The sequence below is a fragment of the Mesocricetibacter intestinalis genome (assembly GCF_004363295.1).
Taxonomy (GTDB): domain Bacteria; phylum Pseudomonadota; class Gammaproteobacteria; order Enterobacterales; family Pasteurellaceae; genus Mesocricetibacter; species Mesocricetibacter intestinalis.
In genome coordinates this window covers 1-57,671 of the sequence record NZ_SNYQ01000002.1, presented here as the reverse complement: position 1 = coordinate 57,671, position 57,671 = coordinate 1, and the positions used below count along the sequence as shown (strand labels likewise).

Annotated in this window: 50 protein-coding genes and 2 pseudogenes (1 of these 52 running past the window's edge); 26 read left to right on the top strand and 26 right to left on the bottom strand. The window is 44.3% G+C overall.

The window, feature by feature from the left end; translation table 11 throughout:
- From mutL to hflX, 4 genes are all read left to right on the top strand, one after another.
- Positions 1-187 carry the end of a DNA mismatch repair endonuclease MutL gene (mutL, locus tag EDC45_RS03085; protein ID WP_133543366.1) on the top strand. The gene continues 1,709 nt to the left of window position 1, outside the view, so the window shows 187 of its 1,896 coding nt (coding positions 1,710-1,896); its start codon lies beyond the left edge, outside the window; the stop codon is at positions 185-187.
- The gene (miaA, locus tag EDC45_RS03080; protein ID WP_133543364.1) at positions 188-1,135 is read left to right on the top strand and encodes a tRNA (adenosine(37)-N6)-dimethylallyltransferase MiaA; all 948 of its coding nucleotides are present in this window, start codon (positions 188-190) and stop codon (positions 1,133-1,135) included.
- An 82-nt stretch (positions 1,136-1,217) separates the two neighbouring features.
- On the top strand, positions 1,218-1,511 hold the full coding sequence (gene hfq, locus EDC45_RS03075; protein WP_133543362.1) for an RNA chaperone Hfq: 294 nt from the start codon (positions 1,218-1,220) through the stop codon (positions 1,509-1,511).
- Between the two features lie 2 nt (positions 1,512-1,513).
- Positions 1,514-2,902, top strand: coding sequence for a ribosome rescue GTPase HflX (gene hflX, locus EDC45_RS03070; protein ID WP_208107240.1), 1,389 nt, complete (start codon positions 1,514-1,516; stop codon positions 2,900-2,902).
- A 132-nt stretch (positions 2,903-3,034) separates the two neighbouring features.
- Here the strand turns inward: hflX and EDC45_RS03065 are convergent, their stop codons facing one another.
- Entirely contained in the window at positions 3,035-4,000 is a 966-nt protein-coding gene (locus EDC45_RS03065; protein WP_133543358.1) for a sigma 54-interacting transcriptional regulator, read from the bottom strand.
- A gap of 75 nt (positions 4,001-4,075) precedes the next feature.
- Entirely contained in the window at positions 4,076-5,173 is a 1,098-nt protein-coding gene (locus tag EDC45_RS03060) for a TIGR01620 family protein (protein ID WP_133543356.1), read from the bottom strand.
- A gap of 227 nt (positions 5,174-5,400) precedes the next feature.
- On the opposite strand from EDC45_RS03060, the gene fumC reads away from it, so the two are divergent.
- Together fumC and EDC45_RS03050 are read left to right on the top strand one after the other, a co-directional pair.
- Positions 5,401-6,795, top strand: a complete 1,395-nt coding sequence (fumC, locus tag EDC45_RS03055; protein WP_133543354.1) for a class II fumarate hydratase — start codon at positions 5,401-5,403, stop codon at positions 6,793-6,795.
- 135 nt (positions 6,796-6,930) lie between these two features.
- Positions 6,931-7,536, top strand: coding sequence for a hypothetical protein (locus EDC45_RS03050; RefSeq protein ID WP_133543352.1), 606 nt, complete (start codon positions 6,931-6,933; stop codon positions 7,534-7,536).
- A 48-nt stretch (positions 7,537-7,584) separates the two neighbouring features.
- On the opposite strand, the gene ycfP is transcribed toward EDC45_RS03050, so the two are convergent.
- Both ycfP and EDC45_RS03040 read right to left on the bottom strand, forming a co-directional pair.
- A complete protein-coding gene (gene ycfP, locus EDC45_RS03045) occupies positions 7,585-8,148 on the bottom strand; it encodes an alpha/beta hydrolase YcfP (RefSeq protein ID WP_133543350.1) in 564 nt (187 codons plus the stop codon).
- Between the two features lie 68 nt (positions 8,149-8,216).
- The gene (locus tag EDC45_RS03040) at positions 8,217-9,131 is read right to left on the bottom strand and encodes an ATP-grasp domain-containing protein (RefSeq protein WP_133543348.1); all 915 of its coding nucleotides are present in this window, start codon (positions 9,129-9,131) and stop codon (positions 8,217-8,219) included.
- Between the two features lie 146 nt (positions 9,132-9,277).
- Here EDC45_RS03040 and EDC45_RS03035 point away from each other — a divergent pair, with 146 nt between their 5' ends.
- Positions 9,278-9,541, top strand: coding sequence for a GrxA family glutaredoxin (locus tag EDC45_RS03035; RefSeq protein ID WP_133543346.1), 264 nt, complete (start codon positions 9,278-9,280; stop codon positions 9,539-9,541).
- A gap of 114 nt (positions 9,542-9,655) precedes the next feature.
- Positions 9,656-10,966 carry an amino-acid N-acetyltransferase gene (argA, locus tag EDC45_RS03030; protein ID WP_133543344.1) on the top strand — a complete coding sequence of 437 codons (1,311 nt, stop codon included), beginning with the start codon at positions 9,656-9,658 and terminating at the stop codon, positions 10,964-10,966.
- Between the two features lie 82 nt (positions 10,967-11,048).
- Here the strand turns inward: argA and pepT are convergent, their stop codons facing one another.
- Complete coding sequence (pepT, locus tag EDC45_RS03025) at positions 11,049-12,275, bottom strand: peptidase T (RefSeq protein ID WP_133543342.1); 1,227 nt, start codon at positions 12,273-12,275, stop codon at positions 11,049-11,051.
- 399 nt (positions 12,276-12,674) lie between these two features.
- Between pepT and potA the strand changes: the two genes are divergently transcribed.
- From potA to EDC45_RS03005, 4 genes are all read left to right on the top strand, one after another.
- Complete coding sequence (gene potA / locus EDC45_RS03020; protein WP_133543340.1) at positions 12,675-13,799, top strand: spermidine/putrescine ABC transporter ATP-binding protein PotA; 1,125 nt, start codon at positions 12,675-12,677, stop codon at positions 13,797-13,799.
- Positions 13,780-14,640: a spermidine/putrescine ABC transporter permease PotB gene (potB, locus tag EDC45_RS03015; RefSeq protein ID WP_133543338.1), complete on the top strand. Its 861-nt coding sequence runs from the start codon at positions 13,780-13,782 to the stop codon at positions 14,638-14,640. The genes potA and potB overlap by 20 nt, the downstream gene beginning before the upstream one ends.
- Positions 14,640-15,410: a spermidine/putrescine ABC transporter permease PotC gene (gene potC / locus EDC45_RS03010; RefSeq protein ID WP_133543336.1), complete on the top strand. Its 771-nt coding sequence runs from the start codon at positions 14,640-14,642 to the stop codon at positions 15,408-15,410. The genes potB and potC overlap by 1 nt, the downstream gene beginning before the upstream one ends.
- 139 nt (positions 15,411-15,549) lie before the next feature.
- Positions 15,550-16,647, top strand: a complete 1,098-nt coding sequence (locus EDC45_RS03005; RefSeq protein WP_133543334.1) for an extracellular solute-binding protein — start codon at positions 15,550-15,552, stop codon at positions 16,645-16,647.
- A gap of 214 nt (positions 16,648-16,861) precedes the next feature.
- On the opposite strand, the gene serS is transcribed toward EDC45_RS03005, so the two are convergent.
- The gene (gene serS / locus EDC45_RS03000; RefSeq protein ID WP_133543332.1) at positions 16,862-18,154 is read right to left on the bottom strand and encodes a serine--tRNA ligase; all 1,293 of its coding nucleotides are present in this window, start codon (positions 18,152-18,154) and stop codon (positions 16,862-16,864) included.
- A gap of 360 nt (positions 18,155-18,514) precedes the next feature.
- Between serS and EDC45_RS02995 the strand changes: the two genes are divergently transcribed.
- Together EDC45_RS02995 and EDC45_RS02990 are read left to right on the top strand one after the other, a co-directional pair.
- The gene (locus EDC45_RS02995) at positions 18,515-20,479 is read left to right on the top strand and encodes a site-specific recombinase (protein WP_133543330.1); all 1,965 of its coding nucleotides are present in this window, start codon (positions 18,515-18,517) and stop codon (positions 20,477-20,479) included.
- Positions 20,480-20,632: 153 nt separating this feature from the next.
- Complete coding sequence (locus EDC45_RS02990; protein WP_133543327.1) at positions 20,633-22,300, top strand: anaerobic C4-dicarboxylate transporter; 1,668 nt, start codon at positions 20,633-20,635, stop codon at positions 22,298-22,300.
- Between the two features lie 157 nt (positions 22,301-22,457).
- Here the strand turns inward: EDC45_RS02990 and aroA are convergent, their stop codons facing one another.
- The 4 genes from aroA to serC form a co-directional block, all read right to left on the bottom strand.
- On the bottom strand, positions 22,458-23,777 hold the full coding sequence (gene aroA / locus EDC45_RS02985) for a 3-phosphoshikimate 1-carboxyvinyltransferase (RefSeq protein WP_133543325.1): 1,320 nt from the start codon (positions 23,775-23,777) through the stop codon (positions 22,458-22,460).
- 141 nt (positions 23,778-23,918) lie between these two features.
- Complete coding sequence (tpx, locus tag EDC45_RS02980) at positions 23,919-24,416, bottom strand: thiol peroxidase (protein ID WP_133543323.1); 498 nt, start codon at positions 24,414-24,416, stop codon at positions 23,919-23,921.
- 18 nt (positions 24,417-24,434) lie between these two features.
- Positions 24,435-25,544 carry a histidinol-phosphate transaminase gene (gene hisC / locus EDC45_RS02975; RefSeq protein WP_133543321.1) on the bottom strand — a complete coding sequence of 370 codons (1,110 nt, stop codon included), beginning with the start codon at positions 25,542-25,544 and terminating at the stop codon, positions 24,435-24,437.
- Positions 25,545-25,612: 68 nt separating this feature from the next.
- Positions 25,613-26,698 (bottom strand): 3-phosphoserine/phosphohydroxythreonine transaminase, encoded by a 1,086-nt coding sequence (gene serC, locus EDC45_RS02970; RefSeq protein WP_133543319.1) that lies wholly within the window; start codon positions 26,696-26,698, stop codon positions 25,613-25,615.
- 246 nt (positions 26,699-26,944) lie between these two features.
- Here serC and EDC45_RS02965 point away from each other — a divergent pair, with 246 nt between their 5' ends.
- Both EDC45_RS02965 and EDC45_RS02960 read left to right on the top strand, forming a co-directional pair.
- A complete protein-coding gene (locus EDC45_RS02965) occupies positions 26,945-27,289 on the top strand; it encodes a DUF496 family protein (protein ID WP_133543317.1) in 345 nt (114 codons plus the stop codon).
- 104 nt (positions 27,290-27,393) lie between these two features.
- The gene (locus EDC45_RS02960; RefSeq protein WP_133543315.1) at positions 27,394-27,774 is read left to right on the top strand and encodes a hypothetical protein; all 381 of its coding nucleotides are present in this window, start codon (positions 27,394-27,396) and stop codon (positions 27,772-27,774) included.
- A gap of 20 nt (positions 27,775-27,794) precedes the next feature.
- Here the strand turns inward: EDC45_RS02960 and EDC45_RS02955 are convergent, their stop codons facing one another.
- The 5 genes and pseudogenes from EDC45_RS02955 to EDC45_RS02935 all read right to left on the bottom strand — a co-directional run bounded on the left by EDC45_RS02955 (position 27,795) and on the right by EDC45_RS02935 (position 32,654).
- Complete coding sequence (locus EDC45_RS02955; protein WP_133543900.1) at positions 27,795-28,217, bottom strand: hypothetical protein; 423 nt, start codon at positions 28,215-28,217, stop codon at positions 27,795-27,797.
- Positions 28,218-28,225: 8 nt separating this feature from the next.
- Positions 28,226-29,077: pseudogene (locus tag EDC45_RS02950) on the bottom strand (IS1595 family transposase); the annotation flags it as partial.
- Between the two features lie 607 nt (positions 29,078-29,684).
- Positions 29,685-31,466, bottom strand: a complete 1,782-nt coding sequence (locus EDC45_RS02945) for a DUF2326 domain-containing protein (protein ID WP_133543311.1) — start codon at positions 31,464-31,466, stop codon at positions 29,685-29,687.
- Positions 31,463-31,708, bottom strand: coding sequence for an ABC-three component system middle component 8 (locus EDC45_RS02940; protein WP_243728755.1), 246 nt, complete (start codon positions 31,706-31,708; stop codon positions 31,463-31,465). The genes EDC45_RS02945 and EDC45_RS02940 overlap by 4 nt, the downstream gene beginning before the upstream one ends.
- On the bottom strand, positions 31,689-32,654 hold the full coding sequence (locus tag EDC45_RS02935) for an ABC-three component system protein (protein ID WP_133543309.1): 966 nt from the start codon (positions 32,652-32,654) through the stop codon (positions 31,689-31,691). Before EDC45_RS02935 ends, EDC45_RS02940 begins: the two co-directional genes overlap by 20 nt.
- Before the next feature lie 428 nt (positions 32,655-33,082).
- Here EDC45_RS02935 and EDC45_RS02930 point away from each other — a divergent pair, with 428 nt between their 5' ends.
- Positions 33,083-33,433 (top strand): hypothetical protein, encoded by a 351-nt coding sequence (locus EDC45_RS02930; protein WP_133543307.1) that lies wholly within the window; start codon positions 33,083-33,085, stop codon positions 33,431-33,433.
- A gap of 178 nt (positions 33,434-33,611) precedes the next feature.
- On the opposite strand, the gene grpE is transcribed toward EDC45_RS02930, so the two are convergent.
- The gene (gene grpE, locus EDC45_RS02925) at positions 33,612-34,214 is read right to left on the bottom strand and encodes a nucleotide exchange factor GrpE (protein WP_133543897.1); all 603 of its coding nucleotides are present in this window, start codon (positions 34,212-34,214) and stop codon (positions 33,612-33,614) included.
- A 140-nt stretch (positions 34,215-34,354) separates the two neighbouring features.
- Here grpE and EDC45_RS02920 point away from each other — a divergent pair, with 140 nt between their 5' ends.
- Both EDC45_RS02920 and recN read left to right on the top strand, forming a co-directional pair.
- Positions 34,355-35,266, top strand: a complete 912-nt coding sequence (locus EDC45_RS02920) for an NAD(+) kinase (RefSeq protein WP_133543305.1) — start codon at positions 34,355-34,357, stop codon at positions 35,264-35,266.
- Between the two features lie 77 nt (positions 35,267-35,343).
- A complete protein-coding gene (gene recN / locus EDC45_RS02915; RefSeq protein ID WP_133543303.1) occupies positions 35,344-37,020 on the top strand; it encodes a DNA repair protein RecN in 1,677 nt (558 codons plus the stop codon).
- Between the two features lie 246 nt (positions 37,021-37,266).
- Here recN and EDC45_RS02910 read toward each other — a convergent pair whose 3' ends face one another.
- Positions 37,267-37,938, bottom strand: a complete 672-nt coding sequence (locus EDC45_RS02910) for an OmpW/AlkL family protein (protein WP_133543301.1) — start codon at positions 37,936-37,938, stop codon at positions 37,267-37,269.
- 264 nt (positions 37,939-38,202) lie between these two features.
- Between EDC45_RS02910 and EDC45_RS02905 the strand changes: the two genes are divergently transcribed.
- Genes EDC45_RS02905 through EDC45_RS02890 form a run of 4 tightly spaced genes read left to right on the top strand, consistent with a single transcriptional unit; the run spans position 38,203 to position 40,313 of the window.
- Positions 38,203-38,970 (top strand): hypothetical protein, encoded by a 768-nt coding sequence (locus EDC45_RS02905; protein WP_133543299.1) that lies wholly within the window; start codon positions 38,203-38,205, stop codon positions 38,968-38,970.
- Between the two features lies 1 nt (position 38,971).
- Entirely contained in the window at positions 38,972-39,520 is a 549-nt protein-coding gene (locus EDC45_RS02900; protein WP_133543297.1) for a septation protein A, read from the top strand.
- Positions 39,521-39,522: 2 nt separating this feature from the next.
- Positions 39,523-39,996, top strand: a complete 474-nt coding sequence (yciA, locus tag EDC45_RS02895; protein WP_133543295.1) for an acyl-CoA thioester hydrolase YciA — start codon at positions 39,523-39,525, stop codon at positions 39,994-39,996.
- 20 nt (positions 39,997-40,016) lie between these two features.
- Positions 40,017-40,313, top strand: coding sequence for a YciI family protein (locus EDC45_RS02890; RefSeq protein ID WP_133543895.1), 297 nt, complete (start codon positions 40,017-40,019; stop codon positions 40,311-40,313).
- A 107-nt stretch (positions 40,314-40,420) separates the two neighbouring features.
- Here the strand turns inward: EDC45_RS02890 and rlmKL are convergent, their stop codons facing one another.
- The 3 genes from rlmKL to plsB form a co-directional block, all read right to left on the bottom strand.
- On the bottom strand, positions 40,421-42,565 hold the full coding sequence (rlmKL, locus tag EDC45_RS02885) for a bifunctional 23S rRNA (guanine(2069)-N(7))-methyltransferase RlmK/23S rRNA (guanine(2445)-N(2))-methyltransferase RlmL (RefSeq protein WP_133543893.1): 2,145 nt from the start codon (positions 42,563-42,565) through the stop codon (positions 40,421-40,423).
- An 89-nt stretch (positions 42,566-42,654) separates the two neighbouring features.
- Complete coding sequence (gene xerD / locus EDC45_RS02880; protein WP_133543293.1) at positions 42,655-43,548, bottom strand: site-specific tyrosine recombinase XerD; 894 nt, start codon at positions 43,546-43,548, stop codon at positions 42,655-42,657.
- 14 nt (positions 43,549-43,562) lie between these two features.
- A complete protein-coding gene (gene plsB / locus EDC45_RS02875; RefSeq protein WP_133543290.1) occupies positions 43,563-45,986 on the bottom strand; it encodes a glycerol-3-phosphate 1-O-acyltransferase PlsB in 2,424 nt (807 codons plus the stop codon).
- 308 nt (positions 45,987-46,294) lie between these two features.
- Here plsB and lexA point away from each other — a divergent pair, with 308 nt between their 5' ends.
- Entirely contained in the window at positions 46,295-46,930 is a 636-nt protein-coding gene (gene lexA / locus EDC45_RS02870; protein WP_133543288.1) for a transcriptional repressor LexA, read from the top strand.
- A gap of 172 nt (positions 46,931-47,102) precedes the next feature.
- Here the strand turns inward: lexA and EDC45_RS02865 are convergent, their stop codons facing one another.
- From EDC45_RS02865 to proQ, 5 genes are all read right to left on the bottom strand, one after another.
- Positions 47,103-47,732, bottom strand: a complete 630-nt coding sequence (locus tag EDC45_RS02865; RefSeq protein WP_133543286.1) for an MBL fold metallo-hydrolase — start codon at positions 47,730-47,732, stop codon at positions 47,103-47,105.
- A 24-nt stretch (positions 47,733-47,756) separates the two neighbouring features.
- Complete coding sequence (gene mepK, locus EDC45_RS02860) at positions 47,757-48,317, bottom strand: peptidoglycan L,D-endopeptidase MepK (protein WP_133543284.1); 561 nt, start codon at positions 48,315-48,317, stop codon at positions 47,757-47,759.
- Positions 48,318-48,423: 106 nt separating this feature from the next.
- Positions 48,424-49,839, bottom strand: a complete 1,416-nt coding sequence (locus EDC45_RS02855) for a L,D-transpeptidase family protein (protein WP_133543282.1) — start codon at positions 49,837-49,839, stop codon at positions 48,424-48,426.
- 72 nt (positions 49,840-49,911) lie between these two features.
- Positions 49,912-52,011: a carboxy terminal-processing peptidase gene (gene prc, locus EDC45_RS02850; protein ID WP_133543280.1), complete on the bottom strand. Its 2,100-nt coding sequence runs from the start codon at positions 52,009-52,011 to the stop codon at positions 49,912-49,914.
- A 100-nt stretch (positions 52,012-52,111) separates the two neighbouring features.
- Entirely contained in the window at positions 52,112-52,795 is a 684-nt protein-coding gene (proQ, locus tag EDC45_RS02845) for an RNA chaperone ProQ (protein ID WP_133543278.1), read from the bottom strand.
- A 403-nt stretch (positions 52,796-53,198) separates the two neighbouring features.
- Between proQ and EDC45_RS02840 the strand changes: the two genes are divergently transcribed.
- Positions 53,199-54,452, top strand: coding sequence for a paraquat-inducible protein A (locus EDC45_RS02840; RefSeq protein ID WP_133543276.1), 1,254 nt, complete (start codon positions 53,199-53,201; stop codon positions 54,450-54,452).
- Positions 54,430-57,096 carry an MlaD family protein gene (locus EDC45_RS02835; RefSeq protein WP_133543274.1) on the top strand — a complete coding sequence of 889 codons (2,667 nt, stop codon included), beginning with the start codon at positions 54,430-54,432 and terminating at the stop codon, positions 57,094-57,096. The genes EDC45_RS02840 and EDC45_RS02835 overlap by 23 nt, the downstream gene beginning before the upstream one ends.
- A gap of 390 nt (positions 57,097-57,486) precedes the next feature.
- On the opposite strand, the pseudogene EDC45_RS10365 reads toward EDC45_RS02835, so the two are convergent.
- Positions 57,487-57,671: pseudogene (locus EDC45_RS10365) on the bottom strand (IS256 family transposase, variant Zn-binding type); the annotation flags it as partial.

Below are 57,671 nucleotides of genomic sequence, written 5' to 3'. Positions count from 1 at the left end.
ACAGATACAGATTGAAAAAACTTCGCAATTTTTGACCGCACTTTGCGAACGGGCGGAACTCGCTGCAATACAGGTTTATGCCGATGCCGTCAATCTTTTAACCGAAGTGGAACAACTGGGCGTACAAACTCAGGAACTGGAATCACTCTTGATCCCGGTCGACTTTAACCGATTTTTAAATACATAAATGCAAAACAAAAATCCTATCGCAATTTTTTTAATGGGGCCGACCGCATCGGGAAAAACCGATTTGGCAATGCGTCTGCGTCGTAACCTACCGGTTGAAATTATCAGTGTGGATTCGGCACTGATTTATAAGGACATGGATATAGGTACGGCTAAGCCGAGTAAAGCCGAGCTTGCGCTGGCGCCCCATCGCTTAATCGACATTATTGATCCCGCTCATAGCTATTCAGCGGCGAATTTCCGCAGCGATGCCCTGCGGGAAATGGCTCAAATCAGCGCACAGGGGAAAATTCCTCTGTTAGTGGGCGGAACCATGCTGTATTACAAAGCGCTGGCCGAAGGTATCTCGCCTTTGCCTCAGGCGGACGAAAAGCTGCGCCGGCAAATCGAAGACAAAGCACAACGCTACGGCTGGCCGGCATTACACCGAGAATTAAGCGAAATTGATCCGATTTCAGCGCAGCGTATCAATCCCAATGACAGCCAGCGCATCAACCGTGCCTTGGAGGTATTTTACCTAAGCGGTAAATCCTTGACCGAACTGATAAAACAAAAAAGGGAAACCCCGCCCTATCATATTTTGCAATTTTCCATCGAGCCGCAGCAACGTAGTCTGCTGCACCAGAGAATCGAACAACGATTTTATACAATGCTTGAACTGGGATTCCAGCAGGAAGTGGAAAAACTTTATCAACGTTCGGATCTGCATCCGGATTTGCCCTCGATTCGTTGCGTAGGTTATCGTCAGATGTGGGAATATCTGCGCGGCGATTATTCCCGTGAAGAAATGATTTTTCGTGCAATCTGTGCTACAAGGCAGCTGGCTAAACGGCAAATTACTTGGCTACGCGGTTGGAAGGCGCCCCTATGCCGCTTGGACAGTCAGAAAAGCGAAGAAGGCGCACAAACTATCGAACAAGCGGTTGATTTAGCTATGCAAAATCAATAAAACTTGCTATATTGAGCCACGGGAGACATTCGTATTCCTCTATTCAGTTTTACTCACTATAAATATAAGAAGGAAAACAAAAATGGCAAAAGGGCAGTCTTTACAAGATCCTTATTTAAATGCATTACGTCGCGAACGCATTCCGGTTTCTATTTATCTGGTAAACGGAATCAAATTACAAGGTCAGATCGAATCTTTCGATCAATTTGTAATTTTACTGAAAAATACCGTTAATCAGATGGTTTACAAACATGCAATTTCCACCGTTGTTCCCGCGCGTACGGTTTCTCACCATAATAATAACGCCCAGCAGCAACAGCAAGCCGCTGCACAGGCGCAAGTAACAGAAACCTCGGTCGAATCAGCAACGGAATAACTTTGCAAAGTTTCCCGCCGTTCGAACAGCCAAGTGCGGTTGATAAACAAAATTCAACCGCACTTTCCTTATCATCTTCCCCCGTTAACCACGACACCGCCGTCGTTGTTCATGTTTTCTTCGAGCAAAACCGCACTCCGGATGATCTGAATGAATTTCGTCTGTTGGCCGCTTCCGCCAATGTTCATATTCTACAGGTAATTAGCACGGTGCGCAGCGTTCCTCAGGCCAAGTATTTTATCGGCCAGGGTAAAGCGCAGGAAATCGCCGATGCGGTACGCCTGCATAATGCGGATATCCTACTCTTCAATCATAGTCTGACGCCGGCTCAAACCCGCAATCTGGAAAGCCTGTGTCAATGTCGAGTAGTGGATCGTACCGCATTGATTCTGGATATTTTCGCTCAGCGAGCCCGTTCTTACGAGGGAAAATTGCAGGTGGAACTGGCGCAGCTGAAACATCTTTCCAGCCGTTTGGTGCGGCGTAAAACAGGGCTGGATCAACAAAAAGGCGCCGTCGGTTTGCGCGGCCCCGGAGAAACCCAGCTGGAAACCGATCGCCGTTTAATTAAAGTACGGATTGCACAACTTCAGAATCGTCTGGAAAAGGTTGCTAAACAGCGTAACCAAAACCGACACACTCGGCGCAAAGCGGATATTCCGACCATCTCTCTGGTGGGCTATACCAATGCGGGCAAATCAACCTTATTTAATCGCCTGACTCAGGCGGAAGTTTATGCGGCGGATCAGCTGTTCGCCACCTTGGATCCCACCCTGCGCCGCCTGCAAATCCGCGATCTGGGTACTGCGATTCTGGCCGATACCGTCGGTTTTGTTCGTGATCTGCCCCATGATTTGGTATCCGCATTTAAATCCACGCTGCAGGAAACCAGCGAGGCGACCTTGCTGCTCCATGTGGTGGATTGTGCCTACGGACGTCGTATGGAAAATATCGATGCGGTTAATCGGGTGTTGGCCGAAATCAATGCCGAGGATATCCCCTGTCTTATGGTTTATAACAAAATCGACCGTCTGGAAAATATGCAGCCCCATATTGAATTCGATGAGCATAACAACCCTGTTGCGGTCTATTTATCGGCACATAGCGGCGAAGGAATGGAACTTTTACTTGAAGCTGTCCGTTTGCGCCTGAAAAACCAAATTTATCATTTACATATCAGGCTAATGCCGCAACAAGGTAAAATCCGCCATGAGCTGTATTCTCTGAATGCCATACGCAGTGAAGCCATAGGTGAGCAGGGAGAATTTTTACTTGAGTTGCAAATAGATAAAATCCAATGGCAAAAACTGTTAAAACGTTTTCCCCATTGCCTGCAACAAGCGGTGCGGAAAAATGAAGACGAAACAGGGATTCCCGACGAACAAGACTGAAAACAAGGCGAGCATCGTTTTTATCTATTGTTTTCCATATTCAATCCTTGTCAGAACAAGAATCCGCTAAAAAACTTTGTGTTTTTTCACCGCACTTTAATCCTAAAATAGCCCTATATTTTCGCCGGAATATCAGGATTTGGTAATGCCGTACTGCTTTAATTTATTCGCAATCGCCGTGTGCGAAACGCCGAGCCGGCTTGCCAGCTTCCTGGTACTCGGATATTCCTGATAGAATTTACGCAATACCGCCGCCTCATAGCTATTCATAATTTGCTCTAAACTCTCGTTACCGAATTGTTCCAAGCTCAGCGGTTGTGTTTCCTTTTCATTCAGGCTTAATCCGGCAATGCTCAATCGCCCCTCCTCCGCCAGGGTACAGGCACGGTACAGGGCGTTATAGAGTTCACGCACATTACCCGGCCATTGATATTCTTTAAGATGGCGAATAAAAGCCTCATCAAAATGCGGTTCTTTTATAGCAAGTTTATCGCTGATTTGACGCACGAAACATTGGGTCAGTGCGGCCATATCTTCCGTTCGTTCGCGTAGGGGCGGAATATTCAGGGTTAAGACGTTAAGCCGGTGAAACAGATCGCTACGCACTCGCCCCTCCTCCACATAATGATGCAAGGGGATCTGAGAGGTGCAGATTACTCTCACATCGGCGTAATGTTCCTGCTCTTCCCCTACCCGACGAAAGGTTCCGTCATTTAGAAAACGCAGTAATTTCGCCTGCAACCCCAAGGAAAGTTCGGCAACAGCATCCAGTAACACCGTGCCGCCACCGGCGTATTCAAAAAAACCCAGACTGCTATTGTCCGTGCCGGCACGACCGAACATTTCGCTTTCCGCATCTTCCGTCGGCAATCCGGCACAGTTCACCGCAATAAATTTGTTGTCTTTCCTGCGGCTCAGCACATGACAGGCTTTAGCAATAAGATCCTTACCTGTTCCGGTTTCTCCCTGGATCAATAAGGGCGCATCCTGTAAAGCGAATTTCTTCGCTTTTTCCGTCAGACTTCGCATAGCCGGGCTAAGTGCCACGATATTATCGAATTCATTGTATTGAGTCCGACTTAAATTCGCATTTTTCATAAGCTCTCCCTGTGTTACAACTTCCTAATCATAGCCCGTCAATGTAAAGATTAAAAGCCGGGCGGAAATATTTATTTACAACTCCAGTTTCCGCTTTAGTTTTTCCGGGGTCAATAGGGTACTTTTGAAGCTGCTCAGTAATTCGCGGTGAATCGCTTTCAAACTCGGTTTTTCCTCCGGCCGGAATAAAAGCGGACGGCAGGCTTCCATGGTTTTAATGCCCAAACGCGCGGTTAATAAGCCCACGCCTATGCCCTGCGCCGCCCGTGCCGAAAGCTTGGCCGCCATATCCTGCGATAGCCAGTCCATACCTATATCCTGCACCAGTTCGCTGGCACCGGCAAAGGCAATATTCAAAAATACCAAACGCATTAAACGTAAACGGCTAATATAGCCCAATTCGACACCGTAAATCGCACTCAGCCGGTTAACCAAGCGGATATTACGCCAGGCAATAAAAAACATATCCACCACCGCCAACGGGCTAACGGCAACAATCGCCCCCGCCTCCAGTGCATTTTTACTGATAAGCCCTAAAGCCTTACGATCGAAACTATGTAAAACCGTGCGGCTGAACAAATAGGCTACCTCGGCACCGCTATGGGTTTCATTTATTTGTTTTTGCCAGGCAGTCAACAGCGGATGCTTGCTAGGGATTTGCATATTTTCGGCAACGGATAAACAGAGGCTTTTACTCTGTTCAAAGGATAAATCGGTGCCGAAATCAAGCGCACTGCCACCCGCAGGTACTACGGCCGCACTCCGACGCTGCAAGATCATTCTTTTGCGCAACCTGCTTAAACGACGCCATTCGCGAAGGATCGATGTGACCCCGAGTAACACGAAAATAAAAGCGACGACGGCAAAGGCGAAATAAATCCACTGATGATTATTCCAGCTGTCCAACAGCCATTGCACGGACTGGGCAACAGTAGCGAATAAAAACAACAATATTGTCCCCATCAGTAATCGCATCCGCCAGCGTTTCGGCGGGTTAATAATTTGTACGGCCTCTTCCAGTACCCCTTCCCCTTCGATGGGATTGCCGCTATCAGCCTCAGGATCCGGTATACCGCTCTCGGGGTTAAATTCCCGTCTGGGGGTAAAATGCGGATTTTCCCTCTTATCTTGCTCCTGCTGCCCCTTCGCTTCGAAAAAACGTTTTTGATTCATTTTCGCTGCTTCCTTATAGGTTACCGAGAAATATTAATATCCAGCGGAATTATAAATAAGCCGCTGCGCTTTGTAAAAGCGGCACTTGTGATGAAATCCGCACTCACCGCTATCCCTCTATGATCTAAATCACAAAAAACGCTTTTCCGCCGCCGGCCGCATTCCATTCATACCCTACAGGTGGTAGAATCGCCCCAAATTTCTACTTATCAATGAGGTAATTAACTATGACATTTCGTATTGAAAAAGATACCATGGGTGAAGTTCAGGTTCCTGCCGATAAATACTGGGCGGCGCAAACCGAGCGTTCCCGCAATAATTTTAAAATCGGGCCGGAAGCCTCAATGCCTCATGAAATTATCGAGGCTTTCGGCTATCTGAAAAAAGCGGCGGCTTTCGCCAACACGGATTTAGGCGTATTGCCTGCGCCGAAACGGGATTTAATCGCGCAAGTCTGCGATGAAATTCTGGCGGCAAAATTAAATGATCAGTTCCCGTTGGTTATTTGGCAGACCGGCTCCGGCACACAATCCAACATGAATCTGAACGAAGTGATTGCAAACCGCGCCCATGTGCTGAATGGCGGTAAATTGGGTGAAAAATCAGTGATCCATCCGAATGACGATGTAAATAAATCCCAGTCTTCCAACGATACCTATCCGACAGCTATGCACATCGCCGCTTATAAAAAAGTAGTCGAGGTTACCATTCCGGCGGTTGAGCGTTTACAAAAAACCTTTGCCCAAAAATCCGAAGCCTTTAAAGATGTGGTCAAAATCGGCCGTACTCACTTAATGGACGCCACCCCGCTAACATTGGGACAGGAATTCTCCGCTTATGCGGCGCAGTTACATTTCGGTCTGATTGCTCTGAAAAACACCTTACCGCATCTGCGTCAGTTAGCCCTGGGCGGAACCGCTGTGGGTACTGGTTTAAACACGCCTAAAGGCTATGATGTGAAAGTGGCGGAATATATCGCTAAATTTACCGGTTTGCCTTTTATCACCGCCGAAAATAAATTTGAAGCGCTGGCGACCCATGATGCGATTGTTGAAACCCACGGCGCATTAAAACAGTTGGCCATGTCTTTATTCAAAATCGCTAACGATATCCGCTTACTGGCATCCGGCCCGCGTTCCGGTATCGGTGAAATTCTTATTCCGGAAAATGAGCCGGGCTCCTCCATTATGCCGGGTAAAGTAAACCCTACCCAGTGCGAAGCATTGACCATGGTATGCGCCCAGGTGTTGGGTAATGATACCACCATTTCATTTGCCGGTTCACAGGGGCATTTCCAATTAAATGTATTTAAACCGGTAATGGCGGCCAACTTCCTGCAATCCGCACAATTACTGGCCGATGCCTGTGTTTCTTTCGATGAACACTGTGCCGCCGGTATTGAACCTAACTATCCGCGGATCAAACAACAGCTGGAAAATTCTTTAATGCTGGTTACCGCACTTAATACCCATATCGGTTATGAAAATGCGGCGAAAATTGCTAAAACCGCACATAAAAACGGTACCACCCTAAAAGAAGAAGCCATCAACTTAGGACTGGTAAGCGCCGAGCAGTTCGATCAATGGGTTCGTCCTGAAGATATGGTCGGCAGCTTAAAATAAACTAAGTGAAATTCAAGGGCGATATGAATTCGCCCTTTTTATTGCGCCTATTTTAACCGAGAGGGGAACTTGTGCTTGAATAGGGCATAAACAGTCCCTATAATCAGCGCCATTAACCTGAGTTATGGACTATTTATGAGAATTCAATCGCTTTTTTTGCTGCTGGTGAGTTTATTCTCCGGCGCCGTTTCGGCTCAATGGCAAACTGTCGGCCGGGCTGATTATAATTGGGGTCCCTTTCTGGTATATACCATATCAGTAGAGAGCGAAAATGGCGACTATCAGGCACATCAGGTGCCGTTGATGATTTCTTTCGATTATGCCAAACCGGTCGAAGGCAAAAATTTTGCCATTACGATAATGAAAGAAATGCAGAATATGGGCGTGGATAAAGAAAAAAATGCTCAATGGGTAAAGGAATTACAACAGACCCTACCGGATTTTGTTCCCAATGATCGTCTGAGTTATATTGCGCTGGCCGACCGGGGCTATTTTATTTTAAATAACCAGGTACTTAGCCATGAATTCGAACCGGATTTTAATCAGGCGTTTATTTCTATCTGGCTGTCGGGGAAAAGCAGCTTCGAAGGAATACAAAAGCAGTTGAGCGGAAAAGAAAAAGGCCCGGCCACCGAAACCCGACCGAAAGCCCCTGAAGCGATTCCCTTTAACGAAGAAGAAGCCAACCCGCAATTGCCGCCTCATTATCCATTAGAAAACCCGGCTCGGGTAACCGCCTAAGCTATGTGCATAGGGCCGGCGCATCAGACGCCGCCCTTACACTCGTCTTTATATTTCCGTACGGTTATTGTTTGCTTCCTGCTTAAATAATTGCAAACGCTGCAGGTGGTGGGCAATTTTCTTAAACTCGTGAGTTTCGCGATCATCCCAGATTATTTCATAATAAGGGGAGAGCGTTTGTGCGGTGCGCGTCGGATCTACCACCTCATCATGTCGAGAAAGAAAAACCAGGCAATTGCCCTGATTTTTTAAGCGAAACTGAGAAACGCATTTGGTGGCGATATCCTCATATTCTTCCGGACGCTCTATTCTGCCCTGCATATTTTCATCGGGGAACAGATTGGGATTAAAAATCGCCTGCTTAATTCCACATAAAAAGCCTACCCGTTCCGCCCAATAACCGCCGAGTCCGATGCCGCAGATTAGGGGCGAGGAATCCTTAGTTTCCGAAATTAATTTATGTACTTCAGTTAAAATATACTGCATATCATAACGCGGATATAAGGTACTGTAGTTAATAAAGCGAATATCCTCGTCAATAAATTTCAATTGGATCAGATTCTCGTGATCATCCGCACGACTTGATGAAAATCCATGTAAATAAATAATCATAACATCACTCCTTTATTTACCCTGTGCTTATGTATCTTAAATGAGTTTATGATGAAAGAAAATCTTCATTAAGTCATTTTTACTGAAGCGGCAATCTTTTTTTCCAAATAAACAATCATCTGCAAAGCAATATCAATACCACTGGTTTTTTCTATCATCTCCAGCCCCGGGCTGGCATTGACTTCCAGTACGAGGGGGCCATTCGCGGATAAAATCAAATCGACGCCAGCCACATCCAGCCCCAGCGCTCTGCTAGCCGCAACGGCGATCCGGGTTTGCTGTTCATTGAGTAAAACTTTTTCCCCTCTGCCGCCGCGATGGCAATTTGCCCGAAACTCTTCTTCTCCCCCTTGACGCCGCATTGCCGCCACAACCCGATCTCCTATAACAAAGCAGCGCAAATCGGCGCTACCCGCCTCCGCAATAAACTCCTGCAACAATACAGGTACATTCGCCTGCCCCAAGGTTTCCAACATACTGACCGCGCTTTGCGGCTTTTCCGCCAAGATAACGCCGATTCCCTGCGAACCCTTTAAGGTTTTTAGCACCAGAGGCGATTTCGTTTGCCGTACTGCGACTTTCGATTCATATTCGGATCCGGCAAATAAGCTGGAGGGAACCGGCAGCCCCGCCTGTGCCAATAGTTGCAGACTCCGCCATTTGTCCCTTGCATTAAGAAAAGCCGTTTCATCATTTAAACAAAGGCTTCCCTGAGCAGCAAAATGGCGTAGCAGCGCACAGCCGGTATAGGTGCTTGCGCTGCCAAAACGCGGAATAAGGGCGTCATATCCGGACAACAAATAAGGAGAGCGCCCTCTTTCCGTTTGGTAATAAACCTCAAAGTGCGGTGGATTTTGGCTAAGTTTTAATAAGCAGCGATTGGGATCTAAAATATCCATTTGATGCCCGCAATGACGTGCGGTATCCAGCAATCTGCGGCAGCTGTAAAGGCGCGGCTCGCGGCATAGCATTAAAAATTTCATGATTCCGGTCCTAACTGATTTAGATTCCCACAACTCCCAAGGGTTGATACATTATACCAATCGCAATAATGCTGAAAAACAGTTTATTCCCCCTTAGTCCATCGGGTAGAATACAGAGGTTTTTATTAAATTATAAGGAGAAAACTATGTTTGTCGTTATTTTCGGTCGCCCGGGCTGCCCTTATTGCGTACGCGCCAAAAATCTTGCGGAAAAACTTAAAACAACAGTAGCGGATTTCGATTATCGCTATGTGGATATTATTGCCGAAGGAATCAGTAAAGCGGACTTATCCAAATCCGTCGGTAAACCGGTAGAAACCGTACCTCAGATCTTTATTGATGAAAAACCGATTGGCGGTTGTACGGATTTTGAAGCCCTGATGAAAGCGCAATTTAACGTAGTGGCCTGATAAATAGATAAAGCGGTAATTTAGTTACCGCTTTTTTGTTGCCGATTTTACTTGCACATTGCCTAAAACGAATATAAATTCATTATGTGTGAATAATTATACAAGGTGAAACCTATGCGCAGTACGGAATTAGTTCAATGGTTCAGACAATCCACCCCCTATGTCAATATGCATCGCGGCAAGACTTTTGTCATCATGCTGGACGGCGATGCCATCGCAAGCCCTAATTTTATTAATATCATTAGCGATATCAGCCTGTTACATAGCCTTGGCATCAGATTGATTATCGTTTTCGGCGCCAGGGTACAGATTGATCAACTATTGGCTCAGCACAATATCCGTTCCACCTATCATAAAAATATTCGCATCACCGATATGCAAACCTTGGAACTGGCCAAACAGGCGGTGGGACAGCTTAACTATGAGATCACCGCCCGTCTTTCCGTCCGCCTGCCCCATTCTCCGATTCTGAATGTGGTCAGCAGTAATTTTGTTTTAGCGCAGCCTATCGGTGTCGATGAGGGTGTCGATTATATGCTAAGCGGAAAAATACGGCGTATTGAGGTCGAAAATATAAAGCAGCATCTGGATAATAACAGTATTGTGCTAATGGGCCCTATCGCCCCGTCGGTAACGGGCGAAACCTTCAATTTGCCCTTTGAAGATATCGCCGCCCAAGTGGCGGTTAAACTGCAGGCGGAAAAACTGATCGGCTTTGCCGCTCCCCAAGGTATTCTGGATGAAAATCATTGTACAATTTCCGATCTCGGCCCGCAGGAGGCTGAAAAGATCTTGGCGGGGCTGATTAAAAACGAGCTTTATCACAGCCCGCAAGCCAGATTTTTACAGGCCGCCATCGAAGTCTGTCGAACCGGCGTCAAGCGCGCCCATTTGATTAGTTATGATGAAGACGGCTCGCTGCTACAGGAACTCTTTACCCGTGATGGTGTCGGTACTCAGCTATCCATGCAAAATTCCGAAGATATTCGTATTGCCACCGAAAAAGATATTCCCGGTCTGCTTGAACTTATTCACCCGCTGGAACAGCAGGGTATTCTGGTTAAACGCTCGCGTGAACAGCTGGAAATGAATATTGCCAATTATACGATTATTGATCGCGACGGCGTGATTATCGCCTGTGCCGCACTGAATATTTATGCCGATGAAAAAATGGCGGAAATGGCATGTGTTGCCGTTCATCCTGATTATCGCAATTCTTCGCGCGGCGATATTTTACTTGAAGCTATCCAAAAACGGGCCCAGTCGGCCGGTATTGAGAAGCTGTTCGTTTTAACCACCAGAACCGTTCACTGGTTTCAGGAACGGGGGTTCCATTTAGCCGCAGTGGAAGATCTTCCTCAGGAGAAACGCGCCCATTACAATTATCAACGCCGCTCGAAAATATTAATCCAAGATCTACAATAACAATCGGGGCGGTGAACTTTGTATCCACCGCCCCGCCGGTTCTACTTCCGATTCGAAATCGTAAAGATTCCCCGCAGTAAAATTATTCTGCAGCCATACGCATCATTGTGGTGATCACTTCCACCGCACTTTGCATATTCTCCAAACAAATCAGTTCATGCTTGCTATGGAAATTATATCCGCCGGTAAAAATATTCGGACAGGCCAATCCTTTAGCGGCCAGCCAGGCACCGTCCGTACCGCCGCGGATAGGTTTATGCAAGGGCGTAATACCGCATTGTTGCATGGCTCGATCCGCCAGTTGCACGGATTCCGGTACTTTTTTCACCGTATCATACATATTCAGGTAGCTGTCGCTGATTTCCAATTTGATCGGTCGAATCAGATTTTCTTTGCGATTAAAGGATTCAACCAGCTCCTCAATAAAGGCTTTGCGCCGGGTAAATCCTGCATAGTCAAAATCACGGATTAAATAACAAAGTTCCGTTTTTTCTATATCGCCGTGAAAACTGCTTAAATGAAAGAAACCTTGTTTATTTTCCGTTTTTTCCGGCACTTCATCGCTAGGGAAACATTGCTGAAATGCGCAAGCTATGGTTAATGCGTTCAGCATACGGCCTTTCGCCGAACCTGTGTGCATACTTTTTCCGTAAAAGGTAACAGTTGCACTTGCGGCATTAAAATTTTCATATTCCAATTCGCCGACCTCACCGCCGTCGATGGTATAGGCCCAATCGCAGGGAAAACGCTCCAACGGGAAAAACTGCATACCCAACCCGATTTCCTCATCGGGCGTAAAGGCGACCCGAACGTTGCAATGGGGAATATCATTGGCCATAAGCAAAGAAAGTGCGGTCATAATTTCCGCAATTCCCGCTTTATTATCTGCGCCCAACAGAGTATTGCCATCGGTAACTATTAAGGTCTTACCCACCAACTGGTGCATAAAGGGATAAAATACCGGGCTAAGGTATTCATCGCCGATTCCCAGGGCAATATCGCCGCCGCGATAAGCCCGAATAACTTCCGGTCGGACGTTCTTACCGCTACATTGCGGAGAAGTATCCAAATGGGCGATCAATCCGATAGTCGGCGCATTTTCAATATTCGCCGGCAAAAATGCGGTCAGGATACCATGCTTTGTCAGTTCAATATCTTGTAAACCAAGGGTACGGAGTTCCTGCTCCAGATACTTGGCAAGCTTTAACTGTCCCTGTGTACTCGGCGATGTTTTGGCTTTAGGCTTAGATTGCGTATCAAATGCCACATAATTCAAAAAACGCTCTAAAAGCTGATCTGTGTATTGCATAATATTTTTCTTATTCTTCAGGACTTATTGATAATACCTGCAAGGGATAAACCCAAGTTCTTTTCAAGTCTACTCATTTCACCGATTATTTTATTGATATATAACAAATATTCCTATCAAATTTTATAATTATTGGTTTTTTTAACATTTAGCCATACTTTTTTCGGCAAAAAACAATAAATGGCTTTAAATTATCGCCCGATCGCTATATCATTAGCGCTTAATCTAGGGTTGGGCTGACTGTCTTTTATTGCAAAATTGTAGTGTAAATTTACATAACAACAAAATGAAAGATATTCAGCCTTAAATATTCGGTGTCGGCAATTTCATATTGCAGGCGTTCTGTTTCACCTCAACGCTAAAGTCAGTCTTTAGCACATTAAGGGAAAACCAAAGATAGTGGAAAGTACTTCTGTTCAAAGCAAGGCGATTATCGAGCTGCGTTCTCTGAAAAAATCGTATAACAATAATACGGTTATCGAAAATTTCAATTTAACAATTAACAACGGGGAATTTTTAACCATTCTGGGCCCTTCCGGCTGCGGAAAAACCACGGTATTACGTTTAATTGCGGGTTTCGAAGAGGCTAACGGCGGGCAAATAATTCTCGACGGCGAGGATATCACCAATCTGCCGGCGGAACAGCGTCCTGTAAACACCGTGTTCCAAAGCTATGCGCTGTTCCCGCATATGACGATTTTCGAAAACGTGGCTTTCGGTTTACGTATGCAAAAAGTGCCGAACGAAGAAATTAAACCGCGCGTGCTGGAAGCGCTGCGTATGGTTCAGCTGGAAGAAATGGCGGATCGTAAACCGGCTCAACTTTCCGGCGGTCAGCAGCAACGTATCGCCATCGCCCGAGCAGTGGTAAATAAACCTAAGGTATTATTGCTGGACGAATCATTGTCTGCGCTGGATTATAAACTGCGCAAACAAATGCAGAACGAACTGAAATCCTTACAGCGTCAGTTGGGCATTACCTTTATTTTCGTTACCCATGATCAGGAAGAAGCGCTGACCATGTCCGATCGTATCATCGTGTTACGTAAAGGAAATATTCAGCAAGACGGTTCGCCGCGTGAAATCTATGAAGAGCCGCGTAACCTGTTCGTGGCGAAATTTATCGGCGAAATTAATATTTTCGACGCCACCGTTCTCTCCCGTATCGATCAACAGCGCGTACGCGCAAATGTAGAGGGACGGGTTTGTGATATTTATGTTGAACAGGAAGTACAAGAAGGACAGAAGCTGAAGGTTCTGCTCCGCCCTGAAGATATCCTGCTGGAAGAACTGGATGAAAACGAACAATCCAGTGCGATTATCGGTCATATCCGCGAACGTAACTATAAGGGTATGACATTGGAATCCACCGTAGAGCTGGAACATAACGGCAAAATGGTACTGGTCAGCGAGTTCTTCAACGAAGATGATCCTAATATTGATCACTCGTTAGATCAAAAAGTGGCCGTAACTTGGATTGAAAAATGGGAAGTGGTACTGAACGATGAAAATGACGACGCGTAAATTTCAAAATACGACCGTTACTGTCATCTTCGCTTGGTTAATCTTTTTCGTATTGGCACCGAATCTTCTGGTGCTGATCGTTAGTTTTCTAAGCAAAGACAGCAGCAACTTTTATGCTTTGCCTTTCACCTTTGAAAACTATACCAGACTATTCGAACCCTTATATGGTACGGTGGTATGGAATTCATTGTATATGTCCTGTATTGCGACCGTTATCTGTCTGGTGGTGGGCTATCCTTTTGCCTTTATCATGGCCAAGATTAATCCGAAATACCGGCCGATCCTGCTGTTTCTGTTGGTCCTGCCCTTCTGGACTAACTCCCTGATCCGTATTTATGGGATGAAGGTATTTCTCGGTGTAAAAGGCATTCTGAACGAATGTCTGCTGTTCCTTGGAATTATCAATGAACCCATTCGAATTTTAAATACGGAAGCGGCGGTAATCATCGGTTTGGTTTACCTGCTATTGCCTTTTATGATTCTTCCGCTTTATTCGGCCATTGAAAAACTGGATCTGCGCCTGCTTGAAGCGGCCAAAGATTTAGGTGCCAACGGATTCCATCGTTTTACCCGAATTATTATTCCGCTCACCATGCCCGGCATCGTTTCCGGTTGTCTGCTGGTTTTACTTCCGGCCATGGGAATGTTCTATGTGGCCGATTTATTAGGCGGCGCCAAAGTATTGTTAGTGGGTAACGTGATTAAGAGCGAATTCCTGATTTCCCGTAACTGGCCGTTCGGCTCGGCAATCAGTATCGGCTTAACCATTTTAATGGCCCTGTTAATTTTCGTTTACTATAAAGCGAATAAACTGTTGAATAAGAAAGTGGAGCTGGAATAATGAGCCGTGTACTACGTAATCTGTTTATGCTGGTGGTGTACGCTTATTTGTACATCCCGATTATCATTCTGGTCGGTAACTCTTTTAACGCCGATCGCTACGGTCTAAGCTGGAAAGGGTTCAGCTGGGGATGGTACGAACGTTTATCCAATAACGATACTTTAATTCAAGCGGCCATTCATTCGGTAACCATAGCCTTCTTCGCGGCGACACTGGCGACCCTAATCGGTAGTCTTACCGCAATTGCGCTCTATCGCTATCGCTTCCGCGGCAAACAGGCGGTGAGCGGTATGCTGTTTATCGTTATGATGTCTCCGGATATCGTGATGGCGGTTTCCCTCTTGGCGCTGTTTATGATTGTCGGTATTTCCCTCGGCTTCTGGTCGTTATTGTTAGCGCATGTAACCTTCTGTCTACCTTATGTGGTGGTCAGCGTATTCTCGCGCCTGAAGGGATTTGACGTCAGAATGCTGGAAGCGGCGCGTGATCTGGGTGCCGGAGAGGTTACCATTTTGCGCAAAATTATTTTCCCATTGGCCCTGCCGGCAGTGATTTCGGGCTGGTTGCTGAGCTTTACCATTTCTCTTGATGATGTGGTGGTATCCTCCTTTGTGAGCGGCGTCAGCTATGAAATTTTACCTCTGAAGATTTTCTCATTGGTAAAAACCGGGGTTACGCCGGAAGTAAATGCACTAGCGACAATTATGATCCTGTTCTCACTGGCATTGGTATCCCTGGGACTGCTAATATCCAAAAAGGATAAAAGCTAAATAATCGCTTCACAAATATAGTATTTACTCATAAAATACGCCTGACCCAAAGCTAGCCAATGGCCGAAGTCAGGCGTTTTTCTAAGCCCGGATATGATACGGGCGGATATCTTTTATTCATCAACAGGAGATGATCTCAATGAAAAAATTAGCAGGTCTTTTCGCTGCAAGTCTTATTACCGTCGCTGTAGCCGGCTGTAACGACAAAGAAAGCAAAACAGCTGAAACAAAATCCCCGGAAGCTGCGACTGCACCGGCGAACGATACTGTGTATCTTTATACCTGGACGGAATACGTACCGGACGGGCTATTAGATGAATTTACCAAAGAAACCGGAATTAAGGTTATTGTTTCCAGCCTGGAATCTAACGAAACCATGTATGCGAAACTAAAAACCCAAGGTGCCGACGGCGGTTATGACGTTATTGCACCGTCCAACTACTTCGTTTCCAAAATGGCACGCGAAGGCATGTTGAAAGAGTTGGATCACAGCAAATTACCGGTTATCAAAGAATTGGATCCCGACTGGCTGGATAAACCTTATGATAAAGGCAATAAATACTCCTTGCCGCAACTGCTGGGCGCGCCGGGTATTGCATTTAATACCCAGAGCTACAAAGGCTCCGACTTCACTGCCTGGGGCGATTTATGGAAACCTGAATATGCGGGTAAAGTACAGTTACTTGACGATGCGCGCGAAGTCTTTAATATCGCCTTATTAAAACTGGGCAAAAATCCGAATACTACGGATCCCGCCGAAATAAAAGCGGCATACGAAGAGTTACTGAAACTGCGTCCGAACGTATTGTCCTTTAACTCCGACAATCCGGCCAATTCCTTTATTTCCGGTGAAGTGGAACTCGGTCAGCTATGGAACGGTTCGGTTCGTATCGCTAAAAAAGAACAACCGGGCGTTATCGATATGGTATTCCCGAAAGAGGGACCAGTTTTATGGGTTGATACCTTAGCAATTCCTGCCACCTCTAAAAACCCTGAGGGCGCACATAAGCTGATTAACTATCTGTTAGGTGCGAAAACCGCTGAAAAATTGACCCTGGAAATTGGCTATCCGACCTCTAACCTGGAAGCGAAAAAACATCTTCCGACGGAAATTACCGCTGACGAGGCCATTTATCCAAATGCGGAAGTGCTGAAAAACAGCTACTGGCAGGACGATGTGGGCGAAGCTATCGAACTGTACGAAAAATATTATCAAGAGCTGAAAGCGGCGAAATAAACATAATACCCATACACAAACCGTACTTAACAGTACGGTTTTTTTCTCCCTTTTTTCCGCCTATAAGCGCAAAAAAACCGGGTATAAAACCCGGTTTAAAATAAGTTGTGCGAACTTTATAAGACTAAAAAAACTCTGCTAAAAACGACCGCACTTTATGGCTTTTCTATGTATTTTCTACTTTACAAGGTCTTTTCACATTGTTCAGCGAGCATTATTTTCCAATCACTTCCGTGCCGCCCATATAAGGACGCAGTACCTCCGGCACGGTTACGGAACCGTCCGCATTCTGGTAGTTTTCCAATACCGCCACCAGAGTTCTGCCTACCGCCAGTCCGGAGCCGTTTAAGGTGTGCAGCAGACGCGGTTTTTTATCTCCCTTGGCACGATACCGAGCCTGCATACGACGAGCCTGGAAATCCCACATATTGGAACATGAAGAAATCTCGCGATAGGTATTCTGTGCAGGTACCCAAACTTCCAAATCATAGGTTTTACAAGAACCGAATCCCATATCACCGGTACAGAGCAACACCTTACGATAAGGTAGATTCAGCAGGCGCAATACCTTTTCCGCATGGGCGGTTAATTCTTCCAATGCCTGCATAGATTTTTCCGGTTCGACAATCTGCACCAGTTCCACTTTATCAAACTGATGCATTCGAATCAGCCCGCGCGTATCACGTCCGTAAGAACCTGCTTCGGAACGGAAACAAGGAGTATGGGCCGTCATTTTCAACGGCAGCTGCTCCGCCTCTAAGATTTCACTGCGCACCAGGTTGGTTACCGGCACTTCCGCCGTCGGAATCAGTGCGTAGGGTACTTCCCCTTCCAACGGCTTAGTATGGAATAAATCCTCTCCGAATTTCGGTAATTGTCCGGTACCGTACAGGGTTGCATGATTAACTAAATAAGGCACATAGGTTTCGAGATAGCCGTGCTGTTGCGTATGCAAATCCAACATAAACTGAGCCAATGCGCGGTGCATTTTGGCAATTTGTCCTTTCATTACGGCAAATCTGGCCCCGCTCAGCTTCGCACCGGCGGCAAAGTCTAAACCGCCCTGCATGTCTTCGCCTAGACTGACATGATCCTTAATCTCGAAATCAAAGCGACGCGGTTCGCCCCAACGCATAATTTCTTTATTTTCGGAATCATCTTTACCCAGAGGAACTTCGTCCGCAGGTAAATTCGGTATGCTCAATGCAATTCGGTTAATTTCCTCCAGCACTTCCTCCAACTGCGCTTTCGCCTGATTCAGCTCAATCGCCATATTATCCACTTCGGCCAGTAAAGGGCTGATATCTTCCCCGCGGGCCTTAGCCGCCCCAACCGCTTTCGAACGACTATTACGTTCAGCCTGCAAGCTTTCGGTTTTTACCTGCAAGGATTTACGCGCTTCCTCCAGTTGGGTTAATTTTTCAACGTCTAATTCAAAATTACGTTTTAATCTTAATGTTTCGGCAATTTCCGTGAGATTATTACGGAGTAAATTCGGGTCAATCATAATACTTACCTATGTTGATGATAAAAAATAGCTTTATTCTATATCTTATACGCCCAATAGACCAGTGCAAACAAGCTAAAAGTGCGCAGGAAAAAGCCGCTTTATATTTTTTATCCCTGAAAAAAACAAACAACATCCGGATATAAAATTCGGACGCCCTAAACAGAATAAATCTGCGATAAACCTAGATTTTTATTGATTATAAGTTGATTAATTATTAACAAACTCTAGATTTTTTCAATCTTTTTCTTTACACTGCCTGCCGTTTTCGGCGCCCAGAGCAAGCTGTCTTTTTCTCTGCCACCAATGTAACAGCGTACGGAAACAGTTTATCAAAACTTTAATCTTAATTTCGCACATATGAGCAAAATAAATAAAATTAAACTAAGGCCGTTTTTACTGCAACAGGCAGAAAACGGTAATATTTTCGATTTACTGAATGAATTATGCAAATGGTTGCGTCAGAGTAAATCCGATGATCTGAGCCAAAAGATCAATTCACTGATTAATGAGTTGCAACTGGACGAGGAGTTGGCTAAAAATCTAACCGCCCAACTCTGTCGCTGGCTTTGCGGCTTACGTCTTTACCCTTTGTTTATCAGCAACGGGATTTTTGGGCGCGAAGGCTTCGGACGCGAAATTCGCCAACGCCTGTATGAAAAGTTTAATCCCGAATTTAAAGATACCAATGATCTGCGCGATGTGTTTTTCCTACTGTTCCGTGAGCGTGGTGATCGCCGTTGGTTGGAAAACACGCCGCTCAAATTATGGGTAAAATTGTTGGATTTGCTGCGCAGCTATGCCACTGAAGAAGATAAACAGCGGGTATACCGACATTTACAGGAAGAAGGTCTGTTAGCGGTTAAAATGCTGTCTATCTGGCTTGCTGCCGAAGATCTCGAACCGGAATTAATCCGACTGGAACCGACCATTCTTAATGCAGATTCGCCTTTTGTGGCGCTGAATCAGGAAATTATGAAACTGATTGAAGCCCAGCATAAGGGCAAGGAATTTGACGATGCGCATTTACAGGTAATGTATCAGCAATCATGCGAACAGGTGGAACGTCTGCAAAAACGCGGAGCAATCGCCGGCTCTTCCCTCCATGTAGCTCATTTGCTGGAGCGGTTGAAACAAACCCTGACCCGGCTGGAACTCTTGCTGCAGATTTTTACCCTGCCACGTCTGCCGAGTAATGAAATTTTGTTACTGACCGGCAAACTCGCCGTTGCCTCTGCGGAACAGCATAGTATTACCGATCTCTGGAAAAACAGTCTGGGAATGGTTTCGCGTACTATTACTCAACATACCAGTGATCACGGCGAACATTATATTACCCGGGATAAAAAAGAATATTTCGGTATGTTTTTCTCAGCCGCGGGAGCTGGCATTATTATCGCTTGTATGGCATTACTGAAAATTTATCTGGGCAGTATTATCAGTGATAAGGTCTGGATGGGAATCGCCTCGGGACTCAATTACGGCATCGGCTTTGTCATTATCTTTATGTTGCATTTTACCGTGGCCACCAAGCAGCCGGCAATGACGGCCGCCCGTTTTGCCGAAGCGGTGGGACGCAAACAGGGGCGTAGCGTAAATATGCAACTGGCACAATTATTGGTGGATGTGGTACGCTCGCAAAGTATCGCCGTGCTGGGTAACGTCATTGTGGCCGCCAGTCTTTCCGGCGCTATCGCTTACGGCTATGCCCGTTATACCGGTACGGCCCTGTTAAGCGAAGCGGATATCGAATATCAGCTGCATTCCATTGATCCTACTCAGGGAACCCTGTGGTTTGCCGCTATTGCCGGATTATGGCTGTTCTGTTCGGGCATCATCAGCGGTTTTTTTGATAACCGCAGTAACTACCTGAACTTAAGAATGCGCTTACATTATCACCCTTGTCTGAAACGGGTGGCCAGCTCTAAATTCCGGGCCTGGTTTTCGAATTATGTGCATAAAAACTACGGTTCCATTATGGGGAATCTATGCTTCGGTATGTTGCTCGGTTTAACTGCGGTTTTCGGCTATTTAATCGATTTACCGCTGGATATCCGCCATGTGGCCTTCTCTTCCGCCAACCTGGGCTATGCCACCGTCAGCGGGAATCTCTCGACCGAAGTATTTTTCCTGAATATGGGCTACGTTCTGCTGATCGGCGCAGTAAATTTAATTGTCAGCTTCTCTCTTACCTTATGGATCGCACTACGTTCTTTAGGTACCGAAGTGGACAGTTGGTGTAATATTATTAAATGTATATGCCAGATTATTCGTCAGCGCCCGCTTAGCTTATTTCTTCCTTTCCAGTTGGAAAATAAGAATTAATCCTTATCGGGGCTGTAGGCTCGGCCCCGAACTACCCCATTCTGATTAGCATATTTTGACTTAAAACAAATATTGCGAAATTAGCGCTCATGCCAAAATAAACTTTATGCTAGACTGCGAACAATTTTAAAACAATATAATTTCGGAGTATCTATGGAGTTTTTAACTAATCTGAGTGAAAGCACGCAGTTTATTATTCAGCTGGTCATCGTGCTTATCTGTTTATTTTACGGTGCCAAAAAAGGCGGTATCGCACTGGGTATGCTGGGCGGTGTCGGCCTTATCGTTTTGGTTTTCGGCTTCGGCATCGAACCGGGCAAACCTGCCATTGACGTAATGCTGACCATTCTGGCCGTGGTGGTAACCTCCGCCACCCTACAAGCCAGTGGCGGGCTTGACGTCATGCTGCAAATCGCCGAGAAATTATTACGTAAAAATCCTAAATACGTCAGTATTCTCGCCCCTTTCGTTACCTGCTTCCTAACCATTCTGTGCGGTACCGGACATGTGGTTTATACCATGTTGCCGATTATTTACGATATTGCGATTAAGAATAATATCCGTCCGGAACGTCCGATGGCGGCAAGTTCCATCGCCTCTCAAATGGGGATTATCGCTTCTCCGGTTTCCGTTGCCGTGGTTACCTTAACCACTTTCCTGATTAGCGCTCAGCATCCGATTGCCGGTTTCGACGGTTATCTTGATTTATTAAAAATATCCGTTCCTTCCACTCTTTGTGGGGTGTTGGCAATAGGTATCTTTAGCTGGTTCCGCGGTAAAGATTTGGATAAAGACCCTGTCTTCCAGGAAAAAATTAAAGATCCTGAATTCAAAAAATACGTTTACGGCGATACCGCTTCTCTGTTAGATAAGAAACTGCCGCAATCCAGTTGGAATGCCATGTGGATCTTCTTCGGTGCGATTTTCGTCGTCGCCTTATTAGGTTATTTTAAGGAGCTGCGCCCGTCCTTTGAAAAAAGTGCGCCTGCTCAGGTGGTCGAAGTTTTATCCGGCGATAAAGCGGTGAAAAGCTTTAATGTTAAAGAAGGGAAAATCGTCGCCTTAGCCAAAGAAGGCAAAGTATCTCTGGATATTAAAGATAATAAAGCTAAAACCAAAACCGCTTATGAGGGTCTGGAAATTTATGACGGTTCCGGCAAGCTTATCCAAACTCTTAGCCTGCAGGATAATCAGGTTACCATCAGTAACGGCGATAAAACCGAAACCATACAGAACGCCAGTATTCTGTTGAAGGATAAAGCCAATAAAAAAGTATCCTTAAGTATGGTTCATGTTATTCAGATCTTTATGTTACTGGCGGGCGCGCTGATCGTTATCTTTACCAAAACCGACGCCAGTAAAATCAGTAAAAACGAAATTTTCCGTTCCGGTATGATTGCGTTAGTCGCCGTATTCGGGATTTCTTGGATGGCGGAAACCATGTTTGCGGTACATACCCCAATGATGAAAGCCGCTCTCGGTGATGTGGTGAAAGCTCATCCTTGGACCTATGCGGTAATGTTACTGCTGATTTCCAAATTCGTTAACTCACAGGCTGCGGCACTGGTAGCCTTCGTACCGCTAGCCTTGGGTATAGGCGTGGATCCTGCGATTATTCTGGCCTTCTCCGCCGCCTGCTACGGTTATTATATTTTACCGACTTATCCGAGCGACCTTGCAGCCATTCAGTTCGACCGCTCAGGTACCACTCATATCGGTAAATTCGTAATTAACCACAGCTTTATTATTCCGGGGTTAATCGGGGTAATTACTTCATGTGTCTTCGGTTATCTGTTCACCACAATGTTCGGATATCTGTAGTAGCTCTGATACGAAAATGCCGCCCTTTAAGGCGGCATTTTTTATGTAAAAAATTCAGGGCCATGTACTGCTTCCCTAAATTCAGACAATTTAATTAAGATGCGGATAAATAAAAAACTTTTAATTTTTTGACCGCTCTTTTCCTGCCGACAGCAGCTTATTCGGCAGCGGGAGCGGCAATGCGCGCAAATTCCGCAAAAAAGGTCGGAAAGGTTTTTGCGGTACATTGCGGATCCAGAATCGTAACCGCCGTATCCGATAAGGCGATTAGGGCGAAGCACATTGCCATACGGTGATCATTATAGGTTTCAATTTGGGCATGCCGGAATTGCTCCCTTGCCGGCGGCTGAATACGGATAAAATCCTCGCCCTCCTCCACCGTTGCGCCCACTTTACGTAATTCCGTCGCCATGGCCGCCAGGCGATCCGTTTCTTTTACCCGCCAGTTGTAAATATTACGAATAAGGGTTTCTCCCTCGGCAAATAAAGCGGTGGTGGCAATGGTCATGGCGGCGTCGGGAATATGGTTCATATCCATATCAATCCCTTGCAGTCCGCCCTGTTCGGCTTCAATATAATCTTCGCCCCAATGAATTTTCGCCCCCATTTTTTCCAATACTTCGGCGAACAAGCGATCCCCTTGAATACTGTTTTTCCCCACGCCCTTTACTCGCACTTTACCTTTAATCGCCCCTGCGGCTAAAAAATACGAAGCGGAAGATGCGTCCCCTTCCACTAAAAATTGCTGTGGCGAACGGTAACGCTGGTTTCCCCGTACATAAAAGCGGTGATAATCATGATTTTCCACTTCAACGCCGAAGGTTTTCATCATATTCAGGGTAATATCAATATAGGGTTTGGAGACCAGTTCGCCGCTAATTTCAATTTCCGTATCCGCCGTCGCCATCGGTGCCGCCATTAAAAAAGCGGTCAGAAACTGCGAAGAAACCGAACCATCAATAAGAATCCGACCGCCGCGTAAACCGCAGTTCCGAATCGCCAACGGCGGGTAACCTTCCTGTTCCAGATATTCAATCTCCGCACCGGCTTGACGCAAAGCCTCCACCAAATGGCGAATAGGACGTTCTTTCATTCTCGGTTCGCCGGTCAGTACTATTTCGCTCGCCTGAGCCTCGGGAGCGCTAAGACAAAGCGCCGCAGCTAAAGGGCGCATTGCCGTACCCGCATTGCCCAGAAACAGGCTAAGGCCACTTTCCCATTTGAATGCACCGCCCAATCCCTGTAGCTCGCAACGGGTTTTATCTTCGGACAGTTGGTAATTTACCCCCAACTGTCGTAGCGCATTCAGCATATGGCGCACATCATCGCTATCGAGTAAATTGGTTAAGGTGGTGTTTCCTTCCGCCAGTGCCGCCAGCAATAAGGCTCGGTTCGAGAGACTCTTGGAACCGGGCAGATTAATGCAGCCCTCCACACGGGCGATAGGTTCTAGGGTAATTGAATCGGTTTGTGTCATGCCTGCTCCTTTCCGAGTATAGTAAAAAAATCCGACCGCAGTTTTCAATCTATTGCTCCGGCGCCGGTATTCAGCGAATTCGGATCAAAGGGCATAAAAACGGCGGCATAGTACGCCACCATTCTTAGCCGTCGTTAAAACTTATAATACCGCTAATGCCGCATCATAATCGGGTTCGTTTTTAATTTCGCTCACCAGTTCGCTATGCAGCACCCGGTTATTTTCATCCAGTACGATCACCGCCCGAGCGGTCAGTCCGGCCAAAGGCCCCTCAAGCATATCTACACCTAAAGCCTGATGCGTATCCTTATGGCGGAAGGTGGACAGCGTTTGTACGTTTTCAATGCCTTCGGCACCGCAAAAACGGCTCTGGGCAAAAGGCAGATCGGCGGAAATACAGAGTACGACAGCATTATCCAATGCGGCTGCGCGCTGATTGAAAGTACGTACCGACATGGCGCATACCCCAGTATCAATACTCGGAAAAATATTCAGGACTTTACGCTTAGCCGCAAAGGCCTGTAAAGAAATATCACTGAGATCCGTTGTAGTAAAAGCGATATCTGCAACAAGCGTGCCGATTTGCGGGAAATTGCCTGCGACCTCAACAGGGTTGCCGGCTAAAGTGATCTGGCTCATAAATTCTCCTTAATTCCGTTAAGCTAAACTCAGCACTTTGCTAAGTGCGGTGAAAAAACGCGTATTTTCTTCGGGCAGGCCGATACTAATACGCAAATGCTCCGGCATGCCGTATCCGGCCAGCGGGCGCACAATCACGCCTTCACGCAGTAGCGCCTGATAAATAGGGGCGGCAGGCCGTTTAAAATCAATGGTAATAAAATTGCCCTTAGAAGGGATATATTCCAGCCCGTGCTCATGACAGAACTCTTGGTAGCGCTGCATTTCAACTCGGTTATTGTGCGCCGCTTTTTCCACAAAAGCATCGTCCTGCAAAACCGCCTGCGCCGCAGCCAGAGCAAGGCTGTTACAGTTGAAAGGTTGGCGTACGCGATTCAGTAAAGATGCGATTTCTTCTGCGGATACCGCATAGCCGATACGTAATCCGGCCAGTCCGTAGGCCTTGGAGAAGGTGCGGGAAAGAATAAGATTCGGATAGGATTTTAGCAGAGCAAAAGAATCCACCCGTTCCCGGGCTGCAGTAAATTCCGTGTAAGCTTCGTCCAACACTACGATAATATGCGGCGGCACCTGTGCCAGAAACTCTTCCAGCTGGGCATGGCTCAGGAAATTTCCGGTCGGGTTATTCGGATTGGCAATATAGATCAATTTGGTCTTTTGGTTAATCGCGGCCAGGAATCCCGCCAAATCATGCCCCCAGTCTTGCGCCGGTATTTCTCGGGCTACTGCGTTAATAGCTTTGCTAATCAACGGATAAACGATAAAAGCATATTGCGAAAAAATAATTTCATCGCCTTCCGCCGCAAAGGTATGTGCAATAAGTTCGATTAAGTCATTAGAACCGTTCCCCAGAGTAATTTGCTCTGCCGTTAATCCGAACTTCTGCGCCAGAGCGGCTTTTAACTCAAAACCGTTCGAATCGGGGTAACGGGTCAGCTGTTCCAACTGCATCAGAATCGCTTGTTTGGCACTTTCAGGGAAACCGAAAGGGTTTTCATTGGAAGCCAGTTTGACAATGTCGCCAACATTATCGATACCCAGTTCCCTTGCCAATTCTTCAATGGGCTTTCCCGCCTGATAAGGGGAAAGCGACTGTACGCCTTTATTGGCGATATCGGAATATTTCATATTTTAACCGCTCTTTTAATCTGTTATGCAATAAGGCTACCTCAAAGGGCGCGCTTTGTTATTTTCGCTCAGGAATTTTCCCGTTCGAATAGGCGCATAAATTCAACCAGTTTTTCCACCCCTTCCGGCGGCATTGCATTATAGATAGAAGCGCGCATACCGCCCAGCACCTTATGCCCTTTGAGCGCCTGCAAACCGGCGGCCGTTGCTTCCGCTACGAATTTTGCATTTAGCCCATCATCACCGGTGCTAAAGGTTACGTTCATCAGGGAACGATTTTGCGGAGCTACCTGATTATGATAGAAATTCGTTTGTGCCAAATAGTCGTATAAGAGTTTCGCCTTATGGGCATTGCGTTGGGACACCGCCTCTAAGCCGCCCTGAGCCAGTAAGTCCTTAAATACCAGCGAACACAAATACCAAGCGAATGTCGGCGGCGTATTAATCATGGAGTCGGCTTTGGCCTGCACCTCGTAATTCCAGATAGAAGGCGTTTCTTTACGCGCATGGCCGATAAGATCCTCGCGCACGATAACAATGGTTATCCCCGCCGGGCCTAAATTTTTTTGCGCACCGGCATAAATCAGCCCGAACTTGCTGATATCGATTTTTCGCGACAGAATATCCGAGGACATATCCGCCACCAGCACGCCGTTACCAACATTAGGCACCTCAAAAATTTCAACCCCGCTGATGGTTTCGTTACTGCAATAATGTACATAATCATATTGTTCGGCGATATCGCTGAAATCGGTTCGTGCGATACTCAGCTTTCCTTCCTTTTCCTGCAGGATATTGATTTCATCAATCTGACAAAAATTACGGGCTTCCTTCGCCGCCGTAGCCGACCAATGTCCGCTGTTCAAATACAGAGCCTTTCCTTTGCTGCCTATTAAATTCATCGGAATAGCGGCAAACTGACCGCGTGCGCCGCCCTGTAAAAATAAAATTTTATAGTTATCCGGAATATGGTACAGATTGCGCAAATCTTTATCCGCCTGAGCCGCCAATTCAACGAAATACTTACCGCGGTGGCTGACTTCCATTACCGAAGTGCCTTGATTTTGCCAGTTTAACAATTCTGCCTGCGCCTGTGCCAATACCGCCGGTGCGATCATTGCCGGCCCCGCACTGAAATTAAATATCTGAGTCATGCTTTTGCTTCCTATATTATAATAATGAATTGCGAATAATCGGGATTATGCGCCGCCGCTATCCGCCGTTTCTGAAAAACGATGTTTTAAGTTTTATCACCTTGCTTCGGGCTAAGCAATGAATTTCCTTCATTTCGCTGAAAAAATTTGCTCCGCACCGGAAAAAAGCGCTTAACGCTTTGACGAGCAGATGAAAAACGGCTACATTGTGTGAAACTTTTTAACTTAATCAATAGAGAGAAAAACATGGAAAACGTAAACAAACAATCATTTCAAGACGTTTTAGAATATGTGCGTTTATATCGTCTGAGAAATAAATTGCTGCGCGAAATCGGCGATAATGATCGTAAAATCCGCGACAATCAGAAACGCGTGCTGCTACTGGATAATTTAAATCAGTATATTACTGACGATATGAGCGTCGCCGATATCCGTGCCATTATCGAAAATATGCACGACGATTACGAAGGCCGAGTTGATGATTATATGATTAAAAATGCCGAACTCTCTAAGCAGCGTCGCGAAATCAAAGCGAGAATGAAAGAACAGAATAAAGCCCATGCTGCGTTATTGATCAAAAAAGGCGCCTGATACGCGGGAAAATCTCGGTATTATGTAGCAGTTGCACAAAGATTTAGCCGATTAAAAGTCTTAAAATCCTCATTGAAATTTTAACTCAATGGGGATTTTTAATTATGGCGCAAAAGCTGTCAAAGCACGAGCTGGTCGAAAGGTTGCTGCTACTGAAGGAAAAGCAAGCATTACTTGCTAAACAGGTTGATACCTTAACGCAAGAAATTGACGAACTGACTTTGCCTTTTATGCCTAAGCCACCTAAAGATCCACCTCTGTTTACTATGCCGTTAGTGGCAAAGGTTTTGAGGGAATATGGCGATTGGATGATGTGCGGGGAAATCGCAGAAGCCGTGCTGAAATTACAAGGTCAGCCACAATTTGTTGATGTGGGCGATAAGCATTATAAGATTGTAAAAAGAATGCTGCGACGGTTAGCAAAGAAAGGATTGGTTCAGTGTGGTGGTATTCATTGGCGGTTAAAATCACTTAAACCTAAATGATAAATAGCGGTGCAATACCGCTATTTTGTTCTCCATTGCCAAAGCATCTCTCTACGGCTGATTTGTGTTCGGGTGAGCCAATTCCTTTGGTAAAACTCATTGAGTTGTTTACGGACGGAATCTAGATGTTTTTCGGTAGGTGTCGCTTGATTTTGTTCAATCTCAAAAATCCGTTGGGTGAGGTCGGCGATGGTAAAGCCTTTGTTGGGTTCATTGCGTAGGATTTGAACAAGGTATTTGCGGATTTTGCCTTTGAATAGCTTACGTTTTTGGCGGTAGGTAAAGTTTTCCGTGTTATAACGGGCAATATCTTCTTCGGCTTTCATTAATGCAATGGCTTTTTGAACGGTGGTAATTTTAACGTCTAATAAAGTGAGATGTTCCAATACCTGTTTTCGCTCAAATTCAAGGTCTTTAAGTTTTTGGTCTAGTTTATAAGCCATCCGTTTCTCTACTGCCAAATTATTTCTTGGGGAATAATTTTACGTTGCCAGTACCCGCACCATTCGTTGTTTTCGTTGGTGGTATTTAGGTATTTGCTTAGTACATCTTTGAACTGCCAATTATTCGATTTTCTACGATTATCTTCACGGTATGCCGCCTCATTGGCATAGCCCAATAAATAGAGATTGCTCATTTTATGCATTTGTCCGTAGTACATTCGTTTGAAGCGTGAAAAGTAACTTTCAGCCTGATTATTGGTGATGCCTTCATCGTTGCGATATTCCAGTTGGTGATTTACGGAATAAAGGTTGTAGAATGGCATTAAAACAGAATAAGCATTGCTTTCATCCGTATGAATACGCGTGCCACGTTCGATAAACTTGTCGGCAAACTGTTTAACGGTAGATTGGGTTTCGGAGTAGGTAACGAAAACATAAGAACGTTTTGCACCATGATACAAGTGATTTTCCGATTTTTCCTGTTCAGAATAATGCTCACGCGCTACCATTACACAACGTTTATCGGGATTTTGATTTTCTTTTAAGCGATAATCAATGCGGTCTGATTTCTTATTTGCCTTGCGTGGTGCAGGGTGAACGTAAGTGCCGTCCATTTCGACTAAACCCGAAAACTGACGAATTTCCCGTTGTTCAAGAAGTGCTTTACGCAGTTTTTGGGCTAACACATAGGCGGTTTTGTATTGCACACCTAAATCACGGGAAAGTTGTAAGGCGGGAATACCTTTGACTGCATTAACAAACAATGCAATAGCCAATAAATAAGTTTGAATTGACAGCTTACGATTGGCAAAGATTGTACCTGATGTGATAGAAAACGTATGATGGCAACCTTTTACTTTGCATTAAGGACGCAAAATGAGCCTGCAAGCCTAGATAATACCTCAGACATTGATACATTCAATATTTTGTAGGTTTCAACGGCTAAATTAAAGAAAAAAAGTGTTGAACCTTTAATTGAGTAATTAGGAAATGATTGGCTTTCATTGTTAAATATTTCTCAATATCCTAAACAAACACCAATTAACCCAAGCATTAACTGCGCATTAAAAAATGCTTTATCTACACAAGGTGGCAAGAGTAGAGATTTTCCTACATAATAGATTATGCATCATTGATGAAAAACAAAAAGAATGGATTTTTATGATTGAATATAAAGAATATGAAGATTCATTATTTTTTTAACTGATGGTAATGTAATTAATAAACAGCTATACTGTTAATGGTGTAGTGCTTTATTCTTCAGTGTAACAATGATTATATCCGGTCTGTGGTGGATAAGTTGAATTTGAGACCACGAAAATACGTAGCATGGAAAACAGCATTTTGAATGCTATTTTAAAGAATCGTTGCACTTGGTTTGAGAATTCATGAGATAAAAAGAGTTGCTAAAAATATTTAAATAATACTTTTAGCAACCATTTTGTCTACTACGCCTACTTCAATACACTACCAAACAGGCATTTTAAATAAACGACCATTTTGCCCATCGTCGTGCAAAATTAAAACAATCTCTTGTTTGGTAAGTGGTATCGTTAACCCCTGAACTTCTGAATTGATTGTTGTTGCAATAATCTGAATACCCAAATTGCTATACTCTCGCAAAACTTCTAATAATAAATCTTTTTTACGATTATCCAAGCCATCAAATACACCATCAATATAAATAAATTTAGGGAAATTTTTATCAAAATACACTCTTGTAATAGCTAAATCAAAGGCAATACATAAGAATTTCCTATATGTATTTCCTTGGCTTTCATTGGTGTTTTTTCCAGACTCTTGATATTCTGCTCTAAACTCAAAATTACCACTATCGTTTAATGTAACAAATAAAACCCCTTCTTTATTTAAAACTTTATTAATAATCTCATTAAAATAAATGCGAATTTTCGAAAATAAGCTATCTTCACTATCGTTAATATTAGCCAAGTCATCTTCCATTTTATTGCGAATATCATTTAATGATAACTGCAAATCCCTTTGTTCTTTTTTTAATTCTAAGACTTTTTGAATATTTTCTTTCTGTCTTTCAAAATCCAATATTTCCGCTTGAATTAAAGAGATTTCTTGATTTGCTTCTCTAAATTTAACAACCAATTCACTTTCTTTTAAAAAATCAAGTTGGCTGGCTCGTTGCTCATTAAGCTGCATAAGTTGGTTTTGAATGCTGGATAATTCTATTTGACTTTCTTTCAACTCTTGTTTTAAATAAGTATTTCTTTCTTGGGTAATTGCTTGATTAAATGTAATCAATTGTTCAAAATCTTTTTGAATTTGTTCTGGAAATAAAATATTAACCTCATCAAATAATTCTTTAACTTCGTTTGTATTGAATTTTATTTTATTTTCCGAAACGGATTGCTCAATATGATAAATACTATTTTTTAAAGAGTATTCCTTCATATTTAAAGTAATAATTTGATTATCAATTTCTGACACTAAATCTTCAACAGTTTGTCTATCTACTTCACGAAAATTAAAATTTTCAACAAATTCTTTTAGTTTAGAAAGTTCATTTTTTCTAATCACTAAACGACCATCAACTTTACTTAATTCTTCTAAAGCTTTTTTGTCATCGGAAATATTTTGTTCTTTGATTTTTAATTCTAGGTCATTAACTTGCTTGCCAAGTTGATACCGTTGTTTGGCAAGCTCGCCATTGAATCCCAATAAGTCAGCCATATAGGGTTTCCAATCCGCATCTTTACCACGATATTTTTGCAATTGAAATACTTGATAAAAATCATCTTGCATTCTAATGAGATAGCCAATAAGTTGGCGATATTGCCAGCTTTTAATAGCTGTAAAGTTTAATTTACTATCAAGATAAATTTTTGCATTATCAAAAGAAGTTAATTCATACCAAGAATCTTCGGGCAATGATCTATAATCTTGATTTGATGAATTGTGTAAGTAGAAACCAATTTTGGTGTTATTTTCAACACTACGTTTAATGGTTAGATACTCATTTACTGATAACTGAATTTCTAAAAAGAAAATAAAATTATTAAATATTTCTTGATTTTTGAATAAGAATTGCTCTTTATGTCTTTTTGCTAAAAACATAAAATCTAAAAGACGAGCAAGGGTAGTTTTTCCAAGATTATGTGTATCTTTAGTCTTATTTTCAGGATGTCTAATCTCACCATAAATAAAATTTAGCCCCTTGTTAAATATGATAGGACTAAATTTATCTGGTAAATTACTGTACAATTTAGATAGTTTCATTTCTTTTGCTCAACATATTCAATCATATCATTTTTAGCTTGATAATTTATCAAACCAAGTAAAAATAAGAAATTAAGAGCGGGTAAAAATAAATATTCTCCGCTCGTAATTTCTTTTTTAATAAAGCCCAATAATTCTTCATAAGATACGATCTTTGATTTTTTTAGCCGTTTTAATATCAAGAAACTGGCGTAAATCAAAGTTTTATCAGGGTCATTGTGCTTACTCGGACGAATCATCATTTGATTTTCCTATATCACAATTCCAATACATATAAAAGACCATCATTCTTGTTAGCCTAGTATTGGTAGCCAAAATATAGTCTCTATTTGTCAGATATTTTACTAAATCATTAAATATCTCATCAAAATACTCCAACTTTGATTGCATTGGTAGAATATAATTAAATTGAAATTCTTCAACTGTATTTTGATAATGATTTAATAACTCAGTATTTTGTGGGTCATTTAAAAAATCTTTAATATTAAAAACATACTTCATATAGTACTTTTTAAGCTGTTTTGCCATTTCATCAGTCAAGTTATTGAGTTTGTTTTTCTTCTCATAACTCGTCCTAATGATTGGGGATAAATTTTTACCTATGTTTTTATCATCAAACACTTTTGATAAATGACCAATTACCTCTGATAAACTATTAAGATTCAAAGTTGGGGCTATATTTAGTGGTTCTAAATTAATATTTTCCATATTTACGATATAGGGGTAGCGACTCAAATAATAATCTAAATCATCATTACCAAATATCGCAATATTTTCAGGATTTAATCCTGTTTTCTCTGAAATGTAATTAATAATTATTGGTTTTGCTCCACCTGTTAAACTACGATTAGCAAACAACATATAATAGTTAAGTTCCCCATTCTCAACTTTACTTTTAACTTTTATTAATTCTTTTGCAAGAAGATTACTCTTGCCTTCTTCACTATAAAAGTCAGAGTCTGTGTAATGCTTATTTATTCCCGATGTCCATTTAGCCTGAATAATAACCTTTCCGTCCCAAGCCTGTTGTTGGCTTGGATAAAGGTTAGCTTTACCGTCAAATTCCCCATCCCTTCCATCATCACGCCCAACAGAAAAACCTTGAACACCCTGCCCAAGAATTTCTTTACAAATGGCTATAACAAGATTTTCAAAACGAGAGTCATCTAAGTCAAAGTATTGGTACATAACAAAAATTCATTTTTACATTAAATATTAGTTTTATTGTACCAACAATTGGCTATTTTTTGAAATAGATTAGGGGTAGTGAAACAAGAGAGAGGCACTAAAAAATATCTATTTTACAGACCCCTGACAAACCTCTGGACATTTATCTAGTGGTTTGTCAGCGGTCTGAAGCAACTCATCAAAGAGTTGCTTTTTTATTTTGGGAAACTGTTACTAAAGAAAAGCGAATGAAGCTAGTGTTAAATTTGACTGATATTCGTAAACAACCTGCAAAATATGTTGTAAAGAATGATAATAGAAGACAATTCTGGGTGATTAGCGATCTAACTTGCTACATACTACTTATCCCGTTGTTTTGGCAAGGCAATAAAATGCCCGAAGCCCGATTTGGCATCCATTCATTACAAACGACCTAATAAGGAGCAAAAATGAAGCTACATTATGATATGCGGATCTATTTTGAATCTAGTGAGGATTTTGACATTTGTAGATGGGGCGACCATTCCATTTTGGATGATATAAAACGCCATACGGTAAGATGGAATGAGCGGCGTAATATCAACAAATTTTTCGATTTATTGGAAACCAAATTCCCTGCAAAAATAGAGCCGGTCGAACCTCGCTACTCAAAAGCCTACACCCAATACCAAGCACAAAAAAGGCTAAATGAAATTGAAGGTTTAATGCAGTGGGAAAGCGAGGTGATTGTTGACAGAATATTAGTTTACTGCTTAGATAGCGTTGAGATTTATTACCAAAAATGGAATAATCGCCACTAATAAAATGACAGAATTAGCCACAAAAATAAAGGCGACGGAAAGGTCGCCTTACTTTAAAATGAGTTTTGTGCAACTGCTACATAATGCCGCTATTATGCCTGTTTGTTCCTATTGTTATCCTCGGGTTCGGCACAGATTAGCGAATATTTATTCGCCTACCCTTGAGCGGGATAACATATTAGGCAGCCACCATAACCATGGCCGGTCGAATCACACGATCATTTAACAGATAACCTTTCTGTAAAACCACCGTAATCTGATTGGTGTCAAAACCTTCCGTCGGTTGCATGGAAATGGCCTGGTGCAGATCCGGATTAAAGGTTTCGCCGACTTCGCCTACCGCTTTCACACCGAAACGCTCCACTGTCGCCAGTAACTCTTTAAGGGTTAACTCCACACCGTCGAATAAGGCTTTAATACTTTCGTTCTCTTTATCCGCCGGCGTCGCCAAGGCGCGTTCAAGGTTATCGATAGTATTTAAAAGATCCTTTGAAAATTTCTCCAAAGCGAACTTATGAGCCTTCTCCACATCCTGTTCGGCGCGACGTCGGATATTGTCCATTTCCGCACGGGAACGAAGCAAAATATCCTGCTCTTTTTTTGCGGTTTCGGCCAACTGTTCTTCCAGCTCCTGAACACGGGCTATCGCTTCTTCCAAAGCGTCGCTTTCGGCTGCCGGAGTTTCCCCTTCCGCTTCCGCCTGTAGATTCTCAGTCTGTACCTCTTCAGCCTGTACGCTATCCCCGATGTTTTCCTTTTTTTCCTGTTCTTGATTCTGCATTTGTTCCGACATCGTTTTCTCCATGATAAAAAATAATATAAACCGGGCCATTGTAGCAAAGCCGGGCGACAATGTTAATGTTGCTATATTCGCTTTTCTGTGTAATATAAGGGATAAATTTTTTTATTCAAGTCATTATTATGCAAACCCCAAAGGACATTGAAAAAGCCTTACATGCCTCCTTTAAAACCATCGGGCTGGTAGGTCGCCCCCGTGCCGATATTACCTTGCAGATGCATAAAAATATTTTCCACTGGTTACTTGAGCGCGGTTATCAGGTACTGGTGGAAGAAGAAATCGGCCGAGCGCTTAACCTTTCCGTTTCCCATTTGGCTAATCTGGATCAAATCGGCAAACTGGCGCAACTGGCGATAGTTATCGGCGGCGACGGTAATATGCTCGGACACGCGCGGGTACTGTGCAAATACGATATTCCGTTAATCGGCATCAACCGCGGTAATCTGGGCTTTCTGACCGATATAGATCCGAAAAACGCCTATGCCCAGTTACAGGCTTGCCTAAACGGCGAATTCTTTGTTGAAGAACGTTTTCTGCTGCAAGCCAGTATCGAGCGTAACGGTAAAATTATTGCTAGCGGCAATGCCATTAACGAAGCGGTAATACACCCCTCTAAAATCGCTCATATGATCGATTTTCATGTGCATATTGACGGTAAATTCGCCTTTTCACAGCGTTCCGACGGTTTAATTATCGCTACCCCGACCGGCTCCACCGCTTATTCGCTCTCTGCCGGCGGACCTATTCTTACCCCGCAACTCAATGCGATTTCATTGGTTCCTATGTTTCCTCATACTCTATCTTCGCGTCCGCTGGTTATTGACGGCAACAGCAGCATATCGCTGAGCTTCGCCGAATATAATACGCCGCAACTGGAGGTAAATTGCGACAGCCAGCTCCCTTTAAGCTTTTCCAGCGACGATATTGTTAGAGTGGCCAAAAGCCCTTATAAGCTACGCTTGCTGCATTTGCAAAATTACAATTATTACAATGTATTAAGTTCAAAATTAGGCTGGCTGAAAAAATTATTCTAATTTCTTCTCAAAAACCTCTTTACTGTATATAAAATCATATATATACTGATTTGCATACAGTTATCGAGGGGTTTATTATGCTGAGCCAACTGACTATCAATAATTTTGCCATTGTTAAACAGCTGAATATCGAATTAGCGCAGGGAATGTCCGTTATTACCGGAGAAACGGGCGCAGGAAAATCCATTGCCATAGATGCCCTGGGGCTTTGTCTGGGTCAGCGTTCGGAAGCCGGTATGTTACGGGAAGGTCAGGAACGTGCCGATATCTGCGCCACCTTTACCCTTGAAGCCGGCAGCCCGGCGGCAATCTGGCTGCAACAGCAGGAATTACAAGACGCCGATGCGCCGACAGAATGTATCCTGCGCCGAATCATTAACAATGACGGACGTTCAAAAGCCTTTATTAACGGTACGCCGGTTTCCGCCGCCCAATTAAAAGAACTTGGGCAGAATCTAATTCAGGTTAGTGGGCAGCATTCTTCCCAATTACTGTTAAAAAACGAATTTCAGTTGCAGTTGCTGGATAGCTTCTGCCTTAATTCCGATTTATCTCGCCGTATGCAATCCGCCTACCGAAACTGGAAAACATTGCAACAGCAGGTTAAGGCTTTCCATCAGCAATGTGAAGAAAACGAAGCCAGAAAACAATTACTGCAATACCAAGTGGATGAACTGGACGAATTCAATCTACAAGCGACGGAATACGAGGAACTGGAAGAAATCCAGCACCGTCTTTCCAATTGCGAACAGCTGACAATGTTGTCGCAATCGGCCCTACAGATACTAAGCGATAACGAAACCGTTAATGCGGAAAGTCTGCTGTACCGCAGTACAAAATATATTGATGAATTGAACGAACTGGATCCCCGTTACGCCAATATCCAGAATTTGCTACAGGATGCGCTGATTCAGGTTCAGGAAGCCAAAAGCGAAATAGAACACCTTGCCGGAAATATTGAGCAGGATCCCTTGCAGTTACAGGAAGTCGAACAGCGTATGGGACAAGCCTTGCAACTTGCCAGAAAACATAATATAAAACCGGATCAACTCTATGCCTTGCATCAAACCCTAAAACAGGAATTGGCGAACCTCACCGAGTTTTCCGCCAATGAGGAAGAATTATTGGCGCAGGAAAGCCAGGCCCATAACACAATGTTGCAAGCTGCGACCCAGCTCAATGAAAGCCGTCGTGCCGGTGCGGAAAAACTTTCCTCTAGGGTAACCGGCCTAATCAAACAACTTGCTATGGAAAATGCGGAATTTTTTATTGAAGTCAACCATGCCCCGGATAAAGTCGGTGCAAAAGGGGCGGACAGTATTGTGTTTTATCTGCAGAGTAACCCGGGGCAATCCCCTCAGCCCCTTAATAAAACCGCATCGGGCGGCGAATTGTCCCGTATTGCTCTGGCACTGCAAAGTTTAACCAGCGATAAAAGTGCCGTGCCGACCCTGATTTTCGATGAAATTGATGTGGGGATCAGCGGCGCAACGGCAAGTGTTGTCGGTAAACTGCTGCGTAAACTGGGGGAAAAATGTCAGGTAATCTGCGTAACCCACTTACCTCAGGTAGCCTGTCAGGGGCATCATCACTTCAGGGTTGAAAAATCCCTGATTGATGGAAAAACCGAAACAAAAATGACCGCACTTTCTTCTACACAGCGAGTCAAAGCATTAGCCGGGCTGCTCGGCGGTAGCAAAATAACGGATTCCGCCCTTGCCAATGCTCGGGAATTATTGGCTGCGGTAGCCTAATCAATACATAATCCATTAGATTCAATAAACCGATCAAGCAATCGATAGATAAGGCGGATCGGTTTTTTGCTATTCTCTCTGCCGGCAAAAGCGATTAGGCGGATTTTGCCCTATCCTCAAATAAATGAGCAGAAGTATTTCTGCCTAATCATCTGCCTAGCTGTTATCCGCTCGCAACAAAAAAGACTTAGCCGAAAGCTAAGTCTTCTATTAATTGGTTCCTGATAAATTTAATAAAAAATAAAATTAGAAGCGATAAGCTAAACCGGTAAAGAATACAATCGGATCTAATTTAATTTTAACTTCGTGATCGGCATTCAGTGCGCTGAATTGTGCTTTAGTACGAATATGGGTATACCACATTGCGGTGTTGAAGTATAAATTGTCGGTTAATTTAATATCAATACCCGCATTCACTACCGGACCGAAAGAATGTTTCTTCACTTTTAAGTTAGTGATTGCCGGATTGGTTGATTCGGCATCAAAGAAGCGCGTATAGTTTAAACCCGCACCGATATAAGGACGGGAGCCCGCATCTTTATCTAAGAAATAGTACTGAACATACAAGCTTGGAGGTAATTGTTTTAGTTTTACTACATTACCTAAATCATAAAACCCGCCTAATTGAGGATGATCTTTCAATGCAGGAATAGTTGCACTGATTTTATGTGAAAAAGGTGTGGCGGCCAATAATTCCACCCCGAGGTTATCGGTAAACATATAGGTACCGGTTAAACCTAACTGAGCGTTATTATTCACCTCTAAATTAACTTTGGTATCGGTTGTTGTTTTTGATTGAGAGTTTGCAATAACCAATGCGCCGCCGGCACGAACGATAACATCCCCTGCCTGATGCGCGCTGACAGCTCCGCTTAATAGGGCGGCTGAGATACCCACTGCTAATGCTAATTTTTTCATAATGAACTTCCTTAAATAAAACCCTTAAAAAGATTAAGCCTATTTTTGGCTAGAGGGAATATACCACTTTGTAGCTAATTTGTTTGTGATCTGAGTCAAAATTTTAAAAACTAGATTAATTTTAATTTTGCACGGTTTTAAAAATTACCGCTTATTTGATTTAATGGATTTTGATCTACATCAATTTCATCCTTTTTTATGAATTTGAAAATAAAAACGGTATAATAAAACCCATTATAGAAACAGATAGGAATTTGTTGAAATATGCCAATAAACTTTACCCAGATATTTCACAACAGTTGGAATTTCGTCAGGAACGAGAAGCAATTTACCCTGAGTTTCCTTGTTATTTTCGCCCTTACCCTATTGTTGGTAAATCATCTGACTCGGGAATTTCTAGCGCCGGTAATGGACAAAATAAGCCAGGCCGATAATAGCGAGTTGGAGTCGCTCCTACAGCAAGGCCAACAGAGTAAAGGTGCGCTAAGTTATTTATTTAATCAATTCTTGGTACTGTTGGTTTCCAGTTGGGGAATTATTCATATTCATCGTATCAGTCAAAGAAATACGCCGAACCTTATCGGCAGCTTTGCCGTCGTATTAAGCAAACTTGCCGGTATTGTTATATTAAATGTGCTGATTATGTTGCCGATGCTGGCAGCGATGGCCAATTTGCTCCCCCTCATGCTAAGCGGTTCGGGGGCAGTATCTATCGCATTGATTGCCGTTATCCTCGGCATATTTATTTATGTCAGATTATGTCTGGCTCCGCTCAGCTACTTTATCGGCAATAAGCCAATCATGCAGGCTATCCCTTATTTCTGGCGTATCGGTAACAAAAGAACAGGTACCCTATTAATCTATTGCTTGATTGTGCAATTCTTTCTACCTTTTGTCAGTATGCAGTTTTCTTTTCTGGGCCAAATGAATATTCTGCTGGAAATTATTTCCATACTGGCGATATCCTTTATCAACCTGTTTACACTGGTGATTACCTATCGCTTTTACACTTTATTTATTCAGAACCCTTAATATGAAACAACTGCTTGATTTTATTCCTTTAATCTTATTTTTCATTGTTTATAAGCTCTCGGGGATCCGTGAAGCGGCAATTGCCTTAATCATCGCAACGCTACTGCAGACATTGTTTATGGCGATAAAATATCGTAAAGTCGAAAAGCAACAGCTGATCATCAGTGCTGCGGTGGTTATATTCGGCAGCATGACCGCCTATTTCAATCAAGTGGAATATTTGCAATGGAAAGTTACCATCGTATATGCCTTATTCGCGCTGATTTTACTTATCAGCCAGTTTATTTTTAAGGCGCCGCTAATGCGTAAACTGCTGGGCAAAGAAATTCAACTGCCCGATCAAGTATGGAACAGACTGAACTTCGGCTGGGCCTGCTTTTTTATTTTATGTATGCTGATTAATATCTATATCAGCCGTTATCTGTCCGAAGCCGCTTGGGTGGATTTTAAATCCTTCGGTACTATCGGACTAACCTTAGCTGCTACACTTATCACCGGGATCTACATTTATCGTTATCTGGCAAAAGATACGACAAATGATAAGGATTAACTATGACATCAAACTTTATAGATAAACACGGACGCCAGTCTCAAGGTTCACCTTTACTCAGAACCCTGGCCATGCCTTCGGATACCAATGCCAACGGAGATATCTTCGGCGGCTGGATTATGTCGCAGATGGATATGGGCGGTGCCATTCTGGCCAAAGAAATCGCACATGGGCGAGTCGTAACCGTTGCGGTAGAAAGTATGACTTTTATCCGCCCCATTGCCGTCGGCGATGTGGTATGTTGCTACGGACAATGTTTAAAAGTCGGGCGTTCTTCTGTACAGATAAAAATGGAAGTCTGGGTGAAAAAAGTCGCCAGCGAGCCTATCGGCGAGCGTTATTGCGTTACGGAAGCGGTATTTACCTTTGTTGCTGTGGATAAAGAGGGAAAATCGCGCACAATTCCGCGGGAAAATAATCCGGAACTGGAAAAAGCCCTAGCTTCTATTGCCCAACTTCAGCAGCAATCCGATTAATATTGGAGGAAAAAACAATGATGTACTATGTTATTTTTGCACAGGATAAACCCGGTACGCTGGCTCAACGCTTATCCGTTCGTTCCCAACATCTGGCAAGATTAGAGCAGCTACAAGCGGAAGGACGCTTGCTAACCGCCGGCCCGAATCCCGCCGTGGACGATGAAAATCCCGGAGATGCGGGCTTTACCGGTTCCACCCTTATTGCCCGTTTCAATTCTCTGCAGGAAGCTGAACACTGGGCGCAGCAGGATCCCTATGTTAGCGCCGGCGTATATGCCGAAGTTGTGGTTAAACCCTTTAAAAAAGTATTCTAATCCTTAAGGGAAACCATCCCATAGAAGATAAAAAAAGATGAGCTTTGATTCCGCTCATCTTTTTTCTTACCTATTTCTTATCGGTTTTTCGCCCCGATAACCTAATCTTAATTCAAACGGATAATCCAGCAGTTATGAATCTGCTTATTACGTTCGAAATCCAAAGGTAGAGTCCGCGAGGAAATTTCCGTTGCGGTTAACCCCAGTTCTTCCAATGCGGCGAAATCCATTTTAAACCCGCGCTTATTATTGGAAAAAACAATGCAGCCCTGAGAACGTAAAATACGTTTCAGCCCGCTTATCAGCATAATATGATCGCGCTGTACGTCCCAGCTGCTTTCCATTCGTTTCGAGTTGGAGAAAGTCGGAGGATCCACAAAAATCAGATCAAAACTTCTGTCGCAACAAGACAGCCATTGCAGGCAATCCGCCTGAATCAGCTTATGCTGTTCGCCTTCAATATCGTTTAGCAACAGATTTTGTTCCGCCCAGTTCAAATAAGTATTCGACATATCCACGCTGGTGGTAGACTTTGCGCCGCCCAGTGCGGCATGAACCGTAGCGGAACCCGTATAGGCGAACAAGTTAAGAAAATCTTTTCCTTTCGCCATTTCTGCGAGCATTTTTCGGGTAAGGCGATGATCCAAAAAAAGCCCGGTATCCAGATAATCGGTCAGGTTAACCCATAATTTCGCGCCATATTCATGCACATAGAAATATTCGCCCTTATCGGCAAGCTTTTCATATTGATTGCTGCCTTTCTGTTTGCGGCGAACTTTTAGAATCAACTTATTAGTTTCAACCCCGGTAACGGCCAAGGTGGCACTAACCGCATCCAGTAAACGCTGTCTTGCCTTATTTTCGTCAATATTTTTCGGTGCTGCATATTCCTGTATAACGACATGCTCTCCATAGCGATCTACGGCCAGGTTGTAGTCGGGCAAATCCGCATCATATAAACGATAAGCATCCAATTTTTGCTGCCCTGCCCACTTATCCAGTTTTTTTATATTTTTCTGCAGGCGGTTGGCAAAATCTGCGGCGACAAGAGGCATATTCGCCTCCTGCCCGTTGCTATATTCGCGGATAACCTGCTCATTTTGCGGCCGTTCACTGATTTGATAGTTTTTCTGTAAGCATTCCAAAGGGCCATTTTTAGCTTTAAACTGACGGTAGGAACGCATTCGCAAACAATCCAGCAAACCGGCTTCAGAGCTGAAAACCGACGCGTTCCAACCGCCGAATTCCTGTTTTAGACGCTGCCCGAATACGGAATATAGCGCGATCAAAGCCGGAGTCGTCCCTAAACGTTCGCCATAAGGAGGATTACAAACCACAGTTCCCTTAATACTCGGCAACGGATTAGTTAATTCGGCGATATCCGCCTGCTTCCAGCGGATTAAATGGGCAACACCGGCATATTGCGCATTTTTAGCCGCTTTGCGTAATACTCGTGCGTCTAAATCAAAACCGAAGAAATGCGGTTGGGGATTAAGCTTAACGCTCTCTTCCGCCTGCTTCAGCGCTTCTTCCTTCACTTGCTCCCAAGCCGCCCGATTATGCCCCAACCAATAATCAAATCCCCAGTGCAGGCGATGCAGACGCGGTGCAATTCGAGCTTCCATTTGAGCTGCTTCAATTAATAAGGTTCCCGAACCGCACATTGGATCCAACAACGGCGTTCCCGCGCGCCAGCCGGAGCGCAAAATAATTGCGGCGGCTAAGGTTTCGCGTAAAGGCGCTTGCCCGCTCTCTTCACGATAACCGCGTATATGCAGCGCCTCTCCGCTAAGATCCAGTGAAATAACCAGCGTTTCCCGGTTTAAATAGGCATGAATACGAATATCCGGATTTTCCCGATCCACGTCCGGGCGAGGATTACCCTTGCGCTCAAAATAATCGACAATACCGTCTTTCACCCGCATGGCTCCGAACTGGGTATGTCGAATATCGCGGTTAGTACCGTTGAAATCCACCATAAAACGGGTGCGATAATCGAAATATTCCGCCCAGTTCAGGCCTATTACCGCGGCATAAAGATCGGAATCACTGTAGATTTTAGTACTAACGAGGGGTAATAAAATTCTTGAGCTCAGACGCGACCAGAGTAAAGTACGATACAGCGTTTCGTCCTGAGCCGAAAAATGCACACCGCCCTGAGCGACTCTGCACTCGCCGGCGCCTAACTCCTCCAGCTCGTTCTTTAATAACTCTTCAAAGCCGCGTGCGGTGGTTGCAAAAAATTCTTTGATTGCCATATGTTATATAAAATTCCTAACATAAAATATTAAAAAGTGGGAAAAAACAGACCGCACTTCAGCGCATAGCCAAAGAGCGACAGCTAGCCGCGCGGGTGATATTTTTCATGTAAACGTTTCAGACGTTCCTTTGCCACATGGGTATAAATCTGCGTAGTGGATAAATCGCTATGGCCTAACAGCATCTGTACTACACGTAAATCCGCACCATGATTCACCAAATGCGTGGCGAAAGCATGGCGCAGTACATGGGGCGACAGACTGTCCGTATCTATTTCGGCCAAAATCGCATAATGTTTGATACGATGCCAGAACGTCTGGCGAGTCATCTGCAGCGCCCTTTTACTCGGAAAAACCACATCGGAACTTTGCCCGTTCAGTAAAAAAGGACGGCCGTAACTGAAAAACTGTCCGATCCAATAGGCCGCTTCTTCCCCCATAGGTACAATGCGTTCTTTATTTCCCTTACCTATAACCCGTACCACCCCTTGCTCGATATTAATATTATCCGTACTCAGGGAAACCAGTTCGCTAACGCGCAGCCCCGTAGCATACAGCAGTTCCAACATCGCTTTATCACGCAGTTCGAGGGGAATCTCCGGGCTTGGCGCCTGCAATAATTCGCCCACCTGTTGCTCGCTCAGATATTTAGGCAAACGCCCTGGCAACTTCGGCGAACTTAATACAGAACAGGGATTATCGGTGCGGTACTTCTCCCGATACAGGTATTGAAATAATTTACGCATGGCGCTCAGCATACGGGCCGTACTGCTGGCCTTATAGCCGGAAGCGACCCGTTCGCCCAGAAATTGCTGCAAATCAATGCTGTCCGCAACCAACAACCCCTTCGATTCTTTCTCCAGCCAGCGGCACAATGCAGACAAGTCCAGACGATAAGACTGAATGGTATTTTCCGAAAGCCCCTTTTCCAGCCACAGATCACTCAGAAAAAGCTCGATTAACCCCGTATCTTTCATGGTTTAGGCAAGAATTATTCTTCTCCTTTTTCTACCGCACTTTTAATGGTCAAATTCACTTCCGCCGAAATCATATGATTTAGGATTCCCATTAAGCTATCCAGTTTTTCCGTATCTGCGTTACCCTCTTGATTAAAGTAACCGTTTTCTTTCAAACTGACGATAAAGGCGGCAAAGACCGCTTTATCAAAAAATTCCGGCGCATTAATTCCATGCAGTACGGATAAACGCTGAGCCACGGACTGACTTTCCTTTTCCAACGCATTTTTCGGCATATCCGGCGTATTCTGTAAAATAGCCGCCGTAATCGCATAGCGCTGTAAGATTTCGCGCACACCCGCCGACCAGAGTTGCAGAATACGCACCCGACTACGGTTAATACTGAGTACGTTTTCATTAAATTTAATCAATTGCTGACGATGCAACTCGTTAATAATGGCTTCGACCCGTACGGATAAATCCTCAACGGCAACATGTAAAAACAGTTCTTTTTTCAGGAAAGGATAAAGCTTACTTACCGCGTCCAGAACCAGATTTTTCTGGATCGCTTCATAGTGCAGCACGATACTCGCCACCAGCGACGGCAATACAAACAGATGCTGAATATTATTACGGTAATAAGTCATCAATACTGCCGAATTACGTTCCAGTCGGATGATCTCGCCGAAATTATCTTTCTCGACCAATATACCCACGCGATCCAGGTTTAAAACATGTTTAAGCATTTCCTGAGCGGAATCGGAAGGCAGGATAACATCCGGCGAATAAGGCACATTGCGTAAATACTGCAGATAACTTTCCAATTGCTCCAGCAACTGCTCGCGGGTCAATGCCCGCTGACGAGAAGATAGCAGCGCCGTACCGGTCAGATTCATGGCATTAACGGCGGCGGAATTATTAATATTGATCATGACCTGATTGGAAATTCCGTCCACGGCTTTATTGAACCAAAGCGGGCGTTCTTCATCAGGGTTTTCCTTCCATTCCGGATAATGCTGATTCAAATAGTTGCTCAATGTAATCGGCTCGGCAAAATTCACATACCCCTTGCCTAAATTACGTAATTTTTTGATCACCCTTAAGACCAGTCCCGCATTCTCTTTCTCTTTTGCCGCACCGCGTAATTCTTTTGCATAGGTATCCACTTCCAGTACGTGTTCATAGCCCACATACACCGGAACCACCGTAATCGGACGAGTCTGGCGCTGCTGTAGAGCCTGTAGCGTCATAGACATCATACCTGTTTTCGGCGCCAACAAACGACCGGTACGGGAACGTCCGCCCTCAATAAAATATTCCACCGAATAACCGCGGTGAAAGAGTTCCGCCAGATACTCGCGGAAAATCGTAGAATAAAGGCGATTCCCCTTAAAGGTACGGCGGATAAAAAAGGCCCCGCCACGCCGGAACATGGCGCCTACCGGCCAGAAATTCAGATTAATCCCCGCTGCAATATGAGGCGTTACCAAGCCCTGATGATAGAGCACGTAGGAAAGCAGCAGATAATCGATATGGCTGCGATGACAAGGCACATAGACTATTTCATGTCCGTCCAGCGCCAGCTTTCTCACTCTATCCGCGTTCTGTACTTCAATTCCCTGATAAAGCTTATTCCATAACCAGCGTAAAAAACGATCCGCAACCCTCAAACCCTCATAGCTCACATTGGCGGCGATTTCATCTAAAATTTTCTCCGCTTCTTGGCGCGCCTTCTGTTCGCTGATATTTTTACTTTTCGCTTCGTCCGCTATGGCGTTCAGAATAGTCGGCGACTGCAACAGCTTATTAAACATCGCCTGACGATTAGGCAGGCGCGGACCGGTAGCCGAAATACGTTGCTTAGAAAAGTGGATTTTGGCTACGCGCGCCAGTTTTTGCGCAATGGATTTATCCGCACCATGTTCATTCACCATATAGCGCAAAGATACCGCCTGAGAGAAACGTACGAAAGTATCACGCCCGAACCAAATGGCCGCTGCGGTTTTCTGAATCCCGTTCAGTAAACGTAATTTAGGCAGCTTACCCTTATCTTCATGTCCCGGAGAGCGGCCCCACAGCACGGAAACCGGAATAACCTGTACGTCTAAATCCGGATATACCCGATGCAATTCCAGATAATTATAAAAAACGTTTTCCGTTTCTTTTTTTGCCCCTTTGGATTTAAAAATCTGGCGTCCTTCGTCTAGAAACACAAAGCGCGGCAGTTTTTTTCCATGAATATTATTGGCAACGACCGGATCCGGCAATCCCAAGCTTATACAGTTTTTACGGAAAATCACCAGATCCGTTTGAGAAGTGTAGGGCAACACATAAACCACCGGCTGAGAAATATCCAATTTCAGCTCTTCAATGGGATTATGCGGAATAGGATTATTCTTAACTAAGAAAGATAAAGGCAATTCAAGCACTTTTCGGTATAAATTTAAAAAACCGGACATAATACATTTCCATATCGTTAAATAAACCCGCGTATTTTAGCATAAAACTCTACGCCTATTACCGAACGAATATCACAGTTTTTACATCTGCCCTAAGGGTGCGAGAGAATTAACTATACAAAAAAGCGGAGCGCCAAATATTATTTCGAGCGAATAGAAAAAGCAAGTCCTCTGCCCCTGGAGATTTTAGTAAAAAAATCAGATGATTAATATTCCGCAAGCCATATTATAAAGCGGACAAAGCTATTGCAACTTTTGTCAGACTGTATATAATGGCAAAAATTCTGTATAAAAAAACAGGGGATAATATGAAACCAGTCAAAGCATTAACCGCCCGCCAGCAGGAAGTATTCGACTTTCTCAAACATCACATTGAAACAACAGGTATGCCGCCTACCCGTGCGGAAATTTCCAGAGAACTCGGTTTCCGCTCCCCGAATGCCGCAGAAGAACATTTAAAAGCCCTGGCACGTAAAGGCGTGATTGAAATTCTGTCGGGTACCTCCCGCGGTATCCGCTTATTAGTAGATAACGAGGAAGAACAGGAAGAGGAAGGCTTGCCCCTTATAGGTCGGGTAGCCGCCGGCGAGCCTATTCTGGCCGAGCAGCATATCGAAGGCAGCTACAAAATCGATGCCAATATGTTTAAACCTCAGGCGGACTTTTTACTGAAGGTATCCGGCCAGTCGATGAAAAATATCGGTATTCTGGACGGCGATCTGCTGGCGGTACACAGCACCAAAGACGTACGCAACGGTCAGGTAATTGTCGCCAGAATTGAAGACGAGGTTACGGTAAAACGATTGGAACGTAAAGGTCATATCATTTATCTGCATGCCGAAAACGAAGAATTTGAGCCTATCGTCGTCAATTTAAATGAGCAGCCGCATTTTGAAATCGAGGGGATTGCCGTCGGTATTATTCGCAATAACGCTTGGATGTAACCGAATCTCGCCCATAACAAAGGGGCTAATCTTTATAACAAAGATTAGCCCCTTTGTTATTTCTTTTACCCGGTAAAAGCACATAAAAATACTTTTTATGTGCGGGAAGAAAAAGCTTTTCCCATTTCCCTTGCTTCTATTCCCTTAGTGCTTTGTTCCCTTGGGGCATCATTTAACTCAAATAAGGGTTGCTTTGTTTCTCTCGACCGATAGTGGTATAGGGACCATGACCGGCGATTACCACCATATCGTCCTGTAGGGGGAACAGTTTATTACGGATGGAATCGAGTAAATCCTGATGATTCCCCTGCGGAAAATCCGTTCTGCCGATACTGCCGTGAAATAATACATCGCCGCTAAAAGCGATTTTGAACTTATGTTCAATAAAGCCGATATGCCCCGGCGTATGCCCCGGCAAATGCAGAATTTCAAATTCAAAAGCACCGATATTCAGCTTTTCCCCTTCCTTATTCAACCATTGGTCCGGTAAAAAGCGCTCAACTTCAAATAATCCGAACTGACGGGATTGTTGCGGCAGGCTGTCGAATAAAAATTCGTCGGCACAATGCGGGCCGCTGATAGGCACGTCGAAGCGGGCTTTAAGTTTAGCCGCAGCGCCCACATGATCCAAGTGGCCGTGCGTCAGCAAAATCGCCTGTAGATTCAGTTCCAAGGCTTCGATCCGCTTAATCAGCTTAGGAGCTTCGCCACCGGGATCAATAATCGCCGCATTCTTATTATCGTCCCAGATTAAAGAGCAGTTTTGCTGAAAAGAGGTTACCGGAATAATTTCAATATTCATATGGTTTCAAACTTGATTAAGGGTTCAGCTGCCGCGCCATGTGCGCACAGGTCCGGTATCAATATGGACAAAATTACTTCTCGGATAAAACCCGACCCCGCCGTTTTTCAGGCTTTCCGCCGATTGCTTCACCTTCGATAAGGCCGCCGCGTCAATACGAAAATCAATGGCCTGTCCGCGCATATGATAACTATTGCTGGCAACACCGCGGCTGCGACGACGCATCATCGCATTACTGGCCGGCGAGCGGTATCCGCAGATAATCTGAATTTCCGTATTACGCAAACCTAAATTGCCCTGAATACGGTATAACTTGGAAAACAGGTGCGGATCGATTTTCGCCACCTGATTATTACGTTTATCTCTAAGCAGCCAATCCAATTTACGCAATGCCGCAGCGGAGAATCCTTTCGACTCGCTGAATTCGGAACTAAAACGCTCCCCGGTATTAATATTTCTAAGGCGCAAAATTCTCGGCTGAGGCGTAGAAACCAAAGCTAATACGCTGTTAGGTAATATGGTCGCACCGAGCATAATGCCGCCTAAAGATAACCATTTACGCCGGGTAAGGTTAATTTCACTCATTTATTCATTCCCTGTTAAATTTAAATTGTCCCTAACTACAGACAAATAGAATTGTTTTTAATTCCTTCTCCGGCCGAAAAAAGTGCGGTCGAAAAAACAAAAGTTTTTACAAATATTTTCCGATCAGGTTCCAGTCGATATAATTTGGTACCTGCCCGGCATCGTAACCATAAATATCCGGCGCCGTATGTAATTTACCGTTTTCCATCCAGGCGGTTACATAATACAAATATACCGGATTATCCGAACGGACGGTGGCCGAAGTGGTTTTACGACTGTTCAACACTTTTTGTTTTTTATCCGTTGACCAACCCGCTTCCTGCAATAACATTCCCGCCAGCTGATCGGATTTTTCAACCCGCACACAACCGGAACTTAAAGCCCTGTCTTTCTTCTTAAACAGATGACGGGACGGCGTATCATGCAGGTAAATCGCATCGGAACTCGGCATATTAAACTTATAACGACCCAAGGCGCTGTGATCTCCCGCCGCCTGACGCAAATGATAAGGGAAACGGGAACCCACCGAAGCCCAGTCGATGCTATAAGGATCAATGGTATTGCCATTACGATCAATAATGCTGTAACCGTTGCGGCTTAAATAGCCCGGATCCTGTTTTACCTTCGGAATAATATCTTCATTAATCAAACGTACGGGTGCATTCCACGGCGGATTAACGACAACATTACTTAATTTACTGTACATCACCGGGGTACGGCGCTTATTTTTACCCACAATAACTTTGGAATTTAATACCAATTTGCCATCGCGGTAATAATTTAGCTGGTAAGTCGGAATATTAACGAATATACCATTGTTAAAATCCGGAATTAAACGTAAACGCTGAGCATTAAGCGCTAATTTATACAATTCCCCCGGATGACCGCCCTGAGCATGTAAAATCTCGCCAACCCGTTCAATGGTCTGACGATAGATCGGATTTTGTGAAGCCAGGTTTTGAATATACTCCGTACCCTTTCCGTTATTCAGAGCGCTCAACCATTGCTCAACGGCGCTTTCTTCCGGTTGTTTGGCTTTGTATTTATTGGCCGAATATAACCAACGCTGGGCATAAAGAGACAGATTTTTTACATAATAGCTATAATCTAAAAAAGCGTCGGTCAATAATATATCTTGCAATAAAGGCTGCTGTGCCGACTCGGCTTCATCAATCTGACGTAAGGATTTTATCGCATCGGCAGAAATACCACTGGCGGCCATTGCCGCATATTCATGCAAAAAGTGGCGTCGAGCCTCCTCTTCCGTCCATAAAAGCGCAAAATCGTTAGCACCGTAAATCTTGCTGATAACCGCCTTAAAGCGCAACGGTCGACCGGCAAGTATCTCCTCTAATTTAGCTTCCGCCTGCATTTCCCGAGCCATATCCATCACGGTAATTTGCGTTTCAAGCGCACCTTTCGCCATATTGGCGGCGGGTTGTCCGCTAAATGCGCAACTGCTGCATAATCCGGCAATAAGCAATGCCAATTGGATCGGTTTTAAAATAGATTTTTTGTGCATAAGGTTCCCGAGAATCTGTATAAAATCCTGTGCTAAAGGGCAAACACCGAGAAAATTTCCCGGTGTTCGAATTTATTTGATTTCGGTTTTATTCTCTGTCTTCTGAGAAGTTACCGAACGGGTGCTATCCTTTGCATTTTTCTCCATGGTTTTGCCTTTCTTCGCCTCATATTTTACATAATCGGCAGCGATATTACGCACCTCTTTCAGCAGAAAATCAGGCGCTTCATAATCTTTAGGCAAATCGTCAATATCTTTTAACGGTTTCTTTCCCTCTCGGGCAAAACGCGCATTCAGATCTTTCAGATGTCTGGCATCGTCTTTATCGTTTTCCGCTTTCCGTTTCGCATAATTCAAGGTTAAGAATTTTCGTTCGCTACGCTCGTCCCGAATTTTTATCTCTTCGTTAAGAGAAATAAATTCCGGATTTTTCGCTATACGTGCATGATGTTTTTCCGCCAGCTCTTCAATAACGGCTTTTGCCTCTCCCGCCTGAGCATAGTTGGCGGCGGGAATTTTATCCCAAGGCAAGGCGTTATCTTCTTTTTCTTCACCGTATTCTTTGGCATCGATGGAAGAGGCCAATTGAATATCCGGAGCGACCCCTTTCAGCTGGGTACTGCCGCCGTTAATCCGATAAAATTTCTGGATCGTATATTGAATAAAGCCTAGAGGTTCCTGATCCAAATCATAAACAAAGTTTAAAGAACGGCTCTGTTGTACGGTGCCTTTACCGAAAGTATTCTGCCCGATAACAACCCCGCGGTTATAATCCTGCATCGCCGCAGCAAAAATTTCCGATGCGGAGGCGCTGAAGCGGTTAATCAATACGATTAAAGGCCCGGAATACACCTGCGCATTATCCGGATCTTCATTTACCCGAATACGATTATAAGGATCTCGTACCTGAACAATAGGCCCGTCGCTAATAAAGAGCCCGCTTAGTTCCACCGCTTCGGTCAGTGCGCCGCCGCCATTTTCGCGTAAATCAATAATCAGAGAAGTGGCTTTTTTCTCTTTCATCTGGGTCAGCAATTTACGCACATCAGCCGTCAGTCCGATATAAAAGGTGGAAATTTTAATTACGGCCACATTCTCGCCGTTCACTTTCTCCACAGTCAGCTTTGCCGCACTGTCTTCAATACGCACTTTATCGCGTATTAAAGTAATCACTTTGGTTTTGCCGCCCTTTGCCGGCTCAATTTCTAAACGAACCTTAGAGCCTTTTTTCCCTTTGATTTTGTCAACCACGTCTTCCAGACGCCAGCCGACCACCTCTTCGATTTCTCCTTTAGCGCCCTGGCCTACACCAACGATTTTATCTCCGGCCTTAATTTTTCGGCTTCGTTCCGCAGGTGCGCCGGGAACCAAGGATTTAATAATGGTTTCGTCGTCTTCCTGCTGCAAGGTCGCCCCTATGCCTTCCAAAGACAGATTCATACTTTCATTAAAACTTTTGGCCGCGCGCGGCGCAAGATAACTGGTATGAGGATCGATTTCGCGCGCAAAGGAATTTAAGAAAAGCTGAGTAATATCATCGGCTTTTATCTGAGTTAAACGACGAATGGCCAAATTATAACGTTTGGTTAGGGTTTTCTTAATTTCCGGCCATTTTTTATCTTTCAGTTTTAAATCGATAATATCGTTCTTAACCCGTTGTTCCCAGAGCTTATTGGCATCTTCCGTTGTTTTCGGCCAAGGGGCTTTTTTACGATCGATCTCGATCTGATCATCATCGGATAAATCCGGCGCTTTATTCAGCAAGGATAAGGCATAGGCATAGCGTTCATAGCGCCGTTTCGCCATACGTTCGTACATATCAAAGGCGGCGACCAGTTTACCTTCGTTTAACTGGTTATCCAGCAAATCGGCGTATTGGCTGCGCATTTCATCTACATCGGACTGCAGGAACAGACTATGGGTAAAATCCAATAAATCCAGATAACGATCGAAAATCTTACGAGAAAACTCGTCATCGAGCTGAAATTTACGATAATGATATTGGGTCAGCCGGGTCGTTACCCTTTTAGCGGCCAATGCGTTTTCTTCCGTCGGCTGCGGAATCTGAATTTCACTTGCTTTCAAGGCCGGTTGCACGGCGCTTACCGTCGTGCTGAACAATATTCCCGCCAGCAACAGCGCCAGAGAGGATTTAGATTTATTCGACTTCATTAGTTAAACTTTCCCAATAAAACAAAAACATCGCCCGGGCGTCTGCCTACCGATGTGGCGAAGGGCTGCGCAGGCCGCAAAACGGGGCGGCGCAGTCTTTTCAGCCTAAGAACAGGCTTTCTGCCGAAACGTTAATGACCAAACCGTTATCAAGCTGAACACGGGCGCCGTCTTTAACAATATCCAAAACCACCGCACCTTTCACCGTATCGGAGATTTTAACTTTAACCCGAGCCTCTTTATGCAAAGAAGCTAAATCCGCCGCTTGTAAAGGCGCTTCCGATTTTGCCTCTTTTTTCAGCGCCGTATTTTTTTCAACGCCTGCACCGGCCTGAGCGCCCTTATTTTTGCGCATATAACGTTTTTTATTATTTTTAGCTTTTTCCGCACGCTCCGCGCGTTGTGCGGCACGCTGCTGAGCCAGTTTCGCTTTTGCCTCGGCCAGCTGTTGCTGAGCGTGCAAAACATGCTCCTCTTCCAACAAACCGGCAGAATTTCCTTGTAAATCCACACGCTCTGCGCCGGCACGACAGCCATGCAGATAGCGCCAGTTAGAAGTATATTGCCGTAACGCCTGACGTAACTGAGTTTTACTTACGCGCTCGTCATCTTTCAGGGCTTCCGCCAAATCCTGAAAAAGGCCGATTTTCAACGGTTTCGCTTCGCCTTCCAGAGAAAAGCAAAGGGGAAATTTTTCAGCCAGATAGGCAATAATTTCCTTATTATTTGCTAATTTCTGCGTTTCCTGCGCTACCGGTTGAACTTCTGATTGGACTTCTGTCATTACTAATTTTCCTGCCTATAGGTCTTAAAGATAAAAATGCCCGTATTTTAGCGTATTTTATTCAATAATGACAATCTCTAATCAATGTCGCGGAGGGGGAAAATCTATTTTCAGATAACTTAAACTCAGGATAGCATTCCTTTGTCTCCGCCCCGCAGTAACAGGCCGGCGAACAATGGCAGATGCGGGCGCTCCTCGGGTCTTGTAGCGGCTAAGTACCGTATCGGACAGATCAGACCTGTTTCGGCTCGCCCCAATGGCTCTCCCCCGATTACGACCTATTTCCGCTAAAGCGCATATAAGGACGTTTTTTATTTTAAACTTCGGCGATTAAAGTATAAAATTGGCAATCTGAATTTTACTCATCGCAACCGACAATTAACAAAAGAATATAGACGAGCATATGCAAGAAACCTTAACAGCACAGGAAAATACAGTCGCCCGCTGCGGCGACTGTAATGCGCTGCTATCCTTACCGCCGCTGAAGAAAGGCGAACTGGCCCAATGTCCGCGCTGCCACGGGGTATTGCGTAATAAAGATCGTTGGAGCCTGAAACGTTGCTCGATTATCGCTTTTTCCATCCTGCTGCTTATCCCCTTTGCATTAAATTATCCTCTGCTCAGTGTGGAACTGCTCGGAACCAAAATCGACGCCTCGGTCTGGGGCGGCGTATGGAAAATGGCGACGGAAGGCTACCCTTATACCGCCTTTCTGGTATTTATTTGTGCCATTTTTATGCCGATTTCCTTTGCCGTTTTGGTTATTCTGTTGCAGTTCGCTCGTTTACTGAACAAAAAACCCCGTAATCTGTTACTTGCCTTGGGTTATATCAAGCCCTGGGTTATGTTCGATGTTTATTTGGTCGCTTTAGGGGTTAGTGCCTTTAAGGTCAGGGATTATGCGGCTATCAGCATCGATATTTACGCGATCGCTTTTATTCTGACCGCAATTCTGACCACCTTATTATTTATCAAAATCAATCCCAACGAATTATGGAATGATTTCTATCCGCAGCATACCCATCCGAGCAATATTTCAGCGACACATTCGCCGCACTTTTGTCCGAACTGCCGCTATACCTTTATGCAACCGATGCGGGATCTCAAACTGCGAACCCGCTGTCCGCGTTGCCACAGCCTGCTGAATAAAACGCCGGCAATGACGCTGCAGCAAACTTGGGCCGCCTTAATTGCCGGGATAATCATGCTGTTTCCCGCCAATATTTTTCCCATTTCCTATACCTATATGAATAATATCGGTAACGGCGACACCCTGTTTTCCGGGGTAATTACCTTTATCGGCATGGGCAGCTATTTCGTCGCCTTTATCGTGTTTGTGGCCAGTATCTTCGTACCTATCAGCAAAATTATCATTATGCTTTATTTGCTGTGTTGTATTCACTTTAACTGGCGCCATTCAATAAAATGGCAGATGCGTCTGTTGCATATCGTGCATTTTGTCGGACGCTGGTCCATGCTGGATTTATTCGTGCTGGCACTGATGATGTCATTGGTAACGCGCGGACAAATCATTAATTTTTCCGTGGGTCCCGCCGCTTTTTATTTCGGTGCCGCCGTTTTTCTCACGATGATTGCAACCTCGTTTTTTGACAGTCGTTTACTTTGGAATATTTATGACAGACAACAAGCAAAATAACCTCCCCCGCAACGATGATTCGTCGACACTGAAAAGTGCCGAAATCAGCCGGCTGAAACGGATTTCTCCTTTCTGGCTGTTGCCGCTGATTGCATTTTGTATCTGTGCTCTGCTGTTTTTTCAGATCATCAAAGAGCAGGGTTATACGGTCAAAATTACCTTTGCCAACGGCGACGGCTTGGTTGCGAATAAAACCCAGATCCGTTACCAGGGATTACAAATAGGTGTGGTTAAAAAAGTTAACTTTACCGATGACTTAAAAAAAGTCGAAGTGGAAGCCAATATTTATCCCGAAGCAAAAACCGTATTGCGTAAAAACACCCGTTTTTGGCTGGTACAACCCAGCGCCTCTTTGGCGGGGATTTCCGGGTTGGATACGCTGATTTCCGGTAATTACATCACGCTACAGCCGGGCGACGGCGAGTACAGCTATGAGTTCAAGGCGGAAAGCGAAGGGCCTATAGCTCAGGTGGACGACGGAGATCTGCTGATTCGGCTGCTGGCCGATGATTTGGGTTCCATTTCCGCCGGCGCCTCGGTTTACTTTAAAAAATTACCTGTAGGTAAGGTTTATGATTACCGTTTCACCAAGGATCAGAAAAAAGTGGAAATTCAGGTGGTCATCGAAAAGCCCTATGTGAATCTGGTTAAAAAAGATTCCCGTTTCTGGAATATTAGCGGAATTAACGCCACCGTCGGCCCTTCCGGAGTTCATGTCAATATGGACAGTTTAAATGCCGTGGTACAGGGGGCCATCGCCTTTGACTCGCCGGAAAACAGCCCGGCGGCAACGGAAAATCAGGATTACCAGCTATACACCAGCCTGGCGGCGGCTAAACGCGGCATTCAGGTAAATATCAGCGTGCCGAACAGCGCCGGTCTGCAGGCGAATAAAACTGCGGTGTATTATCAGAATATTGAAGTCGGTACCCTATCGCAATTGTTGCAGGGCGAAGACATTAAGGAAAATCAGGTTTCCGGCAAATTATTACTCAACCCCAATATTGCCGATTTACTCACAACAGGCACTAAAATCGTTCTGCGTAAACCTAAAGTCAACTTAGCCAATCTGGCGGATCTGCCGCGGGTATTTCGCGGCGAATATCTGGAAATTATTCCCGGTGAGGGCGAAGCAAGCGACAGTTTCCAGGTGCTGAAAGAAAACGAACTGCTATTGCAACAGCCGGATACCTTGGTATTGGAGCTGAAAGCCGCGGAAACCTACGGTTTGAGCGAAGGTCAACCCATTTATTACAACAATATTCTTATCGGCGAATTAGTCGGACAACATATTGATATCGAAGGCGTGAACTTTAAAGCGGCAATTGCGGCAAAATATCGCCATCTGATCTATGCCGACACCCAGTTTGTCGCCGCAGCCAATTTAGAAATCAATCTCAATGCGGAGGGGCTGCGTTTTGAAGCGGCAACACCGGAAAAATGGCTACAGGGCGGAATAAGGGTTATTGAAAATAAAAATCAGGGTAAAGCTCTATCAAGCTATCCTCTGTATAAAGATCTTTCCAGTGCGGAAGCCGGTATTACCGATAACCGTCTGCGCCCTACCCTTACGCTAACCGCACAGAATCTGCCGAGTATCAGTAAAGGTTCCCTAGTGCTTTACCGCCAGTATGAAGTGGGTAAAATTCTGGAAGTACGACCGACCCAGAGCAAGTTTGAAATAGATGTGGCGATTTATCCTAAATACCGCCATTTACTCAGCGACAAAAGCCTGTTCTGGGTAGAAAGTGCGGCGCAAATCGATATTTCACCGAAAGGGATTAGTATTCAGGCCACGCCTATCGGGCGTTCTCTGAAAGGCGCCATCAGCTTCGATAACAGCGGCGGCGGCAATAATAAAACCTTGTACGCCAATGAACTGCGGGCGAAATCCGCCGGCCAGATCATAACGCTGAGAGCAGAAAACGCCACCAATCTGAGCAAGGGTATGGCATTGCGCTATATGGGTCTTGATGTGGGCGAAATCGATAATATTCGCTTGGATCAGACTAATAATAAGATTATCGCCACCGCACTGATGAATCCGGCCTATATGCAGCTGCTAGCTAAAGAAGGCAGTACCTTCAGCGTCATTTCGCCACAAATCTCCGCCGGAGGTATCGAAAATCTGGGCAGCCTGTTACAACCCTATATTGATATTAGTGCGGGTACGGGAAAATTCAGAAATCAATTCCATTTATCCGATAATAATATGCCGGAAAATAACAAATATCATAAAGGCTTCCCGCTAATCCTGGAAACAAATGACGCCTCCAATCTCAGTATCGGCGCGCCGATACTGTATCGCGGCGTAGAAGTGGGCAAAATCCATGATATAGGGTTGAACAAACTGGGAGATCGTGTGTTGATCCGCATTCTAATCGCCACCAAATATCAGCATTTGGTACGTAATAATTCGGAATTCTGGGTTTCTTCCGGTTATAGTGCGGAATTAGGTTGGTCCGGACTGGCGGTAAATACGGGTAGCGTACAACAACTGTTGAAAGGCGGTATTTCCTTCTCGACTCCCGACGCAACCATTGTTCAGCCGCAGGCGAAACCTCATCAACGCTTCCTGCTGCAAATCAAACGCCCGGAACAGGCAAAACAATGGACTTCGGGAGCAATACCAAATTCACCATAAAGATAAAATTAAGCCCGGTATACCGGGCTTAATTATTTAATCGGCTTAATATTTCTGACAACCGAATACCTACAGCAGAATTACCCCCCAAGTGCGGTTAAAAAATCGAAAGTTTTTGCGAGGAGCGAATACCGATAGCAGGAGTAACCCTGAAAAGTGCGGTTAAAAAAACCGAAAGTTTTTTTCAAGGAGCAAATACCACCGGCAGAATTATCCCTGAAAAGTGCGGTTAAAAAACCGAAAGTTTTTGCAAGGAGCGAATACCGATAGCAGGAGTAACCCCGAAAAGTGCGGTTAAAAAATCGAAAGTTTTTGGCATAATGGACAAAAGTGTGGGGATTTTCATTGATTTTCCACATATCCCTAGTTTAATAGACAAAAGTGTGGGTTTTACCCACTCTTTTTGTTTAAAAAATCTTTTATAAACATAATCTTATGCTTTCTGCTCAGCCCATTATGAACGTGTAATTTCAATTTTAATTCTTTGAATAATCCTTCTATGCGATTTGTCGTCTTCTCTATCTTCAATTGGGCATATTTTTCATATGTAAATAAGACATCCATATAACGTTTTA

Excerpts from the sequence above, each read along its gene's own strand:
- miaA (WP_133543364.1), top strand. The coding sequence starts at position 188 with ATGCAAAACAAAAATCCTATCGCAATTTTTTTAATGGGGCCGACCGCA.
- hfq (WP_133543362.1), top strand. The coding sequence starts at position 1,218 with ATGGCAAAAGGGCAGTCTTTACAAGATCCTTATTTAAATGCATTACGT.
- EDC45_RS03065 (WP_133543358.1), bottom strand. The coding sequence starts at position 4,000 with ATGAAAAATGCGAATTTAAGTCGGACTCAATACAATGAATTCGATAAT.
- EDC45_RS03060 (WP_133543356.1), bottom strand. The coding sequence starts at position 5,173 with ATGAATCAAAAACGTTTTTTCGAAGCGAAGGGGCAGCAGGAGCAAGAT.
- fumC (WP_133543354.1), top strand. The coding sequence starts at position 5,401 with ATGACATTTCGTATTGAAAAAGATACCATGGGTGAAGTTCAGGTTCCT.
- EDC45_RS03050 (WP_133543352.1), top strand. The coding sequence starts at position 6,931 with ATGAGAATTCAATCGCTTTTTTTGCTGCTGGTGAGTTTATTCTCCGGC.
- ycfP (WP_133543350.1), bottom strand. The coding sequence starts at position 8,148 with ATGATTATTTATTTACATGGATTTTCATCAAGTCGTGCGGATGATCAC.
- EDC45_RS03040 (WP_133543348.1), bottom strand. The coding sequence starts at position 9,131 with ATGAAATTTTTAATGCTATGCCGCGAGCCGCGCCTTTACAGCTGCCGC.
- EDC45_RS03035 (WP_133543346.1), top strand. The coding sequence starts at position 9,278 with ATGTTTGTCGTTATTTTCGGTCGCCCGGGCTGCCCTTATTGCGTACGC.
- argA (WP_133543344.1), top strand. The coding sequence starts at position 9,656 with ATGCGCAGTACGGAATTAGTTCAATGGTTCAGACAATCCACCCCCTAT.
- pepT (WP_133543342.1), bottom strand. The coding sequence starts at position 12,275 with ATGCAATACACAGATCAGCTTTTAGAGCGTTTTTTGAATTATGTGGCA.
- potB (WP_133543338.1), top strand. The coding sequence starts at position 13,780 with ATGAAAATGACGACGCGTAAATTTCAAAATACGACCGTTACTGTCATC.
- potC (WP_133543336.1), top strand. The coding sequence starts at position 14,640 with ATGAGCCGTGTACTACGTAATCTGTTTATGCTGGTGGTGTACGCTTAT.
- EDC45_RS03005 (WP_133543334.1), top strand. The coding sequence starts at position 15,550 with ATGAAAAAATTAGCAGGTCTTTTCGCTGCAAGTCTTATTACCGTCGCT.
- serS (WP_133543332.1), bottom strand. The coding sequence starts at position 18,154 with ATGATTGACCCGAATTTACTCCGTAATAATCTCACGGAAATTGCCGAA.
- EDC45_RS02995 (WP_133543330.1), top strand. The coding sequence starts at position 18,515 with ATGAGCAAAATAAATAAAATTAAACTAAGGCCGTTTTTACTGCAACAG.
- EDC45_RS02990 (WP_133543327.1), top strand. The coding sequence starts at position 20,633 with ATGGAGTTTTTAACTAATCTGAGTGAAAGCACGCAGTTTATTATTCAG.
- aroA (WP_133543325.1), bottom strand. The coding sequence starts at position 23,777 with ATGACACAAACCGATTCAATTACCCTAGAACCTATCGCCCGTGTGGAG.
- tpx (WP_133543323.1), bottom strand. The coding sequence starts at position 24,416 with ATGAGCCAGATCACTTTAGCCGGCAACCCTGTTGAGGTCGCAGGCAAT.
- hisC (WP_133543321.1), bottom strand. The coding sequence starts at position 25,544 with ATGAAATATTCCGATATCGCCAATAAAGGCGTACAGTCGCTTTCCCCT.
- serC (WP_133543319.1), bottom strand. The coding sequence starts at position 26,698 with ATGACTCAGATATTTAATTTCAGTGCGGGGCCGGCAATGATCGCACCG.
- EDC45_RS02965 (WP_133543317.1), top strand. The coding sequence starts at position 26,945 with ATGGAAAACGTAAACAAACAATCATTTCAAGACGTTTTAGAATATGTG.
- EDC45_RS02960 (WP_133543315.1), top strand. The coding sequence starts at position 27,394 with ATGGCGCAAAAGCTGTCAAAGCACGAGCTGGTCGAAAGGTTGCTGCTA.
- EDC45_RS02955 (WP_133543900.1), bottom strand. The coding sequence starts at position 28,217 with ATGGCTTATAAACTAGACCAAAAACTTAAAGACCTTGAATTTGAGCGA.
- EDC45_RS02945 (WP_133543311.1), bottom strand. The coding sequence starts at position 31,466 with ATGAAACTATCTAAATTGTACAGTAATTTACCAGATAAATTTAGTCCT.
- EDC45_RS02940 (WP_243728755.1), bottom strand. The coding sequence starts at position 31,708 with ATGATGATTCGTCCGAGTAAGCACAATGACCCTGATAAAACTTTGATT.
- EDC45_RS02935 (WP_133543309.1), bottom strand. The coding sequence starts at position 32,654 with ATGTACCAATACTTTGACTTAGATGACTCTCGTTTTGAAAATCTTGTT.
- EDC45_RS02930 (WP_133543307.1), top strand. The coding sequence starts at position 33,083 with ATGAAGCTACATTATGATATGCGGATCTATTTTGAATCTAGTGAGGAT.
- grpE (WP_133543897.1), bottom strand. The coding sequence starts at position 34,214 with ATGCAGAATCAAGAACAGGAAAAAAAGGAAAACATCGGGGATAGCGTA.
- EDC45_RS02920 (WP_133543305.1), top strand. The coding sequence starts at position 34,355 with ATGCAAACCCCAAAGGACATTGAAAAAGCCTTACATGCCTCCTTTAAA.
- recN (WP_133543303.1), top strand. The coding sequence starts at position 35,344 with ATGCTGAGCCAACTGACTATCAATAATTTTGCCATTGTTAAACAGCTG.
- EDC45_RS02910 (WP_133543301.1), bottom strand. The coding sequence starts at position 37,938 with ATGAAAAAATTAGCATTAGCAGTGGGTATCTCAGCCGCCCTATTAAGC.
- EDC45_RS02905 (WP_133543299.1), top strand. The coding sequence starts at position 38,203 with ATGCCAATAAACTTTACCCAGATATTTCACAACAGTTGGAATTTCGTC.
- EDC45_RS02900 (WP_133543297.1), top strand. The coding sequence starts at position 38,972 with ATGAAACAACTGCTTGATTTTATTCCTTTAATCTTATTTTTCATTGTT.
- yciA (WP_133543295.1), top strand. The coding sequence starts at position 39,523 with ATGACATCAAACTTTATAGATAAACACGGACGCCAGTCTCAAGGTTCA.
- EDC45_RS02890 (WP_133543895.1), top strand. The coding sequence starts at position 40,017 with ATGTACTATGTTATTTTTGCACAGGATAAACCCGGTACGCTGGCTCAA.
- xerD (WP_133543293.1), bottom strand. The coding sequence starts at position 43,548 with ATGAAAGATACGGGGTTAATCGAGCTTTTTCTGAGTGATCTGTGGCTG.
- plsB (WP_133543290.1), bottom strand. The coding sequence starts at position 45,986 with ATGTCCGGTTTTTTAAATTTATACCGAAAAGTGCTTGAATTGCCTTTA.
- lexA (WP_133543288.1), top strand. The coding sequence starts at position 46,295 with ATGAAACCAGTCAAAGCATTAACCGCCCGCCAGCAGGAAGTATTCGAC.
- EDC45_RS02865 (WP_133543286.1), bottom strand. The coding sequence starts at position 47,732 with ATGAATATTGAAATTATTCCGGTAACCTCTTTTCAGCAAAACTGCTCT.
- mepK (WP_133543284.1), bottom strand. The coding sequence starts at position 48,317 with ATGAGTGAAATTAACCTTACCCGGCGTAAATGGTTATCTTTAGGCGGC.
- EDC45_RS02855 (WP_133543282.1), bottom strand. The coding sequence starts at position 49,839 with ATGCACAAAAAATCTATTTTAAAACCGATCCAATTGGCATTGCTTATT.
- prc (WP_133543280.1), bottom strand. The coding sequence starts at position 52,011 with ATGAAGTCGAATAAATCTAAATCCTCTCTGGCGCTGTTGCTGGCGGGA.
- proQ (WP_133543278.1), bottom strand. The coding sequence starts at position 52,795 with ATGACAGAAGTCCAATCAGAAGTTCAACCGGTAGCGCAGGAAACGCAG.
- EDC45_RS02840 (WP_133543276.1), top strand. The coding sequence starts at position 53,199 with ATGCAAGAAACCTTAACAGCACAGGAAAATACAGTCGCCCGCTGCGGC.
- EDC45_RS02835 (WP_133543274.1), top strand. The coding sequence starts at position 54,430 with ATGACAGACAACAAGCAAAATAACCTCCCCCGCAACGATGATTCGTCG.